The sequence below is a fragment of the Microcoleus sp. AT9b-C3 genome, assembly GCF_036705485.1.
Lineage (GTDB): Bacteria > Cyanobacteriota > Cyanobacteriia > Cyanobacteriales > Microcoleaceae > Microcoleus.
On sequence record NZ_JAUBUR010000011.1, the window covers coordinates 137,218 to 194,888 of the forward strand.

Below are 57,671 nucleotides of genomic sequence, written 5' to 3' on the forward strand. Positions count from 1 at the left end.
CCTACCAACTTAACAGCCAGAGAGAGGACTGAAGCCCTCACTGCCAACAAAGGAATGATTAATCATCCACTCCTTCAATCGGCGCAAAACCCTGCCGCTGAATATTTTCGGTTATGGTGCGGGGTTCGAGGAATTGCAGCAAATAATCTGGGCCACCCGCTTTAGAACCAACTCCCGAAAGTTTAAATCCTCCGAAGGGTTGCCGCGATACCACAGCGCCGGTAATCCCGCGATTGATGTACAGATTTCCGACTTCAAAATCGGATGAGGCTCGATCGATATGCGAAGGCGTGCGAGAATACAATCCGCCGGTTAAAGCAAAATTTGTGCCGTTAGCAATAGCAATCGCTTCGCTGAAATTTTTTGCCCGCATCACCGACAAAACTGGGCCGAAAATTTCTTCTTGGGCGATAGTTGCTGTCGGCGATACTTCCGTAACAATGACTGGGCCGACAAAATAACCGGTTTCCGGTGCCGGCATTTCTAAAGCTATTTGAGCTTCGGCGCGACCTTTTTCGATGTATTCGCGGATGCGCGAATGGGCATTTGCATCGATCACGGGGCCGACTTGAGTGCCGGGATTTTCTGCAGGGCCGACATTGAGCGATCGCGTCGCTTCTACCAATCTTGCCACAAAATTATCGTACACCGATTCGACCACAATTACTCGCGAACAAGCGGAACATTTTTGGCCGCTGTATCCGAATGCCGAATAAACTACGCCTGCAACTGCTTGGTCTAAATCCGCACTTTCATCGACAATAATTGCATTCTTGCCGCCCATTTCAGCAATTACTCGTTTCAGGTGTTTTTGTCCCGGCTGCAAAATCGCAGCATCGGCATAAATCTGACAGCCAACTTCCTGAGAACCGGTGAAAGTAATCATGTGAACGTCGGGATGTTTCACCATGTAAGCGCCCACGGTTGAACCTTTGCAAGGCACGTATTGAAATACGCCTTTCGGGATTCCGGCTTCCAGCAAAATTTCTGTAATTTTTGCTGCAATTACTGAGGAAACTTCCGCAGGTTTGAGCAAAGTACAATTACCTGCCACCAGCGATGCAACTGTCATGCCCACGGGAATTGCCAGGGGGAAATTCCAAGGTGAAATGATTAAAGAAATGCCGCGCGGCTGATAGGTGTAGCGGTTAGTTTCTCCGGGGATATCATAATTTTTCCCTTGTTCTAACCGTTCCATTTCGTCGGCGTAGTAGCGGCAAAAATCAATAGCTTCCGAGACTTCGGCATCGCATTCTCTGACGGGTTTGCCGACTTCAAACACCATCCAAGCTGACAGTTCGTGCCGCCGCTGTTCCATCAATTCTGCGGCTTTGCGGAGGACGCCGGCCCGCTGGCGAACGGGGGTTTTCCGCCAACTGGTAGAGGCTGATTTTGCTGCTTCCAGGGCTTGTTTGGCCTGTTCTTCGGAAAGCAATCCGATGGTGCCAACTACTTCTGTGGGATTGGAAGGGTTGAGGGAATTAACTGTTGCTTCGGTATTTTGGTACTCGCCATTGATTAGGGGTAAATAGGTTTTGCCTAAGTTGGCGCGCACTGATTTGATCGCTGTTTCTGCTTGTTGCCGCAATTTGGTATTGGCGTAGTCGGTATCGGCAACGTTGGGAAATACTTTGCTGTAAACTAGCTGGTCATTTCCGTTAGCAACTGGCGCGGCTAACAATTGTTCGATCGGCATTTCTTCGGAACTTTGCCGGATGAAAGAACTGTTGGCGGTATTTTCCAGCAAACGGCGGATCAAATAAGCCATTCCCGGTAGCAAATCGCCGTAGGGGCAGTAGACTCGGACGCGATAACCCCGATCGACCAAAAGCTTAGCCAATTTGTCGCCCATGCCATACAGTACCTGCATTTCAAAGCGGCGGCGCGGTATATTGAGAGTTTCGGCAATAGCGATCGCCCTCGCTTGCGATCGTACATTATGACTGCCAATAGCTGCATACAAATATTCGTGATTTTCGAGCAGCAACTGCGTCATCTGCTCGAAATTTGCATCGGTAGTAACTTTGTCATTGTAGACCGGCTGCGGCCAATCTTTTTGCATCGCTTTGATAGTTTCCTGATCCCAGTAAGCGCCTTTTACCAACCGCACTGTTACCGGATTTCCGCGTTTTTTGGCCCATGCAATAAGACCTTGCAAATCTTGAGCACTGTCGCGCAAATATGCTTGCAATGTAATTCCAATATCGGTGCGACTGCGAAACTCTTCCTCTAACAATAAGTCTTTGAGAATGCTCAGAGTCAAACTCTTGTAAGCATACTGTTCCATATCGAAATGAACAGCCGCGCCCAATTCCTTCGCGCGGCGCAGTAACAGGCGAATTCTCTCGCTTACTTTCTCCTCGCTACCTTTAGCATCCAAAGGGTCAAACTGAGAATAAAAAGCTGTTAATTTTACGGATACTTGCACTCGCGGCAAAGTTTCATCATCAGCTTTATCAATTGCATCTACTTGTGGCCAATTCTTCGCTGCCTTAGCCAGTTCCTCCATCAATTCCAAATAGCGGTTAAGATAAATTTGCGCCTCGGTTTCAGTGATGACAGCTTCCCCCAAAAGGTCAACTGTAAAACCCATTTTATCTTTACGAAGCCGCTCTAAAGTTTTAATTACCTGCTTGATATTTTCCCCAGAAATATACTTGTGCGCCAAAGTTTCCACAGCAGGCGCAACTGTCGTCGCTGCCAATTGACCCGGAACTGAATCAGGACTAGCAAAGTTAAGCAACTTTTTCAATGCTTCGGGCAATTCTACCTCTTGGGCGGTCAGGTATTCTTGCAAGTGGCGGGCAATTTCCGGCCTGCTGCGGAGGGCCGGCAAACAGTCAATAAATCGAAACAACTGCACCCGCAGTCCGGGGCTAGCCATCGCCCAATCCATCAGTTTGTCGTCCCAGCGCATTTGGTCTTGGAGTTGACCGAAAAAAGAGCGCTTTTTCTCTTGAGTTGCCCGCAGGATTTCTTGGGCAATTTCCTGAGTTTTTGCTTCGTAGATGCTTGGAGATATTTGTGCAACCATTGGTAATTAGTAATGGGTAATTTGTAATTGGCAACCAGGGCGGGTTTATGTATTGTGTAACTACCCCCTGATACAATTATAGTTGCTATTTGACTTCAATTTTAACTTGGTAGTTTGCTTGGCGATCGCCTGAAATTTCAATAGTATAATCGCCGCTACTGGCTAGTTGACCTTGCCACTGACCTGCGCTGTCAGCAGTACCTAACTTTTCACCGTTAGGAGCAATAATTGCGGCGCTAACTTGACCTTCTTGAACATTTATTGTCATGCTTTGGCCGCTATTGCACTCCAGTAAGTAGCGCCTGGATATGTTGGCTCGCAAACTATTGCTCAGAGTAGTTCCCGTAGCACCAGCTTGAAAGTAAACTCGCTCGGTTACAGGGGTTTCAACCGCAGCGGGAGAAGGAGAAGGAGAAGGCAACGGCAACGGCGACGGTGACGGCGAAGCAAGTTGCGGAACGCCAGACACAGAGGGTATTTGAGTGGGACGGGGCGACGGATAGATTGTGGCGGGCAGTCGATTTCCGGGTGCTGGGGGAAGTCCGGGCCGGCGGTTGGCGGGCGCTGTGGCGACAGGCGGAGGGCTTTCGGGGAGGGGTACGTCAGCGGGTAGTTTGATTTGCAGGTTCGCTCTTTCCTGATACATTTTCCACGCTAGCAAACTGCCGAGACTAAGGACGGAACCGACTAACATTCCGCTGAGAAAAACTGCCAAGATTTGCCAAGCTCGGGCTGGTTTTGGTTCGGGGTTGGCAGTTGGAATTGTTGGAGGCGGATAACTGGCAAGTTGAGTTGTTTCCGGCGTACTATCGGGGGCAATGGGAATTGTTTCGGGTTCGTGGATGGGGGTTGAAATATCTTCGGGCGCGACAATTTCTGCGGAAGTTTCTACTGATGCTGAAGCTGCATCGCCACGGGCAATTTCACTGCGATCGAACTCATCGCTGGTAGGGGAAATTGTTTCCGGTTGCTGAGTCAAAATTTGTTTTTTTTCCTGTTCGTCGCTCATGGGGCTAAATTTATTTTACAAAGACCGCTTTTAGACATTTTACGTTACTGGTGCGATCGCCTGCACTGAAATTATCTAGCAGAAGGAAGAAGGCACGACACGGATTTTGACACGGATACACGGATTAATTATCGAGGGTTAGGCAAAATTTAGAATTAAGATTGTTCATCTGCATACAAACCTGTCATGATATTAGTCTGTATTGTTCAAATTAATTACTGCTTCAATCTCGTCAGGAAATGCTTCAGCATAAGCCCAGGCATTTTTCAAGTCGCTAGCACTAAGATGCGGATAATCTTCTAAAAGTTGAGCGTCAGTTCCACCTAATCGACGAGACTCTACTAATCCCCAAACAGAAATTCTAGTCCCGGCAATCCTGGCATTACCGCCGACGACACCGGGAGTTTTTTCAATTCCCTGCCAGGTGTTAGCTAAACTTTGAGGTAATATCTGTATTGCTTGAGCTTTCTCAGGCGGAGTCAGGGAAAGCAGTTGCGGTTCTAATTCTTTTAGTGTCATAGTTAATCAGGGGTTTGACTGTTGGGAATGTCGTATCTATATTATTATAGCGATCGATCTTTTTACTGGTAACAAGAAACCACCAAACAATAAAATTGATTTTTTGTGGAACAGGCATCTTGCCTGTTCATAAAAAAGTGAAAGTTTGGAACAGGCATCTTGCCTGTTCATAAAAATGGTGCAAAATATTTGTCGCGATCCTCTCTAATTAAAGCGGTACTATCTAATATCATCCCCATATTCGCGAGACGAGACTCGCGACGACGGCTGATTTCTGCCAATAGTTCTGTTACAGACTTTTTACGTTTTCCTGAGAGGGGTTTTGTCTCTTTTGACAACTCGGCTTCTAAAATGGCGATCGCAAACGCGCTAATCGAGAGGTTTTGAGCCGCGGCTAACTCTTGCATTCTCGCGTACAATTCCTCTGGTATATTTTCTATTTGCAGGGTAGCCATCTGTTAAACTCCTAGCATAGTTTGGCTAAATATTAGCATAGGGAAGCGGGTTTAGGAGGTATATTGAGATTTACTGTTGGGTGAGGGCGGGTTTATGAGATTGTTCGTTACAGGCGAGTATTGTTGGTGAACCCGCCCCTACAAATTACCCATTCACGATTCACGATTCCCGATTCCCCATTACCAATTACCGATTAGTAATTATTAGGCAAAGACTGCCAAAAAGGTCGGTCTTCTGGCTTCCTCACAGTATTCGTCGCCGACTGCACGTTTCCTTTCAATTCTTGATAATACCTGTCATCCAGAAAACTAACGCTGACGCCAGCAGGAAGCAGCAGTTGGCGCAATCTTTCCTGAGTGTAATCTAGACCCTCAATCATTGGCCCGCGCGGATTTGAAACTAACAACTTGCCATTAACTGGCACCGAATTGACCATATTTGGCCACCAGGCATAACCGCTGTAGCCAAACATCACCGGCACTTGAATAATTTGGTCGTCTCCGAGTAAAAACTCTCTTTTCAACTTCTCTATAATCGGATTAAGTTTCTGATTTTGCAAATAGAGATTGTGTTGAATTAAAGCACGGTTTTGCAAAGCGGCGCTGACAGTTGTTTGAGTGCTCAAACCGCGATTTATTGTCACATCGCCGTAACCTTTTCCCTCCAATTCTTCCAACAGCTTAACTCCGGCTTCGGGACTGGCGATCGCCATTACATATTGTCCGGGAGTTTGAGTGGGAATAAAATTGATAATTTCATCGACTTGGCGAGTCAGAAGCCAAGAAGTATCTATATCCACTGGCGGCCCTTGAATTCGCTGAGCTTGAATAAAATCAAGTACCTCTGGATTAAAACTAGCATTTCCCGCATTCCCGTAATAAACTCGACCCATTGGGTGTCCGGGAATCGGCGGTGTCACCTGCAAATTGCCGTATCCGTCAGACCACTGACTTACAGGGTCTAAAGAACGAGGATTGCCAATTTTCACTACTTTCAAATCTCGGTCTTGAGTTAATTTAACAGGCGGGTTTTTTTCTGCTTCGCTATTGCTTTTTAGGGCGACATTAAACTGGCGTATATCCGATTGTTCAGGCAATTGAACGTAGCCGTTTTTCTGGGTATCTTGCATCCAAGTGCGATCGCCCTGGAGAACTTTTACTTTAGCGCCCGTGGGTTCTACTGCTTGTTTTAGTTGCGAGATAAATTCGCTGTTTACCGCGCCTCTGTCGCTGACCTGAACTTCGGTTACTGGTGCTGTATTTGGCGCTATCATCCAAGGACTAACGCCCATTTGGATTGTTGTGGAGGCGATTTCTTGACCGTTGTTTTGGGCAGTTGCTTTGAGATTAACAGTGCCGTTCCAATTGCGATCGGCAAATTGTTTGGCTTCGACACCTAAAACAATATTCGTGCTGAAAACTAGAGGCTTAGCACCGGATATATCTACAGGTTGCCAGCCGTCGCCAGTCTTCTGAAAAACGTTGATGTGAGGGGTAGCAATGCTGTCAGCCGTGATAAATAACTGAGAGGTTTTGAAGTTTTCAGACAGTGTTAAGTTAACTTGAGAAAGCATTGCTGCACGGCGGGGCGCGCTAACTTTGGTTTGTTTCCAAGTCGGTATCTTGGCGCGATCGTTATTGCGATCGTTAAATGAAATTAACGCGCCCTTGGACAAAGACCATTGTTCTTTTCCGGCTTCGTCTTGCTCATTAATTTGGCCATCTCTGTTGGTATCTCCCGCAAAGAAAAAGTTCGACGGGGACGCAGCAGGCGTAACTGGGGCCGGAGTTGGTGTTGCAGTTGATTCAGGAGTTGGTTGAGAAGTTGCTTGCTGATTTCTCTCTAACTCTTGTCTTTCAAGTTCTTGTCTGGCTAATTCTTGTCTGGCTAACTCTTGCCTTTCAAGTTCTTGTCTAGCTAATTCTTGTCTGGCTAACTCTTGCCTTTCAAGTTCTTGTCTGGCTAACTCTTGCCTTTCAAGTTCTTGCCTTTCAAGTTCTTTTTTGGCTAATTCTTGCCTTTCAAGTTCTTGTCTGGCTAATTCTTGCCTTTGGAATTCTTGCCTTTCAAGTTCTTTTTTGGCTAATTCTTGCCTTTCAAGTTCTTGTCTAGCTAATTCTTGCCTTTGGAATTCTTGCCTTTCTAATTCTTTTCTAACCCGGTCTTTTTTCTCTTGCTCTTTTCTCTCTATTTCTCGACGAGCAAATTCTTTTTTCTCTTGCTCTTTGCGGGCTCGCTCTCTTATCTCTTCTTCTTCGGCTCTAACTTTCTCAACAGAACGTGCCACTTGCATTTCATAGGTAGCGACACTGAGGTTTCCTTGGTATTCGATAGTTTTGTCGATCGCCCGATCGGCCAAAAAAGAACCGTGAGGAATAAGTCGCAGCGTATTGATAGCAATTTGCCACAGGCGTTGCGACTGTTCCCAAGTAGCAGAAGAAGGATTAGAAGTGCGTCCAATTAAGACTGCTTGGGCGGCAAATTTAGCAGCCTCGTCCCAATTATATTTGGCTGTTTCTTCTATTTGAATCTGACTTTGAACGTTTTGGAGTTGCTGCGTCAGAGTTTGGGATTGCTGGCGGTGAATTGCTGATTTCCAAAGTTCTGCAGGAAACGGGGCGCTGTCGGGAGTTTTGGCAAGGTTATCTAATTGTACTTTCAGCCGATCGCGCAATTTGTAGAGTTCGGAAAGGGATTGCGGAGTTTCGCCGTCTGGCTGTCGCGCAGAGAGTGCGAGTTGGTAGTTTAGGGAAGGTTGAGCCACTGTTGTGGGGACTGCAACCCAAATAATACCGATGACGACACCGAAACCATTGATAATGGCGATCGCAATATATTTAACCAAGCGCATATAGTTTATCCTCAGACACGCCAATAATTTTACCTAATATTTGGAGCAATGGGGGATTTAATTATAAGGTTGTGAGGTCGGGAAGGGCGAGGGGCTTTTTTTCAGCTTTGGGGACGTATTACCCGAATCAATTTGCCAGTCAATGTTTCTTCAGCAAAAATAGCTTCATCAATACGTGATGCCAACCTTCCCCAGTTGCGATCGTTAGTGCAGGTAATAATACCAGAATGATTAGGTTGGATACGATGCAGTCGGATGAAATCTTGCCGATTGAGTGTTAACACCGATCGAGCATCACTCGTTGCAAATTCTAACACTCGATCGTCAGGAATTTTAAGTCCAGCATTTCCTGCTTCTTGAACAGTTAAAACATCGTGACCGAGAGTTCGCAGAATTCTGACAACAGCTATTGGGTATTGCTCATCAGAATATAAACGCGCCATGTTTTAGGCTTCCTCATTTTCTCGAATTGCCAGTTCAATTTCATCAGGATAGGCATCAGCATAAGCCCAGGTATTTGCCAGATCCGCCGCACTAATAGTGGGATAATTTTCTAGCAAATCGGCTTCACTATATCCTATACGACGAGCTTCAACCATTACCCAAACAGGGATACGAGTCCCCGCAATACAAGCCCTACCACCACACACGCCGGGAGTTTTTTCTATTCCTTGCCAAGTATTGCTTAAACTTTGGACTAATAGCTGTATTGCTTTAGTTTTTTCACTAGGAGTTAAGGCAAGGAGTTGTTTTTCTAATTCTTTCAGTGTCATATTTTTCTATCTCAATCATTTTCTATAATTGCTTGTTCAATTTCGTCTGGGTAAGCATCAGCATAAGCCCAAGCGTTGACTAAATCAGCCGCAGTCAAATGGGGATAGCACTTAAAAAGTTCCGCATCGCTGCATCCGAGACGGCGATAACCCACCAGTGACCAAACTGGTATGCGAGTATTGCCGACACAGGCATCCCCTCCACAGACACCGGGAGTCTTTTTAATGCCTAAAGAACCGTTGGTTAAATTTTGAGTTAGGATGCTGATGAGTTTAGCTTTAATCTGCCGGATTTAAGGTTAAGACTTGAGTTTCTAATTCTTGTATAGTCATAAGTGCGATCGCTCGGATTTGATATTAGTTAGATTATAGCAAATTTCCGCCATGTTTTAGGCTTCCTCATTTCTAGCGATCGCTGCTTCAATTTCCTCTGGGTGTGCCTCAGCATAAGCCCAAGCATTCGCCAAATCTGCTGCACTCAAATGAGGAAAGTCTTGCAAATTCCGCACATCATTTGCACCCAAAAGGCGATAATTTACCAGCGACCAAATAGGTATGGGAGTCTTGGCAATTCTAGCATCGCCACCACACACACCCGCAGTTTTTTTTATTCCTTGCCAAGTATTGCTTTAAGTTTTAACTAATAGCTTTATTACCTTATTTGTTTTACCGGGAGTTAAGGCAAGGAGTTTTTTTTCTAATTCTTTCAGTGTCATTGTTTACGAACTCATACACTTTACTCTATGGGGAAGCCAGGAATCAGTTGATCGATTTCTACCATCACTTCCATAGTTTCTTTGAGCGCAACCACCACCTTTTGATAGTGCATTACATCATCAAAGGATAAAGTGCGTTTGGCTTTCTTACGGTCTTTGAGCCATTTTTCCAACACCTGATAACCGCCAATTTTAAACTCCCAAACTTCGGAGGCGATGCCTTCAAAATAGCGATTTTTGTTGATATAAACTCGTTTTTCGGGGGGTTTATAGGTAACTTCGGTAACGGCATTGTCACCATCGCCACTCATTTTAGTAATCAGCTTATTCAGCTTTTTCGATTTCATCAGGTGCAGGTCTACCAATGCCTGACCTTTTGCACCCAAGTCTTTGAATAGCTGATCGTTACTGGTTAACGGCACACGAGGAAAGTCGATTTTCAGAAATTCGGCATAGCGTTGGCGATAGGTGGGGCTATGAAAGATGGCGTAGATGTAGTAAAAGATAGCTTCTGGTGTGGGAATATAACCAAGTGTGTGTCGAATTAAATCTAAAAATTTTTGAGATAAATTTGGCTTGCATTTCTCCTCTAAAAGTGATTGTTGAGGATTGTCATCGTCAGGATATAGATAAAGAGGGGCTAAAGCCATCGTACCTTTATTACTGTAAAAAGCTCGATTATCTACAGCGTGATTGGCAACGGTAAAATGGCTGTATTCCTCTTGCAGTGCTACTTGTCGCATGAAGACCATGCCTAAATTTTCTTTTGAAATAATGTGACGCATCACATCATGCCTTGAGCGCTCTACTAAATCCTCATGAGAATAATAAAAAAGAGTATCAAAAGGTCGATAAAGACATTCAGTAAAATAGTTCTGCCACTGACTATCCGCTGCTAGTGAGCGTCGTTTCTCACTTAATTTCCAGCTACCTGTATCAGAAATAGAATATTTTTCAGCTACCTCTTGGTTGGAAATAGTTAAATCTCTAAACTCTTTTATGCGATCATACAATTCTGTCCGTTCACAATCAAAAACAAAGTGATCGCGATGAGTTTTGACTCCTGTAGAGTTAACTGGCATAATTTCTGTAATTTTCCAGCCCATATTATATTCTCCTAGTAAATCAGTATTTTGAGGACAGAATAAATAGAAGGGTAATTGAGGTGCGATCGCTTTCCAATCAACCTCGTTAATACAAATTTGACTCAAAATCTCATATTTAGTCGCTCGATTTCCCCATAAGTCAGCATGATGAACATTAGCTGCACCTGTCTTTCCAGGCTCTTTAATAAAAATCCCAATACTAACACCCTGCTGAATATCAAAGACATTTTGATCGGGTGAACCATCAGGACAAATTTCTTTTTTCTTAGAATTACCGTGTAAATCCAAGAGATAGATATCTGTAAATGTTTGCATCAAATTCTGACGCATTCCTCTAAACGTTGGATTATCCAGATAACCGTGATTGGTAATAAAAGCTAAAACACCATAACCAGTTTCGCTTACTCGCCACTGCCCAAACCGAATAAATTTTACATAATCATCTTGCAAATACTTAGGATTTTGTTCTCCTAGCGGTAAACCGTTAACATAGTAATAATCGTGTACCAAACCAGCAATCCACTCGCTTTTATTTGCCGAATGTCCTGAATAGGGCGGATTGCCCAACACCACCATCACAGGTATATCTCGTTTTACCGTCGAAGCTTCGTTTGCTTCCTGTGCGACAAACTGACCAAACAAAATCTCTGACTTTTTCAGTGCCTCATCTAGCGTATTCGTGAGGTAAATGCCTAATCGCTGTTTGCCCTTAAAGTTGTAACCAAGTTGTTGAAGTTCTAGCCCTAGCTTCAGGTGAGCAATGGCATAGGGAGCCATCAATAACTCAAAGCCAAACAACCGATTCAGCAAATTATCTCGCACATAGCTATCCCACTGATTCGCCATGCCAATTTCTTCTAAATTGCGGTAAATTTGCTTCACCACTTCATACAAAAACGTGCCCGTACCCGTTGCAGGATCGAGAATTTGCACTTTCGGCTTTTGTGTTATTGGATCTTTGGCATTATCAGCTAATCCCAATGGCAAATCGAAGCGGTCTTTGAGAATGGCATCAACCGATCGCACAATAAACGATACCACAGGTTCCGGCGTGTAATAAACCCCTCGACTCTTTCGCAAAGCCGCATTATACGCCGCCAAAAATGTTTCATAAAAATGTACAACCGGGTCTTCTTGCCGAGTGCGCTGCCCAAAGTTTTCGAGAATGCTGCCCATATCAACCTGAGACAGCAATTGCACCAAATCGTCGATCGCCCAATCGATCTGACTGACTGCATCCGTTTCGACGATCGTATTAAACAAGCGCTTCAAAAAAGGGTTTGTTGCTGGAATATACGTGCCCGCCGTGCGCCGAGTAAACGTTTCACCCCCTGGATTTTGAGCATGACCAACTCTTGCCGCAAATAACCCATAAGAAATCGTTTGAGCATACATATCAGCAAAATCAGCATCATTCAAATCGGGCAACAAAACCTCACTAAAGCCCTGCTTCAGTTGATGCAATTCGCCGTCTTTCCTTTCTCCATCCAGCGCCGTTGTTGTTGCTAACCGGATTGCCTTCGTCAACCTCGCCATCTGTCGCGCCAGGTCTTCAGGACTGCTGATAATCTCGCCTGTATAGTTGATAAACTGATCCAGCAGAGCCCCCATCTTTTCTGTAGCTCTTGCTTGCAGCTTATTCTCACTACGATTTGCTAAAATTTCCTTCTGCCTGCGCTTCCCATTCACATACCAGCGAAACTCTAAATAATTGGTCAATACTAGATTCGGAAACGCTTCTATATACCGCTGCAATTGCTCCGATTTTTCTATCTGATCCAGGTCTAGCCCAACGTCTTTGGCTTCTACATAACCCACCAGTAGTTCCCGCCGCCTCACTGTAAAATCTGGAATCCCTGCCTTGTTGCCTTTTTCTTCAATGACAGCATCAATGCCCTTGTCTGAATCATCCAGCAAATCTTTCAACGCTGGATAATGGCTGCGCTCGCTACCTTTTTGCAGGTTATTTTGAATCGACTTGAGGTAAGCATCAAAAGAGATAGACGGCATTGAATCAGTTTCCTGGTTTAGTTTGGTTTTCGCCACTCTGCCATTGTTAGTTTAACCGTAAATGAATCAACCTGCATGGTGTTGCCTCAAACAATTTAGCAGGAATTTATCTGTGCGGTGCTGATGGTGTAGCAGGCGATCGCACTGAAGCAGATAAATGGTTTCAAACAGCCAAAGAACAAGGCTTTTCACACACAGCGAACAAAAGTGCAAAAGATGCGATATAATATCAAGTAAAACTATAATTGTTTGAGCTTGGCAGTCCGCCACTTCAAATTATGAAGTCAACCCAACAGTTTACAGCAATCATTGAACGAGAAGGCGACGGATATGTATCCCTTTGCCCAGAACTTGATATTGCCAGCCAAGGTGACAATATAGAAGAAGCGCGACGGAATCTCATCGAGGCGCTAGAACTATTTTTTGAGACAGCAGATCCTTCTGAAGTAAAGAATCGGCTGCATACAGAATTTTTTGTGACTCGTGTAGAGGTGAGCCTTGGGTAAACTGCGGGTTCTATCAGCGGCTCAAGTTTGTCAGATTTTAGAACAATATGAGTTTGTTCAAGTGCGCCAGCGCGGCAGTCATATTATCATGCAGCAGCGACTACCTGATACAACTGTAACGGTTCCTGTACCAAATTATTCTGAAATAAAAATTGGTACTTTGCAGTCTATTATTCGGCAGTCAGGATTACCTCGATATCTTTTTGAAGTGAACGAGTAGATAAGACTCGGCGATTGAAATCGATCCTATACAAACCAAGAGTCGGCGATTGAAATCGATCCTACACAAACGAAGTCGGCGGAGGCCGAATGAAGAATATTGATATCAACACCCAATCAAAACAAAAAACCCGGTTTATCCAAAAAACCGGGTTTAATCATCTGCGTTAATCCGCGTTAATCCGCCTTAATCAGCGGTTGCAAAATCCTACAACTGCTTCACCTCAGACACCAATTTGGCAACCACATCCTTAGCGCTACCAAACAACATCATCGTCTTATCCTTGTAAAACAACTCGTTGTCAACACCGGAAAAACCAGCACTCATCCCGCGCTTAATCACGATCGTATGCTTGGCTTTATCAACCTCCAAAATCGGCATCCCGTAAATCGGGCTCGCCGTATCGTGACGCGCCGCAGGATTCACCACATCATTCGCCCCAATTACCAACGCCACATCAGTTTCGTCAAACTGCGGATTGATATCGTCCATATCGTACAACTGCGGATAAGGCACGTTTGCTTCCGCCAACAGCACATTCATGTGCCCCGGCATCCGCCCAGCCACCGGGTGAATTGCGTATTTCACGTCAACACCCATTTTTTCCAAACCGTCGGCTAACTCGCGCACCGCGTGCTGTGCTTGCGCTACAGCCATCCCGTAACCGGGAATAATTACCACCGATCGCGCATAACCCAACATCATCGCACTTTCTTCGAGATTGATGCTGCGAACAGTTTTGTCGATCGCACCAGCAGCCCCAGCAGCAGCCGCAGCACTACCGCCACCGCTACCAAAGGCGCTAAACAGCACACTAGAAAGCGATCGATTCATCGCCTTGCACATGATTTGCGTCAAAATAATCCCCGACGCGCCCACCAATGCACCAGCGATAATCAGCATATTGTTCATCAAAATGAACCCAGCCACACTCGCCGCAATCCCCGAATAAGAGTTAAGCAGCGACACCACCACGGGCATATCGCCACCGCCAATCGGGAGCACAAACATGATTCCCAGAATATTGGAAATCGCCACCAAAGCCAGGAATACCGGCACATTTTCCGGATTCGTCAGCATATAACCGCTGCCGGCTAAAAGTGCGATCGCCAGCATGGCATTAAACGGCTGTTGCAGCGGAAACGTCATTGGAGCACCCGGCAGCAATTCTTGCAGCTTCGCAAACGCCACAAGGCTACCAGTGAAAGTAATTCCGCCAATCAACACACCCAAAAGGATCGTGATTGTCGCGTCTGGAGTTGGCGATTCCGGGATGCTGAGATAGCGCCAGAATTCGCCCACAGCAACGAGTGCAGAAGCCGCGCCTCCAAAACCGTTAAGCAAACCCACCATCTGCGGCATATCCGTCATCGCGACGGTTTTCGCCATAATTGTTCCCAAAATGGAACCGATGATAATTCCGACAGCAATCAATTCGTAGCTGATGACTTGCTTTTCCAGCAAAGTACCGACGATCGCAATTAACATCCCGATCGCAGCTAACACATTTCCTTGACGCGCGGTTGCAGGGGAACCCAACTGTTTCAAACCGATAATAAACAAAGATGCGGCAACTAAATAACCTAGTTGAATGCCACTGGGCAGAAAATCGCTCACGCTTTAACCTCTTTTTTCTTGAACATTTGCAGCATTCGATCGGTTACTAAGAAACCGCCGACAACGTTAATTGTGGCCAGGGCGATCGCGATCGTCCCCAAAATCGAAGTAACAGTCACATTGCCTTGGCCCGAAATCAGAATTGCACCTAAAACCGCAATTCCCGAAATCGCATTCGATCCCGACATCAAAGGTGTGTGCAGCGTCGGCGGGACTTTATTAATTACTTCAAATCCCACAAACGATGCTAGAGTAAACACCACTAAACCTGCAATCAATCCTTCTGCCATAACAATTGGTAATGGGTAATTGGAAATAACTCGTTCCCGGTTGCATCCGCCAGGGAATGAATTCCCTGGCTAATAGCCCAAGTCCTCTTAAGAGGACTAATAGACATCTCCAATAATTCTTGTGGAACAGGCATCTTGCCTGTTCAAAAAAGCCTTTTTGGGAGATATCTAATCAGTTCTTCAGTCCTCATAGCGAGGACTTAAGCTTTGAGGCAGGGGTTTCAACCCTTGCTTGCCGGACTTTGCCTCATAACGACAGAATCTAACTGACGGCTGAAGTCTGAGCTGCCAAAGCATCCCGCACTCGCTGATTGCTAATTTCACCATCACGGGCGACGCAAGCACCAGCAATGATATCGTCTTCAAAATTCAAATTGAGTTCCTTATCTTTCACCATCAACTGAACTAAAGCTGAGATATTCTTCGAGTAAGTTTCGCTAGCGTGGACAGGCATCGACGAGGGCACATTAATCGGGCCGATGACATTAACGCCGTTCCATTCAACATCTTTCCCCGCTTCCGTGCATTCGCAATTGCCGCCTTGTTCGCCCGCGAGGTCAACAATTACCGATCCGGGCTTCATTTGAGAAACCATTTCTCTAGTAACTAAAATAGGTGCTTTTCGGCCGGGAACTTGAGCGGTTGTAATAACTGCATCGGAAGCGCTGACGTGTTGGGTGAGCACTTGGCGGGTGTATTCTTTGGCTGCTTCTGATAATTCTTTAGCGTAACCTCCGGCGGCGACGGTTTCTTCCTTGAGTTCGACATCAAGGAATTTAGCGCCCAAACTTTGCACTTGTTCTTTTGTTTCTGGGCGGATGTCGAAGGCTTCGACTACCGCACCCAAACGGCGCGCCGTGGCGATCGCCTGCAAGCCAGCAACGCCCACACCCATTACCAATACTTTCGCGGGGCGAATCGTACCCGCCGCCGTTGTCAGCATCGGAAAATACTTTGGCAAAGCTGCGGCTGCTATCAGTACCGCTTTGTAACCGGCGACGTTGCCCTGAGATGACAGCGCATCCATGCTTTGAGCACGGCTGGTGCGCGGGATCATTTCCATGCTGAATGCCGTTACTTTGCGATCGGCTAAACGCTGCACTAAAGCTGGATCTCCCAAAGGATTCAAAAATCCGATGAAAACGCCTCCTTCCCGGAGTTGATGAACTTCTGATTCTTGCAGGGCCCCGATTTTCACGACGACATCGGCTTCGCCCCACAGCCTAGCAGTATCGGCGACAACCTGAGCTCCCGCTTCTTCGTAAGCAAGATCCGAGAAAAAGGATTTTGCGCCGGCACCGGCCTCAACCCAAACTTCGACGCCCTGTTTGACTAATCGGGCTACAGCGTCGGGTACTAAAGCCACCCGGCGTTCCCCTGCTGCTATTTCTTTTGCGATCGCTAATTTCATACACTCTCCTTATTTAAGCCTTCCTAGGACGGTTGAAACCGCGCCTACACAGACAAAACCTGCCTCCGCAGGTTTCTTGAAGTGCGATTTTTAATCGCCCGATGCCTTGCTTTACATTGAAGCAGCCGTTGCCCTAAACTTCTCTCGTTGATACTAAAGCCGATCGCCCAAATTTGACCCGTATCTTTAACTTATCTTATACATTCAAATTCGCTAAATTGTTAAGTTTGCCACCGATTATGATAGAATTTTATGTCGCCTAATTCTGTAGTTTTAATGTCAGTTATCAGTATTACGCAAAAATTACGCAAAAAAAAGTGACCTCAGCCGGCGGTCGCTCGCCCTCATCAAATTGCTGAGAGATTCGATATATTGTAGGCACGATCGCAAATTTCGGGCGAGCAATATTTAATGTTCACCAAGAGTTTAATTAGAGGAGTTGTTATGCGACGATTATTTTCAGCACTAGCGGTTACAGGTTGCTTGGTGGCTGGGTTGCCCGCCATCAGTTTAGCCCAGTCCATGCCAGGATTCACGATTTTCGGCGGTCCCGATCGCGCCAACCAATTAAACTATCGCTTGGATTACGGTACACCCGGAATGAGTGGCGATAGATATCGGCTGCGAATTCCTTCCAAAAAAGTAAGTTTGGCGATCGCCCAACTGAACATATCCTATCCAGACTACTACAAAGGCGAATTTGACCAAAAAGACATTAAAGTGCGCGTCAAAGACAAAACAATAGAATTGCAAGAAGTAATCTGGGACAAAGAAAATCGATTCATAGAAATTTATCCCAAAGAACCAATTCCTGCAGGCAACAATGTTGAGGTTGTACTCTCCAACGTCAGAAACCCATCTCCGGGCGGAATGTACCATTTCAACGTCCGCATCCGCACCCCCGGTGACGTTCCCTTGCTGCGTTACCTCGGCACTTGGCTGTTGAGCATTAATTGAGGGAAGAGTTCGGGGAAGTAATTTCTCGTTAGCCAAGCGATCGCGACAGAAAAATTTAAATGTTGCGATCGTTTTGCTACGGGCAAAAATTTAACAATACTCCAATCCGGGTTTTCGGGATCTGTAAAATAGAACCTCCGGCTCATATCGCAATTCTAAATGATTCGTAATAATGAGTCTAGGGGCAGTTCCCCGATGGTTGCCCTTCGCTAATTAGGGGTAAGCCCAGGGGCGCTACCCCTACAAAATGTTTACCAATCAAATAGGATTGCTCTAGCCGTAATCACGCATGAATCTACTAGCAAAAATCAAAACAATACAACTTCCTCCAGCGCTGCGATCGAGAAATTATCGCCTGTTCTTTGCAGGACAAGGCATCTCCCTGATTGGCAATTGGATGACGCAAGTCGCTACTGTTTGGCTTGTCTACAATTTGAGCGATTCACCTTGGATGCTCGGCTTGGTGGGATTTACAAGTCAAATCCCCACATTAATTTTACTGCCTTTTGCAGGAGTTTTAATCGATCGCTGGAACCGCCACCGAGTCCTAATTGCCACTCAAATATTAGCAATGGTTCAATCCTTAGCCTTAGCATTTTTAGCGCTAACAGGGGTGGTAAACATTTGGCAGATCCTGGTACTGAGTTTCTTTCAAGGCGCAATTAATGCGTTTGACGCGCCGGCACGGCAAGCTTTTGTACCGGAACTCGTGGAAAAGAAAGAAGATTTAGCAAATGCGATCGCCCTCAACGCTTCCATGTTCAACGGAGCCAGATTAATCGGCCCAGCAATTGCAGGTTTGCTGATAGCTACAGTCGGCGCAAGTTATTGCTTTCTCATTGACGGGCTCAGCTACATCGCCGTAATTGCAGGCTTATTAGCGATGCAAATCAAAGCCCGTAAAATTGCCGCAACTAATACCAAACCCTTACAAAGATTAAAAGAAGGATTCGTTTATGCCTTCGGGTTTCCCCCGATTCGAGCAATTTTACTGCTATTAGCCTTAGTCAGTTTTGCCGGAATGTCACACACAGTATTAGTCCCAATTTTTGCCACCAAAATTCTGCACGGCGACGCACAAACCCTCGGCTTTTTGATGGCATCTTCGGGAGTCGGCGCCTTCGCGGGGGCGATTTATTTAATTTCGCGCAAAAGTGTAGTTGGCCTCGGCAAATGGATTGCGATTTCACCAGCAATTATGGGATTCGGGCTGATAGGTTTTGGTGTGTCCCGCCTCTTGTGGCTGTCATTAATCATGATGTTGTTTGTGGGGTTTGGTTTCATTTTGCAATTTGCAGGAGGAAACACATTTTTGCAAACAATTGTGGAAGACGACAAACGCGGAAGAGTGATGAGCATATACACGATGGCATTTTTTGGGGTGACACCGTTTGGGAATTTAGTTGCTGGCGGATTGGCCAATTATATCGGCGCTCCCAATACAGTCATCATTGGAGGTATAATTTGTGTTTTAGGCTCCATAGTTTTTACCAAACAGTTGCCAGCTTTAAAAAACTTAGTCCGACCACTTTATCAAAAAATGGGTTTAATTCCGCACTAAGGATTTAGCGTTCAATCACAAAAGCCAACATTAAACAAGATTCCCAAAGCTAATATCTGACTGTATCTAGAACAATCCTCAACAATTTGTAAACTTCTCTCTTCCCCTCTTCTCTTTCTCTGCGCCCTCTGCGCCCTCTGCGGTTAAAAAATCCCAATTAATTACGCAACCAGAGGTTAAACCCAGCAAATACAAGTGCAATCGCATCTCTCAGAGAGATTCAAGCAGCTTTAGGCACAACTGTAGAACAAGGTTCTGGGATTTCCCCCGCGTATCTAGGAGCAGAAAATGTTTTTTAGCTTCTTCACCATTCTTGTTGGGCTTCTGCTTCTGCTTGGATTAAATTTTGCCGCAGTTGCGCCCAATTTATTTGAGGAGAGGGCAAATCTTCGATGAGCTTTCCGCGCTGTAAATGCAGAAGTCGCGTGCTAAATTGCTCGGCTAATTCTAATTGATGGTTTACCATTACAATTGTGGTTTGGCCGTTTGTTAGCTGTGTCAATACTTGCAAAAGGTGGGCGGCTTTTCCTGCGTCTAGGGCGGATGTTGGCTCGTCTAAAAGCAAGATTTTTGGTTGCAGGATGATGCCGCGGGCGATCGCCACGATCTGTTTTTGGCCTGTGGAAAGCTGCAATTCGGTGCGATTGAGCCATTCTTGGGGTATGTGCAGTTGTTCGATCGCCCCGCTAATTCTCTCAGCAATGTTTGATGCAGCCACGCCCCGCAGCTTCAAAGGATAAGCCAATGCTTCTCGCACCGACATTCCCAAAAGCTTGGATTCTTGCAGGATGAGGGTGATTTGTTTGCGGAGTTCGATGGCAGGTATTTGCCCATATTCTGTATTTTCCAGATAAATTGAGCCACTGGTGGGACTGCTGAGCCGATTTAGCAGTCGCAACAGCGTTGTTTTCCCCGCACCTGAAGGGCCAACAATTGCCACGCGAGATCCCTTATGTACCTGAAACGATATATTTTCCAACAAATAACTTGAGGCGATCGGTGTTTTCAAGCTTACACCGTCAATTCGCAGTTGAGGATTTGTTTCTGTATTATTTTCCGAATAATTAGGCATTGAATTCATTAAAAATCTAAAAAACCGGATACCCCGATCCCCGACTTCTTTAACAAGTCGGGGATCTAACAGCTAAATTAATCCGTGTATCGGTGTCCGAATCCGTGTCGTGCCATTCTTCCAACTCAAACTTTTACAGCTTTTTCTAAAGGAAAACCCAGCTTTTCGCGCTGTTCCAAATAAAGCTGAGCAACTCGCCGCGCCAAATTGCGAATTTTGGTGATATACCGAGTTCTTTCCGTTACCGAAATCACGCCTCTAGCGTCAAGCAAATTGAAAGTGTGAGAACATTTTAGCACATAATCAAGGCTCGGTAAAACCAATCCTTTTTTTGTCAATTGTTCTGCTTCTTGCTCGTACAACCCAAATAGAGTAAACAGCAATTCTGGATTGGAAGCTTCAAAGTTATAAGTACACTGTTCTATTTCTCCTTGCAGGTGAACGTCGCCGTAAGTTATGCCATCTTTCCACTGAATTTTTGTCATGGCATCGACTTCTTGGAGATACATTGCTAGGCGTTCTAGTCCGTAGGTAATTTCAATAGATACGGGGCGACAGTCAATGCTACCGCACTGTTGAAAGTAGGTAAATTGGGTGATTTCCATGCCGTCGAGCCAGACTTCCCAGCCGACGCCCCAAGCTCCGAGGGTGGGCGATTCCCAGTTGTCTTCTACGAAGCGAATGTCGTGGTCTTCCGGGCTAATTCCTAATGCTCTGAGCGAGTCTAAATAGATGTCTTGGATATTGGGAGGAGAGGGTTTAATTAAAACTTGATATTGATAGTAATGTTGGAAGCGGTTGGGGTTTTCGCCGTAGCGTCCGTCGGTGGGGCGGCGACAGGGTTCTACGTAGGCGACAGACCAAGGTTCGGGGCCAATTGCTCTGAGAAAGGTGTGGGGATTCATGGTTCCTGCACCTTTTTCTGTGTCGTAGGATTGGGCGATCAGGCAGCCTCGATCGCTCCAGAATTTGTTTAAGGTGGCAATGACTGATTGAAAATTCACTGGTTTAAATATGGTTAGTAAGTGTGTCAACTTATTTAAGCATATAAAAGGCAGGGTGTATTTACATAAACCCTGCCGACATCTGATATGGGTGTGAAAAGTTAGGCAGTTTGGATCGAGTTCTAGTTTAGTCTGCAGGAGCCAGGGAAACTAACAGAGTGATGTTGTCAACGCCGATGACATAAACCGTGTCTCCCGGTGTGAGGGTGATTTGGCGATCGCACCGTGCGGGCCACCAGCTACCTTGGAAGCGGACGCGACCTGTTTGATTCGGGTAAATCGATTCATCGACGACTGCTTCTTCGTTGAAATAGTTAAAATTGGTGTTGATGTAGTTATCCATTAAGATATTCTTTTCCGTGCTGTAGGTGTGAGGAGAAAAAATAGAACCGAAAGCTTTTACTACGTTAAACATTTTGTTGACTCCTTTTGTGTTAATATATATCGAAGTTGAGTCGCCTATTGATGCTATTTGAAAGGTTGCATTTCCGGGTGGTTAATGCTCTGATTTAGTCTGCAGGAGCGAGGGAAACTAACAGAGTGATGTTGTCAACGCCGATGACATAAACCGTGTCTCCGGGTGTGAGGGTGATTTGGCGATCGCAACGTGCGGGCCACCAGCTACCTTGGAAGCGGACGCGACCTGTTTGATTCGGGTAAATCGATTCATCGACGACTGCTTCTTCGTTGAAATAGTTAAAATTGGTGTTGACGTAATTTTTGATGAGCATATTGTTAGCGCCGCTGTATCCTTGGGTAGAGAAAATCGAGCCGAAAGCTTTTACTACGTTGAACATGATATTTACTCCTGTTGTGTTAAAATATGTGGATGTGTAATTGTCTGTTTATGCTATTTGAGAGGCTGCATTTCCTCGGTTAAGATTGATTGATAGCCTTGATATTTCATTGTTCTTGCCTTTCGTGGTTTTATCAGGATAAAAAGCCAAGAATTTTTGAAATGTTGAGGGGATTTGAGAAGCGGTTGCGGGTTGTCTAAATCCAGTAATTGCGAGGTATTGAATTAAGGATTTCATTGTTGAGCAGTTGGTGGGATTTACCTCAAGGGTAGATGTGGTTAGCTACATTAGAGATTGTCTGATTCCGCATTACTGCTGCTGTGAATATCTGTGATTTTTGGGTTTAACTTTTGGGCTGAATATTTTGATTGGGTTGTGACTCACTTGCTTTACATTTACTAATTTGCCAGGAGTCGAATATCTGTGGTGCGATCGCCAGTCCACTTTCCGAGTCTGGTACTGGCACAGGACACTTTCAAACCTGCAAACAACGATTTTGCAAAGGTTTCTGCCTAACTATCGGGCTGGTAGCTGTGCCAATTTAGCTAACTGGACTACCGCGAACGGTGAACTATGAACTTACGCAGTCTCGATCGCCCAATCCGGAATATCCATAAATATCTAGTCCGTAACTTACGCACCAAACCCCTAAAAACCCGGTGTCTGACACCCTGTGCGCCATTACGGGCCCGTAAGCGGATCTATGATATAAGCAAGTAAACTTCGCCTCTCACCCGCCCTCCCCATGCGATATTGATTTGTACCTACCTCTTTAGACATAGAAAATAGGCGATCGAGATTGACCCAGATATCAGGAGGCGGTAGGAGTGTTTGATCGATGCAGCTCGATCGCAGCCTGTAATCTCAATTATCGAACAGGTCGAACTTAAAACCCATTCATAAATTCAGAATCTTAAATTCATAAAAGTCATAATTATAGACAACCTGCTTGATACTGCATAATTGTTACAGGAATTCTGAATAAAGTTTTAGCTAATTGAGACAAACCAAACTTGAATTTAAGCGACTGCGGCAATTCTTGTACGGAAACTTCTACGAAGCCAAAGCGAGTATAAAATGATGCGAGCCGCTTTCCCAAACATTCTAAATATAGCGGTTGTGTAGCTTGTTGAATTAAATATTTTGTGAGGTAGCTTCCCAAACCTCGATCGCGCCAATCTTTCGCCACCACCAAACTGCCCAATTCTTGCGCGCCCGCAAAGTTCCGCAACTGTGCGCAAGCTGCCAATTTTCCCTCGCATTCTATCACCCAGAATTGCTGCCAGCGCAACTGAGTTGGATCGAGTTTGGCCCTCCACACTAACATTCTAATTGATTTGATGTCTCGAGCACAGGCCGGGCGGATGGCGCATTCAGACGGTAAAGAAAAAGAACTTTCATTCATGATGATTCCTGTTTGCTGTCTCGTTTGGCTTGAGCTTTCAACATCCTTTCTTTTAACCGCGCATTTCTCTCGGCAATTTCGGGATTTCCCTCATACCAAGGCGGAACATCGTCATAATCGGGAATTCCATCATCTATCAGATAGCGCGCGTTGGGCTGCTTGGGATAACCGACGGCTAATCCTCCAGTACATATCACAAATAAATCTGTATTTTCAGCAGCTTTTAATGCTCTCTTTGCTGCGGGAGAAACTCTCACAATATCGCCGCCCTCAAGTGTCAATAGTTCCCCATCTACAACCATTAGGCCTTTGCCTTCAACTACAATATAAACTTCTTCTTGTTCTGCGTGGCTGTGAGTAAATGTGTAGCCCTCGCCAGCCGGCAAGCGAATTAAACCTAAAGCTACTCCTTGCAGATTTAGCTGTCGCCAAGGGTTGGTGAGTTGGGGCAAATTCTTAAAGTCAAAGTGAGCTTTACTGAATTTATTGTTACTTTCATAATCTAGTTCCATTTTATGTATTTAAGTTGAAGAGGTGTTACTAGAAATTATACCAGCTAGCCGCTTCAAAATGCGAAAAACTTCGTAAAGTTCATTTCCGGGATTCGCAATATCGAAAAGTTTAGAGACGGCATACTGCGGTATGTCTCGTTTAGTCATTTTGATAAATCGAAAGCTGCTACCATTCGTCAGAAGCCCAAATGTTACTGGTTCGGGGCTGGGGTCATTCAGCATATAAAATAGTAACTGAGGAAGCCCAGCTTCAACGGAATATTGAGAGCGTTTTGCTTCGATCGCAACTACCCAAAAAGATTTCAGCAATAGCAGGACATCGATGCTACCCTTGACAATTGTATCTTCATCTTCAATAGTCAGTTCTACTGATTTTTCTGCCTCTATGTGAAAGGGAGTCAAGTAGAAATCTGCTAAAAATAGCAAGGGAGCCAGTACCACCATTTTTACGGTATCTTCCAGCATCGCGTACTTGACACTGTTGATATAACCAGCTTTTACGTTGTCGAGCGATCGCTTTTTGTCATCGCTAATTTCCGGTAAGTCGTCAATCCACTCCCGGAAGAATTGCTCGTCTTCACAAAGTTGAAAATTAAATTTTGTTTCGACATCTAGCAGAGTCAGTGTTTTTGCTTGAATGTTTTGTGTCATAGTTTTATGTAGTTATTTATTAGTTGTATTTTTTTGTAGCATATCAACTGTCGATCGCCTCCAACAACACCTCCGCGCCAAACCTTACCGCATCGGTACAAGGCAATCCCGTTTCTGCTTGAACTTCAGCTATGGCTAACAGCGCATCGGCCTCATTTAAGTGATGAGTGTTGAGGGCGATCGCGCTCACTTTTCCCCCTGCAAAAGCACCCGCAGCAGCAACTATTTCGTACAATTCGACCACTTTTGATAACTTAGGAATCGATATGTGCGGGTGATTGCGAATGCTAGTTTGTCCGGCTCTGTGAGCTAAAATTAAGTGAGTTGGCTGCGAACCCCGCAACAGCGGCAGAGTCGCCGTCGAACCCGGATGCAATAGCGAACCTTGCCCTTCTACGTGCAGAATATCGCATTCAGAACCCAATTTAATCACCATTTGTTCGACAGCACCAGCCGCGAAATCAACTCGCACTGCATCCAAAGGAAGGCCTTCATTTCCGATCATTAAACCCGTTTGTCCGGTTGCCAAAAACTTGGAACGCAAACCTCGCCGCAAGCAAGTGCGATTGAGTTCCAGACTGGTTGACATTTTGCCAACGCTCATATCGGTGCCGACAGTTAATACGCGGCGACAGCTTAATTTAGCAGCAGCGGCAGAGGCGATCGCACCGACAGATTTCGGTTCTTGACGCACGTCCCAAATCCATTGATTGTCGGTTAACGGAACTGTTATCAAAGGTGCAAGTTTCGCGTGCAAACCGTTGACAACTGACAAACCTGCTGCTACCGCTTGATTAATTTCTGGCAGCCATTCCGCAGGCAAAACACCGCCGGAAGGAGCGATACCAATTAGCAGAATATCCGGCGCAAATTGCAGTGCTTCTGCAACGGAAGCAACTATCGGTACTTCTTGAGGAATGCCCGTTAATTCAGGTAAAGATTGTCCTGCACATTGGCGGTCTATTACCGCTACAATTTGTGCTTCGCTGTAGCGCAAAAATGCTAAACCTGTTTTGCCGGAAGAACCGAGAATTCCCTCGTGCAGTAGGATAGCCACTTTGCCATTTTTGATCGGATAGTTTTTAGTCATTGATTCACTTTTGAGACGGGCGATTTTAGATTTTAGCTTCAATCTAAAATCTAAAATCTAAAATCTAAAATCGATTGGGTGTTAGCTGTGATTTGGGTTCAGGGTAAGATCATTCGGATCTTCTCCCAATTCTCGCAATCTGGCCTCTAGTCGCGAGGCTCGCTGGCGTTCCTGTTCCGCTTGCTGTTGAGCGGCTTCCGCTTGTTGTTGAGCGGCTTCCGCTTGTTGTTGAGCGGCTTCCTCCGGCAACAAAATTAGATTGCCCGATTCGTCGAAAAAACGCACCCAAGTCGCTGTTTCTCGATCGACAATTCCTTCCCAAGTCCCCAACCAAAAACCTAACGTTTCGCACCACAGCCAGCCCCGCTCGTTGGGCACTAACGGCTGATAACGCAGGGTGGCATCTAAACGCCATCCTTGCAAAGAATTCGGCTCGAAAGGATCGAAAACAAAGTAATCAGGAGTTCTAAAAACCTGCTCGTAAATATCCTTTTTTTTGCCTGTATCCTGATTTGCAGTTGACGGCGACAGCAGTTCCACAATGACATCCGGGTAACGTCCGTTTTCTTCCCAAACTACCCAGCCTTGTCGGGAAGTATTGCTGTCAACACCCAGCACAGCGAAAAAATCTGGGCCTCGGAAATCCTGCTTCCGAATCTGTTTAGCGCTGTAATAAATAAACATATTGCCACCGACAAAAAAATCGTTCCGGTTAGCTAAACCTTGTTCTAAGGAACGGATTAAAACGGTCATTGCTATACGGTGGCGGTTGCTTTCCCTTTCTGCACCATCATCAAAAATTAAATCAGTCGGTGGCTTGTGTTCTTCAAAGAAAAGCTTGGCTTCTCTATTAATTTGCTCTCCTATAGATTCCACTGGCATCATAGTATCTCCAGATTTGTTTTGAGCGATACTTCTATTCTACAATCTCAATTCGCCGCACTCCCAATCCCGATCGCTCGTTTGGCAGCAAACACCCATTTTCGACGATCGCACCTGTGAAAGGATCGTCTAATAAATTTAAGTGACTGTCCAAATCCAAATAGTCAGCTAGCGGTGAAAGTTGTGCTGCTGCTGTATTTGCGATCGCGCTATCTGAATAGCAGCCGAACATTACTTGCAAATTGCAGGCTTTTGCTGTGTGAATCATCCGCATAGCTTCGGTCAATCCGCCTGACTTCATCATTTTGATATTGATGCCGTGGACGCAGTGCGCTAACTTGGGTATATCGGAACTATTAAAGCAACTTTCATCAGCAAAAATTGGCAGGGGCGATTGACGGTACAGTTCTGAGAATTCATCCATATGGGCGACGGGTGAAAGTGGCTGTTCGACATAATTTATCTGGTATTTTTCCAGCCAGTGACACATCTCTGCTGCATCTTTTAAACTCCAACCGCCGTTAGCATCTACACTGATTTTAAGGTTAGCTGGTGCTTCGTCTAGCACTGCTATTAACATAGCTTTGTCGGCTGCGATTCCTGCGGGATTTCCTAATTTGACCTTGACGGCGCGGTATTTGATGCTTGCTGCATCTTTACCAAACCAATCGCGCACTCTTTCTCTCGCACCAGATGGCGAATTAATGCCGATTGTGACGGAGGTGGGGACAATGCGCGATCGATCTAATCCCCACATTTTCCACAGCGGCAAGCCTGCTTTTTTGCCCAGCCAGTCGTGCATTGCCATGTCTATGCCGGCCCGGGCGGCTGAGGGTAAGTTGACCTCTGTTAATACTTGTTCGATTTTTTGGCGATCGAAGGGAGTAAACTTTTCTAGCAGCGGTGCAACTTCCTGCAATGCAGCTAGCAGAATTTCGGTACTTTGGGGCCGAGAACCTGTGGAAAACGGCGATGCTTCTCCCCAGCCTTCGATTCCTTCGTGTGCTAATTTTACCCATAAATTGGTACTTTGGGCTGTTGTACCGCGACTGATGGTAAGCGCAAACCGCTTGCGGACAGTGAAAGTTTCAATTTGAACGTGCATTGTCAGTGATTGGTAATTTTTTGTAGATAAAAATCCGAGGTGGCGGATTGCGCCGCTCTTGCCATTTTTTACTTTTTACTTTATAGTTTGATTTTCCTTGTTCTAGTTTATCAAAAACTTGATGAAATTCCTGATTTCTGTTTCGCCGAAGAGAGTTGCTTTCTCTCTCAGCATTTGGGTGCTCTTCTTTGCTGTTGCTGGTTGCATCGTACAAGTTCTGCGTTACGGTTTTAACAATAAAGAACGCTGGACTGATTTGTTTAATTTGGACAGAGAAATAAATTATCCTTCGTGGTACTCGTCATTTACTTTGCTGTTTTGCGCGATTTTACTAGGTATTATTGCTACTGCTAAGAAGAAGCAGGGCGATCGCTATTTTGGGCACTGGAAAGCGCTGGCATTCATGTTTGTATTTTTTTCTTTAGATGAAATTTTGAGTTTGCACGAAATATTAATTATTAACGACTTGCGAAAGGCACTGGATTTAGGGGGACTTTTTTACTTCATTTGGGTAATTCCGGGGGCGATTTTTGTTGTGGTTACTGGGCTGGCTTATCTCAAGTTTCTCCGGCACCTACCCCGGAAAACAAGAAATTTCTTTTTACTGGCAGGCAGTATATATGTTGGTGGAGCACTTGGCATGGAAATGGTTTGTGGCTATTATGCAGATGCGGTAGGTCCGCGAAACTTGATATACGGTTTGATGGCTTCTGTTGAGGAAATTTTGGAAATGGTAGGGGTGATCGTATTTATCTACGCCCTGCTGTCTTACATCGGTTCCTATCTTGAAAATATTGATTTGCGGTTGAAGATAGTGGAGAATCCACAGCGGTAAGGCTGACATCAACCAAGATTATTAACGAAACTGAAATCGCAGACTTTATGCCCATCTACTTCTACACCACTGGCAGCGAATACGGCTGTTTTTCTAATTTTTCCAGTCATGGATTCGAGTTAGACGGAGAATATTGGCCAACTACTGAGCATTATTTTCAAGCACAAAAGTTTCCCGCAACGGCTAACTGCGACCAAATTCGCCAAGCAAAAACGCCGAAAGATGCCGCAAAAATGGGACGCGATCGCTCTCGTCCCCTCCGCAAAGATTGGGAAAAAGTAAAAGATGATATCATGAGAAAAGCCCTACTCCGCAAATTTGAAACTCATCCCGAAATAAGAGAAATTTTACTCGCTACTGGCGATGAGCAAATAGTCGAAAATTCCCCTAGTGATTACTATTGGGGTTGCGGGAAAGATGGCAGCGGCAAAAATATGTTGGGCCAGATTTTAATGGAAGTAAGGGAAATATTGCGAAAACGCACGTCAGAGTAAAACCGAACTTAAATTTCCCAAACTAAAGCAGGACTTATTTAATCCTAAGTCCTGCAATGCTCCTAAGCGAGCATTTCCTCAATTTTCTTAAACACGCTGACTCAAAAATCCGCTTGACCAACTGTCGAATTTTGTGCCAATCTCCTCAGACTGTTCTGGTAGAGGGTTTAGCCTCTCTTAGAAGACTGCAAAGCAGGGGAAACGGTAAAAACCCTGCACCACTTTTTGATTTCAACAACTCTTGTCAACCCGAATTAACTTTTATCGTCGCAAGTACAGCATTTGTTGGCCAGTCGCCTCCCGGACACCGTTCTCCTTAGGTTGGCGATTCACAGGTCAAACAGCAAAACTCCTGTTCTGGTTAAATTTTGTTTTTTTATTGATGCTGTATCTTTCTATTGTGTGGGATTTGGGGAAAGAGTTAGCTATTGTACAGAATTCTTTACATTTGTGATTTATTCGGATACAATCGCGCCACTCTGTCGCAGTTGCTGTTGAATTCTGTTAAATTCTTTCTGTTCTGCGCTTAGCAAAGTATTGTCGATCGGCGATCGCATATCCCACTGCAATTCCGACAATAACCACAAACAGCCAGCCATAATTATTCCTGTGGTTAGATATTGCCAAGGTGCAACAAAAGTTAATAGAGGGATGCTAAATAAATGAGTTAGTGCAATCAGGATAAAAGTGCGCGATCGCAAACCGAGTCCCGTCAACAAATAGCCGATCGCGCTCAACCCCAACCACAAATCGCAAAGGTGCAGCAACCAACCTCCCCAACCGGCAAAAATACTGCAATCGGTCAGAACCAAACCAGTTATCATCAAAATCGCCCAAGAGTAAAGAATCCAGCTAACTCGCTCGACTCTTACCCAAAACAAAGTCAAAACCGCCATTGTCGCAGTGCCAATTAGAGTCAAAGTTGACCACAGAATCGCCTGAAAGCTCCAACTGATAGGGACAAACTGAGCCGTAAAAAAAATCCCTCCTGTCACCAAACCCCAAAGCAGAAAAGTTTGGTCGATGCGGGTATAAAGTCCTGAGAAAAGAGTAATATTTCCAATTTGCCAGCGGAGTTGCAACAGGCCTTCGCGGTCTTGTACGTCGAGATGTTCCTGTTTGCAGCGGATTAGGGGTTCGCAGGGGTTGAAAAAGGTCATCCAGAGTTGGGGAAAGTATGAAGTTTTGTGTATTGTAACAAGTCTTAAGGAATATTTTTTATATTTTTTCTTCTTCCCCGGCTCAGCCTGGGGACGTAGATTTGGAGGCTGTGTTTGCTGTTTTCCTCAGCAACCGAAGAGGCTGAAGGCTGCGTTAAACTTAAACTAACGCAGCCTTGAGGTTTGAGTTCAAGCAAGTCTCCAATTCTTATCTTTTGGAGAATAAATGAAGGCAACATTCACAAGAATTGAGCCATCTTTTTTGCCTGTAGAGTAAATTTGCCACGTACCTGTGGGAACCTGTCGCAGATACGGTTTATTTTTCCTTAGCCGATCGTAGATTGAGCTTTTTGAGCGTTGTACTAATTCGGCGGCACGTTCAACTGTGCAGCCCATTTCCACCGAAACTGCGATCGGCTGGGTGAACAGATTGAGCTGTTCGCTGTTATAATTAGTCATGAGAAATCCTCGGTCTATATAGACCATAAACAACATGAGAGTGCTACTGGTTGCAGCCAGTGGCCCCCGAAAACTGATAAGCACTTGAGAGCGTCTCTAGTAAAAGCTAGGGGCGCTTGTTTGCTTGTTAAGGGCAGTCTAACACTGCTTTCAAAAATATACAACAAATTTGACGTATATTTTTTGAACCTATGGTAAGCTAGACGTATAAACTATCAAAGCCTTGTCTAACAAGCATTTTCTCCTTCCCGGCTCTGCCTGGGGACGCTGATGGGGAGGCAGAGCCTCCTGTTTTCCTCCGCAACCGACGAGGCAGAGCCTCTAGATATAGGTTCCCAGGCACAGCCGGGGAACCAGTTAAACCCAATAGATATTATGAAAAATACATTTATCTCTCGATTTACTCCTAGCTTGATGGCACCAGAAACCCTGGAAGCTATCTTAGTACAGCGTCACGCACTGGCAGAACATTTAGTAGAGCTAATTCGGGTGAGCGCGCTAACAGATAACAAGCATTTTCAACTGCTAATAGGGCCGCGCGGCATTGGCAAAACGCACTTGGTTTCCCTGATTTATCATCGCGTTGTTAAGATGGAAGATTTGCGGGATAAATTGCTAATTGCGTGGCTGCAGGAAGAGGAATGGGGGATTGCGTCTTTTTTGGATTTATTGCGGGGAATATTCCGGGCAATTGCTAAAGAATATCCGGCTGCATATCAAGCTGAGTTACATGATGATGTTGAAAAGCTTTATGATTTGTCGCCGGAGCAAGCTGAATTTAAGGCCGCTGAATTGCTGAGAGACTTTGTTGGCAAGCGGGTGCTGTTGTTGATTGTCGAAAATTTAGAGGACGTTTTTAGCGGCTTGGGGGATTTCGGGCAGAAGCAGTTGAAGGCGTATATTCAAAATTATTCATTTTTGACAATTTTGGCAACCTCACAAAGCTTGTTTGATGGAGTCAAGCTCTCTAATAATCCTTTTTATGATTTTTTTGATTTACATGAATTAGATGAGTTTAAGCTCGATGATGCTGTAGCTTTATTAAATCATATTGCCAAGTTAGAAGGGAATAGTGATTTAGCATCTTTTATTCAAAGTCCAACAGGGCGCGATCGCATTAAAGTTGTGCATTACCTTTCTGGTGGCAGTCCTCGCGTCTACATTGTTTTTTCGGCTTTTCTGATGACTCCTGAATCGCTCGATAAATTGGTAGAACCGTTCATGGAAATGCTGGACAGCCTCACGCCCTACTATCAGGATCGGATGAAATATCTTTCAAATCAGCAGCGAAAAATTGTTGATTTTTTGTGCGATCGAGGTGGTGCTGCACCAGTCAAAGAAATTGCTAAACGCTGTTTTATTGAGCAGCGAACTGTATCTAGCCAACTTAAAGATTTGCGAGATAAGGGTTATGTCAAAACTGAGGAGATAGGACGGGAATCGTGGTATGAATTGCGGGAACCATTGATGCGTTTTTGTCTGGAGGTAAAGAAGCAGCGAAATCAACCGATTCGATTAATTGTGGATTTTATTCGGGTTTGGTATACGCGGAAAGAATTGCAGCAGCGATTGGGATTGAGGATGGCGGATGTTGATTTGGCGGACAAAGAATGTCATTTTATGTATCGGCAAGGTTTGAAACCGATTCCACCTGATGCTGTGATGGAACGAGAATATTATACGCGGGCGCTTGAGGCTATTGAGAGAAATGAGGAAGACCCGCGTCTGAAGGCTTATGTTGATGAAATTCAATATTGTAGTGAACAGAAAGACTATGTTTCGGCTTTAGAATATGCGGAAAAATTGGTAACAAGTCGCGGCGAGGCAAGGGATTGGTCGCTAAAGGGATACTTCTTAAATAGGCGGGAATGGTACGATGAAGCTTTGGAATGTTTAGATAAAGCTATTGAAATCGATTCCAATTATAAAATCGCTTGGCATCTACGAGGCGATGTACTCAACAACCTCGAACGCTATGAAGAATCCTTAGAATCTTACGATAGGGTGATCGAACTAGATGCCAACGATCAGTGGGTTTTGGTTAACCGAGGCGATGTACTCAAAAACCTTAAACGCTATGAAGAAGCCTTAGTATCTTACGATCGCGCGATCAAACTAGATGCCAACGATCAGTGGGCTTGGGTTAACAGAGGTAATGTACTCGACAACCTCGAACGCTATGAAGAAGCCTTAGTATCTTACGATCGGGCGATCAAACTTGATGCCAATTATCAGTTGGTTTGGTTTCTTCGAGGTCTTTTACTCGATACACTCAAACGTTATGAAGAAGCCTTAATATCTTACGATCGGGCGATCAAACTTGATGCCAATTATCAGTTAGGTTGGAGTTGGCGAGGTCATGTACTCTACAACCTTAAACGCTATGAAGAAGCCTTAGTATCTTACGATCGCGCGATCAAACTTGGTGCCAACGATCAGTGGGCTTGGGTTAACCGAGGCCATGTACTCTACAACCTTAAACGCTATGAAGAAGCCTTAGCATCTTATGATCGGGCGATCGAACTTGATGCCAATTATCAGTTAGGTTGGAGTTTGCGAGGCCATGTACTGAACGAACTCAAACGCTATGAAGAAGCCTTAGTATCCTTTGATCGCGCGATCAAGCTTGATGCCAATTATTCGCATGTTTGGGTGTTACGAGGCTTTTTACTCAAAAACCTCAAACGCTATGAAGAAGCCTTAGAATCCTTTGATCGGGCGATCGAACTTGACGCTAATTATCAGTTGGCTTGGTTTCAGCGAGGCGGGTTGCTAGACAAACTCGGCCGCTATGAAGAAGCTTTAATATCTTGCGATAAAGCGATCGAACTTGGTGAGCAATTTTCATATGCCTTCTTCAACCGTGCCATTGCCATTCTCGGATTGAATCGCTGGAATGAAGGTATCGCCGCCTTAGACGACGCATTCCAACGCCTAGAACCAGGCGATGAAGCTTATGCAGAAGATGCCGATTTAATTATCCGCAACCTGTTCATCAACACGCACGATCTAGCGATATCTCAAACTCGCATCACCAGCCTAATTGCCGTTTACGAAAAACACAAATCTCTCTCAATCTTAGGAAATGGAATTGTGCGAAATATCCCCGCGCTCATGTCAGAAATGGTGAGTGACAAAGCCGCCCGCACTTGGTTAGAATTGTGGCAAGAACTAACCAGCAACTACGAAGAACAATTCCCAATTCCCATCCGCCTGCTGGATGCGGCTGTCCGCTATAAGGAAACAAAGGGCGACAGACGAGTTTTGCTAGAACTTGCCATAGAAGAACGCAATTTATTAGAACCGTTGGTGTCAACAAAACCAGAATAAGTAAAACAGGACTTACGCACTCCCACAAAGAAACCGGATTTTTTACCTAATCTTCGAGTACGAACGAAGTATTTTCGTAAAAAAAATCGGTTTCTGGGCCCCATGCGTAAGTCCTATAAAATAGATATAAAATAGAAATTGATGCTACTAGCAATGGAGTCATCCCCATGACAACAACAATTCCCTCTCAAACTTTGCCAGAAATTATCTACCCAGACAGCGACGGAAAACCCATGTCTGACAATACCAAACAGTTTGAACTAATTGTCACCATTCAAGGGGGAATAGATGCCTTATACAAAGACAACGAAAATGTCTTTGTAGCCGGTGATTTGCTGTGGTATCCCGTCGAAGGCGATAACAAAACTCGCCAAGCACCTGATACGATGGTAGTGTTTGGCAGGCCGAAAGGTTACAGAGGTTCCTACCAACAGTGGCTTGAAGATAATATCGCCCCGCAAGTTGTCTTTGAAATCCTCTCGCCTGGAAATCGAATCGGAGCACTGTTTAAGCTGTTTAATTTCTACCAGGATTATGGAGTCGAAGAATATTATGTCTACAGTCCAGAGGATAATGAATTAATTGGTTGGCTGCGTTCTGATGGAAAACTCAACTATATTGAATTAATGGATGGTTGGGTGAGTCCGCGTTTGCAGATCCGTTTTCAAACTGCATCGGGAGACTTGGAAATTTATCGGCCTGATGGACAGAAGTTTTTGTCTTATGTGGAGTTGTCAAGACAACAAGAATCAGCACAGCGACAAATGGAACTAACACAGCAACAAATGGAACAAGAACGGCAAGATAAAGAGTTAGCACAGCAAAAAGCCGATCGCCTATCCGAGAAATTGCGAGAAATGGGCATCAATCCCGACGAAATTTGAACAAAAAAGACCGCGCGGTTAAAACCGGGTTATTTTCTTCCGTCCGCAGAGGCAGACATCGTTTGTATAGGCGCGATTTCAATCGCCGTCTTATCTTTGTTTGTATAGATGCGATTTCGTTTGTATAGATGCGATTTCAATCGCCGTGATTTCTATTTTTTATTTTCAATCCTCAAACAACCTATAATAACTTGACCTATCAGCAAGCCGCCATGCAAAATCCCCGCCAAATAGCCTTTCTCGCACTCCTGGAAGTCCACCGCCGCGGTGCATTCGCAGATGCCGCACTCGATCGCGCTTTCAGCAATTCTCAACTCAACGACCTCGATCGGCGTTTAGTGACAGAATTAGTTTACGGTAGCGTCAGGAGAATGCGATCGATCGACTTCATCATCGACAAACTAGCAACAAAGAAATCCTCCCAACAACCGCCCGAACTCCGTACCATCCTACATTTAGGGTTATATCAACTCGAATATCTCAACCAGATTCCCCCCTCCGCCGCCGTCAACACCACCGTTCAACTAGCAAAAGAAAACGGATTTTCAGGACTCAGCAGTTTTGTCAACGGTTTGTTGCGCCAATACATCCGTTTAACAGATAACGGCTTAAACCCATTAACAGTTACTAATTATAAATCAACCGTTGAACGCCTAGGTATTTTGCACAGCTTCCCCGAATGGCTGGTGAAATTATGGATCGAACAAATAGGCGAAACCGAAACCGAACAACTCTGTGAATGGTTCAACCAATCTCCCACAATTGACCTGAGAATCAATCCCTTAAAAAGCTCGATCGCCCAAATCGAAGCTGCCTTCAAAACCCACAACATCTCAACTAGCAGAATCCCCAACTTGCCCCAAGCATTAAGACTAAAGGGCAGCATCGGCGCAATTCAAAACCTCCCCGGATATAGTGAAGGTTGGTGGACAATCCAAGACAGCAGCGCTCAATTAGTCACCCATTTACTAGGGCCCCAGCCAGGGGAAACTATCATCGACGCCTGCGCCGCGCCGGGGGGAAAAACCACCCACAGCGCCGAATTAATGGAGGATGAAGGCACAATTTATGCCTGCGACAAAACCGCCAGCCGACTCAAAAAACTTAAAGAAAACGCAGACAGACTCCAAATGAAATCCATTAAAATTCATACCGGAGACAGCCGCCATTTCCCAGAGTTTGTTAACCTCGCAGACAGAGTTTTACTAGACGCACCTTGTTCCGGCCTCGGAACCCTCCACCGCCGCGCCGACGCCCGCTGGCATCACACGCCCGAAAACATTCAACAACAATCTCAACTGCAATCGGAATTGCTAGCAAATGCAGCGACATTTGTCAAGCCCGGCGGCGTATTAGTTTATGCAACTTGCACAATTCATCCCTTGGAAAATGAAACAGTTATTCGATCGTTCTTAGACAGCAATCCTCACTGGCAAATAGAACCGCCAACAATTGATTTACCCGTACAGCCATCACCCGAAGGATGGGTGAAAGTGTGGCCGCACAGACATCACATGGACGGCTTTTTTATGGTGAGGCTAAAGCAATTGAAAAAGGAGTAAAGTCCTTAATCCAAACCGATAGTTTAATATCCCGGTTCTTGATAAGCAGGTTCTTCATAAGCAGGCTCTTGATAAGCAGGTTCTTGATAAGCAGGCTCTTGATAAGCCGGCTCTTGCGGTGGGTAATACTTCGGTTCAGGATTAGGATTGTAAGGCACGATCGCACCATCCTCATTCACAATCATCCCCCGAATAATCCTCTTAGGCTGCACCGGTTTGGCCTTAATACTGCCTTTGCGGCCCTCCAACTTCGGCAACTTCGGAAACTTCTCAACCGGCATTCCCTTAACAACTTGACTCATAAAATCGCGCCAATTGTAAGCCGCCGTACCGCTAGTTCCCCAGGTGGGATAATTATCATCATTCCCCAGCCAAACCCCAGTCACCACCTGTGGAATGTAACCAATAAACCACAAATCCCGGACATTTTCCGAAGTACCAGTTTTGCCGGCCACAGCGCGATCGTTTAAAGCAGCGGGCCCCCCCGTACCGTCTTGCACAACGCCCTCCAACATCCAAGTAGTAATCGCAGCACTATCCTTATCCAAAACCCGCTTCGGTTTAAAATTAGCCTGATAAATCACATCTCCCCGCTGATTAATCACCCGCTTAATTCCGTGGGCTTCAATAAAATTCCCTTGCGAGGCTAAAGTACCGTAAGCATTGGTTAACTCCAACAAATTTACCTCCGAAGAACCCAAAGCTAGGGAATAAATCGGACTCAATTTCGTTTTAATTCCCATATCGTGGGCTAATTTGATCGCCGGTTCAAAGCCGACATCCATCAACACCTTCACAGCTACCACATTCACCGAACGCGTCAAAGCATCAGACATCGATCGCCAACCGCTAAATTTTTTGCCATAATTATTCGGTTGATAGCCGTCGATAATAATTGGTTCGTCTTCGTAACCGTCATAGGGAGAAAAACCAGCCGCCATCGCCGCGGCATAAACCAACCCTTTAAACGTCGATCCGGGCTGCCGCAAAGCCTGCGTAGCGCGATTAAACTCACTTTCCTTAAAATTTCCCCCACCCACCAGCGCCTTAACTTCCCCAGTCTTAGTGTCCATAGAAACTAAAGCGGCCTGTTCAAAACCCTGACGGCGGCCATCAACTTCGATCGCATTTTTAACCACCTCTTCCGCTATTTTCTGCCACTTCAAATCCACCGTCGTCTCGACAGTCAAACCGCCAGCTTCCAAAGCATCCTGAGAAACATAGCGCGGCAACTCCTTCCGAATGTAACTAGCAAAATAAGGTGCAACTACTTTAAATCGCTTCGGCGGACTTGGTTTAACGGCGATAGGTTCCGCCATTGCCTCCTTCGCCTCAGCCTCTGTAATTACCTTCGCTTCCTGCATTTGTTGCAGCACAAGATTGCGGCGTTTCTTAGCCATATCGGGATTAACCAAAGGCGAATATTCGCTCGGTGCCGGCGGCAAACCCGCCAAAGTTGCCATCTCGGCCAAAGTTAATTTATCGACTGTTTTGCTAAAGAAAACCCAAGCTGCATCTGCCACTCCGTAGGCATCCGAACCCAAATAAACCAGATTTAAATATCTTTCTAAAACTTGGTCTTTACTCAACTCCCGCTCTATTTTCTGAGCTAAAAGAGCTTCCCGAACCTTCCGCCTAATACTTCTTTCCTGATTAAGAAAAACAACGCGAGCCAATTGTTGCGTAATTGTACTGCCACCCTGCACTAAATCTCTTTCTATCAAATTAGAAACAATCGATCGCACAATACCTTGATAATCCACCCCCCGATGTTGGTAAAAACGGCGGTCTTCTATGGCAATAAAAGCTTTAACCAACAGTTCGGGAATTTCTTTAAGTTTCAGTTTATCTCTCGTTGCAGGCCCCGACTGCAACAAAATCGTATTATCTGATGCCTTAATTGTCAGCGTTCCGTCGCGGTTAAAGGCTGACAAATCGTTAACACCCGGCAAACCTTTGTCTAAGGTGTACAAAATCCATAAACCGTAGATTAAAGCGCCCCCGCCTATACTGGCAACACCTAAACGTATCCAAAATGTAGGCGGGCGGGGGATACGTTTTTTAATATTTTCCTGCGGTGCGCTATTTTCCTGTAGTGCGGTATTTATCTGCAGTTGGGTGTTCTGCGAGTCGCTATTTTCCGGCAATTCGCTACTATCGGATTTTTGGAGTGATTTAGTGCCCAGCAAACTTAATCCCGGCCGCAACAATTCTTTTCCCTTGGTTTGCAAGGTGGTAACTTGAGGTTCAATTTCCAACCAAGCAATTAAGCGCTTCAACCCTTCCCAATCGCGCTTGATTATTGGATATCGAGCGTATTCTGGCTCTAAATATTCTGACTCTAAATATTCTGACTCTAAATATTCTGACTCTTCTAGAGGTGCAGCATCTTCTGATACCACATACTCGGATCGCTCATCCCTTGTCCGTGTATAAAATTCCGCCTCGGATTCCGGCGAGTTGAGCTTATTGCCCTTCGCAGCCTTCGGCGGTTCTCGATCGGAATTACCGCTTATTGCGTTAGTGACTTTGCTCAATGTATCTTTGATATTTGAGAAAAATTCTGCCACGTTCAGACCTTCAAACCTCATCAAGTCCGATTAAAAATTAAAAATTAAAAAAGCTAGCCTTTTTAAATTCTTAATTTTTAATTCGACATTTTTTCTTGAATAACACGCTGCCTTGAATTAGGTTTTTTGAATTAAAAAAAATTTAATTCACCACTCAAAATTCAAAACTTTTCTTAACGCTGCGGAGCTTGGTATTTTTTTGAGAAGTGAATTAGATTTTTTGAATTCAAAATTTTTTAACTCAAACCTCAAAACTCTGCTTAACTCGCATGACCCAGTGCCAATGCTGCTACTAGCATACCCAAAACCAGGAAAGGCTGAGCACTTGCCTGATATTTAACATCATTTTCCAGGGGATTACGCAAAAAGTACATATCCTGAAAAGTAATTTGGGGAATTATCAGCAGCAGCAGAATGACAGCGTAAAGGTTTTGGTGGATGCTGATCAGGTAGCCTGCAATCCCAGCTTGAAAGATGTCGATCATCAACACGCAAATCCAAGCTGCGGTGCTGATGCCAAACATCACTGGCAAAGATTTTAACCCTAATTGCCGATCGCCTTCGACACTTTTGAAATCATTGACGATCGCAATTCCCAGCCCTGCCAAACTGTAAAACAGGGTCAAAATCATAATGGTGGGATCTAGTGTACCAAACAAAGCTTGACCCGCCCACCAAGGCAGGGCAATGTAGCTAGCACCCAGGGCATAATTTCCCAACCAGCCATTCTGCTTGAGTTTCAGCGGGGGCGCCGAGTAGATGTAAGCTAGAAACGCGCCGCCGAGAGTCAAAACAGTCATTATCGGGAATTCATGACCCGCCCACAAGTCTAGAGCATAAGCCACCCCAATCCCAGCGGCTAATAATACCAAAATTTGGGTTACTACTTGGGGAATCGAGATGATACCGGAGGGAATTGGACGGTAGGGCTCGTTAATGGCGTCAATGTCGCGATCGTAAAAATCGTTCAAAGTTTGAGTGTACCCGGCCAGCAACGGCCCTGACATCAACATACAAGCTGCTGCGATCAAGAAATTCTCTAGGTTCCAAACATAGTTTCCAGAAGACGCCGCCCCGCACACCACGCCCCAAATTAGGGGAATCCAGGTAATCGGTTTCATCAATTGCAAGCGAATCTTCCAGATAGAAGTTTCCCCGCTAGCGGCCCCTTTCATGCCCAACAGTTGCCTAGTTTTGGCACTGCGGTTTTCGGTAGCAGCACTTTCCGGTGCAGCTTCTGGGGAGATTTGGGATGGAGGAGAGTCAGACATAATTTGATGTTAGCGCTACTGCTACTATTGTGTCGTTTTGCATTTCAATAATAATTCAGATAGCTTACCACTGATATTTAAAGTAGATTCTTGAAAACTTACCCTGGCTTGGAGTTGCGGCTAAGGAAAAGTAGGAGTTTCACAATATATTCAAATATCATTATTTTGTGTAAATGTCAAGATAATAAATATTTTTTTATAATTTCTTTCGCTGAGCCCGCCTTCTGGGGGAGATTTTTGCCAGCAGGTGCATTTAATGTCAATTACCAGGAGGCGATCGAGTTTTTTGCCATGCTATCCTTGAATCATCTCATCTGGCAGAAAATCAATCAAGCGATTTTAGATTTTAGATTTTAGATTTTAGATTTTAGAGATGCTACCGCTTCTTTGATATGGTGGAAATGGCCACTTGAGAAAGTGCAGGAGAATTACCACCAGATTACTTTCTCAACTCCGGCGTTCACTTCGCCCCATGTCTTCTATTTCTGCAATCAGATTTTCCCAGTCGATGTTTGAAGAGTCGCGAATCCGAAACTTTTCCACAGTGGTTTCAATCCATCTCAGGTAATCTGTATCATACAATTGTTGTCGCTCAACTTCTAATTTTGTTGTCATAAGCTGTTCGTACTCACAACTGCAAATTAACAAATATGGCGGTATGAATCAAAAGGCAGTCCCGTCCGCCGCTTGACTTCGACAACTGATTTGTAAGCGCCTTTTCTCTGCCTTTCTCTAACTATTTTTTCCGCCACATATCGATCTAAACCGCTGGCAATTAACTCTTCCGGTGAAAGAATATTTAACCGTTTCCAAGTCAACTGCAATTCTTTTTGATAATTGTAGCTGAAGCAAATCATCGGGGCGATTCGTCTGACGTGACTTTCGGGAACTCCGGCTATTTCTGATAACTCTTCAGCGTGGGTAAAAATGTAGCCTTCGTTTTGCAAAGATTCAATATCGTTGGCGTAGACGATCGGCAAACCCAAGATTCTTACCATATCGTCTTTGGTACACTCATTAATATCTATTTGGCCGCGCACGTTTGCCAGTTCTTCGGCATTCGTCGCACTTGCAGGAACCAGTATGCCTCTGGGTGCGGTTTTGATGAGATAGCGCTTTTTCAAACTAAAAGCAGTGACAATTTGAGCAATCCACACGATCGTACCCAAATTAGCTGATGAAGATACCGCTAGTGCTGCTAAAGTAATGGCAACACCCCATCCCATCCAACTGCGAATATTTGACTTTTGGCCTGCATAGGCGATCGCCAATCCGCCGAAGTAGGGAATAAAAGCATACCACACCCAGTTTGGAGTTTGACGCAGCCAGTATAAATCTTGAGACACTTTAATTTGATCCTTAAATAGTTGTGTTCTCACACTTTCTTATGTCAATCCTACTTTTTTAAGAGTGGGCTTTTTTCTTCCTTCTTCCTTCTTCCTGACATCCGTTACATCCGTTACATAATCCGTTGCCGAACTTCCTTCTTTCTTACAATTCTCGCAACAGTTTTTGGCGTTTTTCTTCATATTCTTCGGCCGTAATTGCGCCCATATCGTAAAGTTTTTTCAATTCGCCGATCGCCCCGGTTACATCTTTTGCCGCTCTGAGGACATACCCCGATGGCAACGTGCCGCCATTGTACTGAACCTGAAAAGCTTGTTCCGACATCAGCAGCAGGCCGATAAAATCGAAAAATCCGAGTACGAACGGAATGAATGTCCAAGAAAATAGAAAGTATAATACCCCTGCTAAGTTATTGCCCAAATAAAATTTGTGAATTCCGAAAGGGCCTACCAATAAAGCTAACAAAACTGCTACGCTTTTATCTTTTTTTACCATTTTTCCTTTCCCCTCTTTTATTATTTTAAATTCCGCGATAGACCTTTAACGATCGACCTAAGTAAGCTGACTAATTTTTACTCATTTATTTTGGTTTTTGCGAAACTTAGACATCGCAAAATACAGTAGAACTATACCGACTTGAGCCTGTAGAATCACCAAGTAGCCTCTCAAGAAATAATTTAGTTCGCTGCCTGAATTAAGAGAAAATATTAAAACGCCCAAGGCTGCGTAGGGTGCGAAACGCATCCAACTCGGCGTTCCCTCTAAGTTGCGGCTGTTCAAATTGCTCATGGGTTTAAGCCTCATCCTAAATTAAAATTTAGCTAGAAATTAGCCGGATTGTCAACTTCCGTTTAGTGCGATCGCCCGCGTCAGTTTCTCAATCATCAGCCGACAAGATATTACTTCCATGTTAAACCCTATTTTTCCGCTAAAGTAAGGGGAGCGGGCGGGCCGATCTGGATCTGTTGCTGATATTACAGATTAGGGTGAACCCGCCCCTAATGAAATTCCGGTTATTTTACCAGACTAGATATCAGAGGCGCACCGAGCACCCTACTGCGGTTTTTGGCAAGAGTCGATCGCCCTGACGATCGCTCTCAAAAAAAACCGATTAATTCACAATTATTAACAACCGCCCCCATTAACTCGCGCCGCCGCCCAAAAGAAACAGACTCAGGAGAGTACCGCTGTTCCAAAGACTGTGGAGAAGCATAGGAGCAAGGAGATTGCGCGATCGCGTGTACACAAACCCCAAAACCGCACCCAAAGTCGCCAAAGGCAGAATCTCAGAGACACTCAAGTGAGCCACAGCAAACAAGAAAGCAGAAGCTGCGATCGCCCCCCAAACAGGCAAATAGCGAGTCAGAGAAGGCAGCAGAAAGCCCCGAAACACGATTTCCTCAAAAACCGGAGCCGCGATCGCAGCAGTGCCGAAAAACACCACCAAAGCCACGTTGTCCCTACCTTCAAGAACGATCGGCAAAATCGGATTACTGCCACCTTGTCCCTGCCAAAATTGCTGATTGATCAGCGACACCAAAACTACCAAAGGCAAAGCAACAAAATAGCCGCCAAAACCCCACAAAAACCAACTTCCCCGCCAATTAATCCGAAACCAACCTTCCGGCAAAGGCAAAAAAGACTTGATCGAAAAATACAGTACCGAAAGCCCCCCAGCCGACAGCAACAAATAAGTAGCAAAGATATAAAAAGCCTTTTCCCGCGGGTCAAAAGTAGCAGGATTGAGTTTTAAAACAGCCAGAGAAACAGGCAGCAACAAATAGGGAATCAAGATTTGCCCGACAAAGAAAAAGCCGACCACCAGCACCTGCCAAACAATCTCACCGTCCCAAGGCACATCCCAAGTCAAGCTCGCATTTCGCGCCAACAGCGGCCCCGAATCTGCTTTCTCTAACTGCTGCCGCTGCAACAGCCACTGCACGGTCAAACCAACCAGCAAAACCGTACCCATACAAAGTGCGATCGCCGGAACGCCAACTATAATTGCCAACTTTTCTATAGCTTGCTGGGCCGTTGCTTGCTCTGCTGCTTGCAGCGCCACCAGCTCTTTAGAACGTTCTTGCAGCTTGTAAAGTTGAGCGAGAGCGCGATAGCGAAACCAGCCATCCAAAGACTTTTGAATGCGCGGCTCGGCATCCGGAAGCAGTTGAGCCGGATTGCTCCAAATTCCTGTTAAAACTTGAGCAGTTTCCAACGAAGAATTGTCATCAATTTTAGTTTGGTACCGCTCAACTAAATTTTTCCAAGTTTGAAGCGCCGCCTCAGTTTTGCCGCTGCTTGCCTGCAAAATTCCTAAACGCAAGTCAAGTTCGTTTAGCAGCCCTGACTGTTGCTTGATTGACTCTGACGCAGCCTTATTTTGAGCCAAACTCAGAGTATTATCATCAGACTTAGAGGCGATGCCAGACTGAATTTCTTTAACCTGTGCTTGAGTTGTTTCGAGAGTTTTGCGAGTCGAGTCTCGCACTTCTTGATATTGCGTCAAAGCCGTATTTAAAGGATCTGCACCGACAATATTGTTGCGCGCCGAACTTAAATTAACACTCTGATTATTTTCTCCCTGCCACTCCGAGGCGTGCAGCAGCAAATTTGTCTGGTAGAGTTCCAGCCGGCTTTGAATTTGCGGCTGGTTCCAACTAGCAAGTAAAGATAAACCGACCAGGGCGATCGCGATCGCCGTTAAAATACCTAAAATAACCCGCTTCAGTGTCATTCCTGCTTTTCCGTCCCGCGCGAATCCGTGGCTAAATCTTTTCCGTCTTTAATCATAGGTCGTTGCAGACGAGAGTATCCCGACAACTGGTAAAATTTCACTGGCTCATCTTTTTGACTCGCCTCAACAAGACTTACGCCACAAATCCTCGCTCCGCCATGTATGGGTAAGGTGTGCACAGCGCACCCGCAGCGGGGTAGCAGGCTAAATCTAAAATCTAAAATCTAAAATCTAAAATCGAATGACTCGCATTATCTTAGTCCGTCACGGCAAAAGCACCTACAATCAAGAACGCCGCATCCAAGGCCGCCTCGATAAATCAATTTTGACAGAAGCAGGCCGCAACAGTGCCCTGCAAGTAGGCGATACACTCAGCAGTATCGCCTTTGATGCCGCCTATACCAGTCCCCTGCAACGAGCCAAAGAAACAGCGGAAATCATCCTGTCGCGCTTGACAAATCCGCCACAACTCCAGCCAACGGATAATTTGATGGAAATCGATTTGCCTCTGTGGGAAGGAATGTTGCGCCAAGATGCTATAGACAAATTCCCGGAAGCATATCAGCAGTGGCAAAGACAGCCAGACAAATTTTCCATGAAACTGCCATCTGCTGACGGAGAAATCGAACACTTCCCAGTATTGGCAATTTTTGCTAACGCCCGACACTTTTGGCAAGAACTTTTATCGCGCCACCAAGACGGCACAATTCTAGTAGTAGGTCACAACGGAATCAACCGCGCTCTCATCGCCACAGCCTCGGAAATTACCCCCGATTACTATCAATCAATTCAACAGTCAAATTGCGGAATTAGTGTCATTAATTTTGGCCCTTCCCCTGTTACCAAAGACGAACCCGGACAGCAAACAAAGAAAATAGCAGTTCAATTAGAGTCGGTGAATTTAACTTCCCATACCGGGGAAATTTTTCCCAAACCGAGGGACGGACACCAAGGCCCGCGCTTGTTACTGGTGCGTCACGGCGAAACAGACTGGAATAAAGCCGGTAAATTTCAGGGGCAAATTGACGTGCCTCTCAACGATAACGGTCGCGAACAGTCTCGGCGGGCGGCAGAATTTCTCAAGGATGTAAAATTAGATTTTGCCATTAGCAGTTCCATGCTGCGCCCGAAAGAAACTGCGGAAATTATTCTCAAATATCACGGCGGTTTGCAACTAGAACTCCGCGACGAGTTGAGGGAAATCAGCCACGGACTTTGGGAAGGAAAGTTTGAATCAGAAATCGAACAATCCTATCCGGGTTTGCTAGCAGAATGGAAAACATCTCCTGAAACAGTCCAAATGCCCGAAGGAGAGAATTTGCAGCACGTTTGGCAGAGAGCGATCGCAGCTTGGCGAGAAATTGTACAATCAGTTTCTGGTACTGGGATTGTCGTTGCTCACGACGCCATTAACAAAGCTATTCTCTGCCACCTATTCGGTTTAGAACCCGAACATTTCTGGAAATTCAAACAAGGAAACGGGGCGGTTAGCGTGATTGATTATCCCCACGGCCCGGATGGTTTGCCGGTATTGCAGGCGATGAATGTGACAACTCATTTGAGCGGCGGCGTTTTTGACAAAACAGCAGCCGGAGCACTTTAATCCGTAAATTGCTGAGCGCGAACCCGTAGCGGAAGGAACGCCCACCGCTACGGGTTCGCGCCTGAAAAATGTTTGAATTTTGATAACAACCGCGCCCGACGCTTAGGAAGTTCTTAATTCCTGAAACTAATGCCGTGGATTGCTTCTTCCATCTTCCTGACATCCGTTACATCCGTTACATAATCCGTTGCCGAACTTCCTTTTTCCTTCTGTTATATGAGCCGCGAACTGCTACAAAATGTACGAGTGCTAGATCCAGTTTCAGGGAGCGATCGCATCGCTGATATTCTGATTGCTGAAGGTGATATCACAACAGTCGAAGAAAAAATTGCTGAGTTTCCCGCTGACACCCAAGTGCGGGATTGCCAGGGACTGATTTTGGGGCCGGGGTTAACTGATATGTACAGTCACAGCGGAGAACCGGGTTTTGAGGATCGGGAAACGCTCGAATCTTTGATGCAGGCTGCGGTGGCTGGGGGTTTTACGCGAGTGGCGATTTTGCCGGATACCTCGCCGCCTGTTGACAATTTGGCCGGTTTAGCTTTGTTGCAGCAACATATCCGCAATTTGTCTTCCGGGCTGCCCCGCTTGTATTTTTGGGGAGCGCTGACAGCGGGCGTGAAAGGGCAGCAGATGGCCGAGTTGGGCGAGCTGGCTTCCTGTCCAGTGGTGGGTTTTGCAGACGGTTTGCCGCTGTCTAATCCCGCTCTGGTGAGGCGTTTGCTGGAGTATATCAAGCCTTTGGGCAAGTCGGTGGCTTTGTGGCCGTGCGATCGAACTTTGGCCGGAAATGGCGCGGTGAGGGAGGGTGCGCTGTCGGTGCGCTTGGGTTTACCTGGAATTCCGGCGAGTGCGGAAACTTCGGCTTTGGCGGTAATTCTGGAGTTGGTGGCATCTGCGGGTACTCCGGTGCACATTATGCGCGTTTCTACAGCCCGCAGCGTGGAATTGATTCGAGATGCGAAGGCGCGGGGTTTGCCCGTGACTGCGAGTGTGACATGGATGCACTTGCTGTTGAATGTCGGGGCAATTTCAGGAAACTCTCAAGATTCCGGCGGGAGAAATGCTCTGACTGCTTCGTTGCCCTACGATCCAAATTTACGCCTAGAACCGCCGTTGGGGACTCTCAGCGACCAATTAGCCCTGATTCAAGCTGTGAAAGATGGCGTAATTGATGCGATCGCGATCGACCACAACGCCCATACTTATGAGGAGAAAACTGTGGCTTTTGCTGATAGTCCGCCCGGGGCGATCGGCTTGGAATTAGCTTTGCCTTTACTATGGCACGGACTGGTAAAAACGGGCGAATTTTCGGCTTTAGAACTGTGGCGAGTTTTGAGCGCAGGCCCGGCAGTTTGTCTCGGACAAACCCCCCCCACGGTAGCAGCGGGTGTCTCTGCAGAGCTGATTTTGTTTGACCCGGAAATGAGTTGGACTGTTGACGGGCAAAGTCTGAAGTCGCGATCGGCAAATACGCCTTGGTTAGGACAACAATTAGCGGGAAAAGTTGTACAAAGCTGGATTTATTAATTCTTGCGATTGAAATTCATCTGTTGTAGAACAGGCATCTTGCCTGTTTCTGGGAATACTAGATGAGGTGACTCAGAAAAGACAATAAATACATGATTGCTGCTTTTGATTCGTGGAATTCTCCACCGCAAGACTTGACATTGGATGTGGGCGAAATTCATGTTTGGCGCGTGTCTCTGGCTCAAACAGAATCTTGCTTGCAGAGTTTACAACAGATTCTCTCTACCGACGAGCGGATAAAAGCCGAGGGTTTTCATTTTCCCAAAGATCGATCGCAATTTATTGTGAGTCGTGGCGCTCTGAGAGAAATTCTCAGTCGCTATCTCAACGTAACTTCTCACATTTTGCGCTTTGACTACAATCCCTACGGCAAACCCTCCCTCATCGCCGCCCAAGGAGGAAATACCCTCCGTTTCAATTTGTCTCACTCTGGCGGAATGGCTCTAATTGCTATTACCAAAAATCGAGAGATTGGTGTCGATATTGAAGGCATCAATCCCAACTTTCCTTGTCTGGAGATTGCTGACAAGTTTTTTTCACCCTTAGAAAACTCTGTGCTGCGTTCGCTCCCAGAACATCTCCAACCCAGAGCTTTTTTCACCGGCTGGACTCGCAAGGAAGCCTATATCAAAGCAGTCGGTAAAGGACTTTCTATTCCCCTGAATCAGTTTGAGGTCAGCCTCGCACCAGGAGAACCAGCAGCGCTGTTAAATGTTGAAGAAAACCCCGACGAAGCATCGAGATGGTCTTTAATTGAATTAATTCCCAGTTCAGATATGGTGGCGGCTGTTGCGGTTGCAGGAGATTGCTGGAAACTTCATTGTTGGGAGTGGACAGGGGAGTTTTGAGTTATACCGATCCCGATCGAGTAAAAGATAACGGCAACAGTCGCTACAATAGCTCTACAGGTTGCACCTCCAAGCTATTGTATTGCACACCCTCCAGAGACAAATAAGGACACAACATTTTTGTGTCCTTATTTGTCTATTCGACTGCAATTTACCACCCTACAACTGATTTAATAATTTAACCAAATCGATAGCCAAACCCACGTACCGTAATGATATATTCCGGTTGACCCGGATCTATTTCCAACTTTTCGCGTAGCCAGCGGATGTGAACATCAACTGTTTTGCTGTCTCCGATAAAATCTTGGCCCCAAATTTTTTCCAGCAACTGATCGCGAGACCAAACTCGCCGGGGATAACTCATAAATAGTTCTAGTAAGCGAAACTGTTTAGGAGAAAATTTCACTTCCAGACCACGAACCAACACTCGGCACTCTTCAGGATACAGAGTTATACTCTTATATTGCAGCGTCCTCGGTTCCGGTAAGCGACCGAGGCGCTGGCGCCGCATCAGCGCCCGACAGCGAGCGATAAACTCCCGCATTCCAAAAGGCTTGGTCAGATAATCATCCGATCCGGCTTCGAGGTAAAAAGCGCAATTATTGGCACTTCCTCTAGCACCTATAATCAAAATAGGGACGGGATTTCCTTGATGCCGTAACATTCGACACAGATCCAAACCGTTAATTGAATCCATAATTAACAGGTTGAAGGCAAATTCACCGTGGTATGACGAAGCAGCCTGTACAGAAGGTAGAGCGTTACGCCCGTCGCTAGTAACAACCACCTCATAGCCCTGTTCTTTAAGGGCTAAAGCTAGCATTTCCCGCAACAGATCTTCACCTTCCAATAACAAGATACGACCGGCTTGTCCAACAGCCAACCTTGCAGGACTTTCGCTTAATTCAGCAGAAGACATAAATATCAGTGGGAGTGATGTTTGTATGTGGCTAGCGCGAGGTACCTTCTTCAGTAGCTGAGGTACTCTCGCGCTGCGATCGCTTGTACGATCGCCATTTGTTCGTTAGCGAAGCCCTCGAAGAGGATCGCTTAGAATCTTTCGCCAGCCCATCCCACAGACACGCGCTCGACCTTTGCTACTTGCTCGTGTAAGGAATACAGCCGTAGAGCAGTTGTCGGAACCGCGCTGTCTGCCTGCGTCCAGGCCACAGAAGTCTGGTCATTTTTCGGGGTCGGTGTTAATTTCATAAAACATTGCCCGCTGTTAATTGACCACGTAACACCCAATCTAGAGGGATATGCTTGTTATACTACTCTTAAAAGGTTATTAAAAGGTAAAGTTTTGGCCATCAAGTGGTTAAATTATTAACGTTAAGTAATATAACGGTAAAGGTGCGATCGCACTGTAGGGCTTTTTTTAAGAATACAATAATAAGTTTGCCCAAAGTCCTTTTTTTTTCCCGTGCCCGCTACGATCGACGATAGCAAGTAAAAATTCTGTAGACTGCCTATCATGTTGCTGCATTTGAGTACCTGGCCCGAGGTAGAAACTTATCTCGAAAGCTCCCGAGGCATAATTATCCCGATCGGCTCCACCGAACAGCACGGGCCCACCGGCTTGATCGGGACTGACGCCATTGCTGCCGAGGCGATCGCCCGCGGTGTCGGCGAAGCTGCCAATGCCTTAATCGGCCCCACAATTAATGTCGGGATGGCCTTGCACCACACCAGCTTTCCCGGCACAATCAGCTTCCGACCCCAGACGCTAATACTGGTAATCAGGGATTATATCACATCTTTGGCAAAAACGGGATTTAAGAAATATTTCTTCATTAACGGTCATGGTGGCAACATTGCGACAATGAAAGCAGCATTTTCCGAGACATACGCGCATTTGTCAGACTTGCATTTACCAAATGCCGATAAAATCCAGTGTCAAATCGGCAACTGGTTCATGTGCGGTTCAGTTTACCAACTAGCAAAAGAATTATACGGAAACCAAGAAGGTTCCCACGCCACCCCCAGCGAAATTGCCTTAACCCAGTACCTTTATCCAGAAGCCATCAAGCAAGCTCCGCTTTCGGAAGAAGTCGGTTCCGGGCACAAAATTTACGGTGCAGCAGACTTCCGCCGCCGATTTCCCGACGGGAGAATGGGTTCAAATCCGGGCTTAGCAACCCCCGAACACGGTCAACAGTTTTACGAATTAGCAGTCAAAGAATTGACTAATAATTATTTGGAGTTTTTAAGTTCAGATTAACGTTTTTTTATTCTCGTTACCAGCAAGCTCCTGGTAACGAGTAAAAATCTCAAACTATTCTATATTTTACCGTTATGAGTGAGTCAGCGAGATGATATTTTATCTGTCTAAAAAAGGCTATATCTCCCGATTAACCACCGGGAGAATATCAAAACTATTCCACAATCCAAGGAGTTAAACAAGGTGTCCAAGCACTCAATTCTTCTTCCTTGAACCAAAGGCTAATTTCCGCACGGGCAGTCTCGACAGCATCAGAACCGTGAATGAGGTTACGGCCGACATTGACGGCAAAATCGCCCCGAATTGTCGCAGGTTCTGCATTCAGAGGATTTGTGGCGCCAATGATTTTTCTCGCCGACGCCACAACGCCGTCGCCTTCCCAAACCATCGCCACTACAGGGCCTGAAGTGATAAAGTTTACCAATCCAGCAAAGAAGGGTTTTTCTTTGTGAACATCATAATGTTGTTCCGCTAGTTCGCGACTCGCTGTCATCAGCTTCATGCCAACTAACTTAAAGCCCTTGGCTTCAAAACGACCGATAATTTCGCCGACGAGTCCGCGCTGTACGCCGTCGGGCTTAATTGCTAAAAAAGTCCGTTCCAAGATTAACTCCTATAATTGTGTTAACTGATCCAAAAGATAGAGTAACTCAGAACGCACCTAAAGGCAATTCTGAGAATTGGAAATTGTCATTGGGAGACTTATGGCCGGCGGAAGAAGGAATAAGGAATAAGAAGAGGGAAGAGAAAAGAGGGAAGAAGCAATAAAAGCAAGGGTTAAAGAAACCGGGTTTCTCAGAAAAATTTTTCTTGAGTAGCGATGAATCTCCGAAAAAACCTGGTTTCGAGACTTCTATGCGTCTAGGACTGATTTGCAGGGATCACCGCTATTTTGTAAAAAGCATCTTTTAGGAGTGCCAACAGGATGGTCACTTGCCTAAATAAGCTAATCAGCCTTTAACTTGCCTGGAAAAAATAATCTAACTCTTGTGGGGTCGCTTTGAGCAAGGCCTGAAATATGCAATCTAAATGTAGAACATTTTATCTATAGCGAACCAGATGCTCGAACTTCTGGCACAATATGATACAAGTCACAATTTCCTGTGACTGCCAACACTCTTACCTATGATCTAAAATACAAATATGTATGATAATAAACACAATTATTTATGCTCGACAATATAGATAATTAACGGAGGTATGAAGATTATCTTGACAGCAACCATTTAGGCGAAAAAAGTATGAGAGCCATTGTAGCATTCATTGAACCCAAAAAGCAAGAGTTTGCAAAATTGCCCTTGTTTGAGTTTCTAGCCAACAAAGATATTCACGCGAATCAACGACTAATTTTTGCACCTGTACTTGCTCCTTTAGCTGTGGGATTGAGCGATTTAAATAAATATGTACTGCGAGAATCTTCTAGTAATAACAAAGTTCAGGAACTCATTAATAAATATACTTATAAAAAAAACTATTATTGGCACGACTATCTAGAATACTTAGAAGAACTGGGCTTAAACCAATTAATGAGTTACGGCGATTTCAGACTGCTTTGGGGTGAAGAAACTAAAAAAACTCGATCGCTTTGTTCAGCGCTCGAACGCTACGCTTGGAAAGCTTCTCCTATTCAGAAACTGGTGTTAGTGGAAGTCCTCGAAGGAACTGCCCAAGTTTTTTTTGAGGCGGCGCTAGCAGTGGTAATGGAATTACAGCAAATTAACCAAAAAGAATCTGTTGATTTTGGAGTATCTTATGGGGGTTTAGAAAATTATCACCTTTTAAACACGCCAGAGATGTTGCAACTTTTAGCAGAGATCAAACTTACTAATTCGGAATACCAAGCAGCTTTAGAATTAGCACAAAATGTATTTCAACTGTTTACAGAAGCGATGAACGAGCTGTTCCGACACAGCCAAACAAATTCTTGCAAGACTGTGCTGCAAATATCCTCAATTTCTACCTTCGCTCATTGCCCGATCGACTGCCTAGATATGGGGTAGTTTAAACAATCACTAAATTATCTCGGTGTACCGCCGTTTCTACGCCTGCATAGCCTAAAATCTCAGCAATTTTCTCTGACTTGCAGCCCTGGATTTGTCTCAATTCTAAACTGCTATAATTCACAAGTCCTCTAGCAATTTGCTTGCCGGCTGCGTCGCACAACTGCACGGAATCATCAGCTTGAAATTCTCCTTCTACTTGAGCAATACCCGCAGCTAAAAGCGATTTTCCACCGTGGGAAATTGCTTTGACAGCACCCGCATCTAAATATAGTTTTCCTGCCGGAATTAACACGTTAGCTATCCAGTGTTTGCGAGCGTTTACAGGGCGCGGTTGAGGCTCGAATTGAGTGCCGATCAACTCTCCGTTGAGTATTTTCTCGATATTACCAGGAAAGCAGCCGTCAGTGATGACTGTACGCACTCCCGATGCAGTTGCTATTCTCGCGGCTTCAATTTTTGTCACCATACCGCCGGTTCCCCAACCGCTGCGGGAATCTCCTGTTTGCACCTGAAATTCTGTGAGCTGTGCCATACTTTGGACTAGGGCGATCGGCTGCGCGTCTGGATTGCTGCGCGGATCGGCGGAATACAGCCGATCGACATCTGTGAGCACAAACAACCAATCTGCTTCTACCAAACTCGCCACCAGCGCCGAAAGCGTATCGTTATCGCCAAATTTGAGTTCGTCTACCGCTACAGTATCATTTTCATTGACGATCGGAATCACGCCCAACCGGAGCAGTTGCCCAAAAGTATTGCAAGCGTTAACATAACCGTTACGCTGCACTAAATCGCCCCTGGTGAGCAATACTTGAGCGATCGGCTGTTGTAGAGTAGTAAACAAATCATCGTACACCCGCATCAGCCGCCCTTGGCCCACGGCCGCCACAGCCTGTTTCATAGCAATATTTCGCGGGCGTTCCGTCAAACCCAAGCGCGCGCAGCCCACCCCAACCGCACCCGAAGAAACCAACACTACTCGATGACCTTGCTGCCGCAAATCAGCTAAAATTTCGACCAATGCAGCAATAGTTGAAAGAGCTAAGTTTCCTGTAGTCGATCGAGTCAGAGTCGAAGTTCCAATTTTAACAACAATAGTTTTAGTCATTTAAATCTTTCTAATTTCTGCTATCAAGAGAAGCCCCCAAAGCTTGAGAAACCCAAACTTCAAAAGAGCGCACCGGATACTTGCGAAGGGCATACCCAGCATCAACCATTGGTTCCACTAAAATAGTAAACATACCCAAACGATTGCCTGCCAAAACATCAGTAAAAAGTCGATCGCCCACCATCGCCACCTGTTCCACCGGCAAATTCATTGCATTAATAGCTTTTCGCAACTTACGGCGCGACGGCTTAGCCGCACCCGTGATGTAAGGTAGATTCAAAGACTCAGCAATCCGACCGATCCGAGTCTGACTTAAATTATTGCTCGCCAACCATAGCGATACCACGGGTTTAATTTCTTGCACCCACAAGCTGAGTTCAGGAGAAGCATTCATTGCGGTAATGGGAACAAGAGTTTCGTCCACATCCAACACTAATCCTTTAATCTCATATTTCTGCAGAATATCAGCCGTTAACTTCATGACTGAATCGCCTAGAACTAAGTCAGGCTGTAATAGTTTACCCCAAGTCATAATGATTTTAGATTTTAGATTTTAGATTTTAGATTGACACATAAGAAATTGGGAGTTAAAGATTGAAAAAGTAAAAAATCAAAAGTGAATAATTATGGCTTTTACTTTCTGACTTTTGACTTTTTACTTTTTTTATTAGTCATTGCCTATCTATTGAGTCGATCGCAACTGCTGGTCAACTTTAGCAATCGCAGCATCGTGTTCCGCCTGCGTGCGGCTGAAAATGTGAGTGCCGTCATACCGCGCCATAAAATACAGGTATTCTGTATTTTCTGGAGTCAGAGTCGCCTCCAAACTTGCTATTCCCGGAGATGCGATCGGAGTTGGGGGTAGTCCTGGATTTATATAAGTATTGTAAGGAGAAGGCGTTTCTACTTGCTTAAAAGTCAGAGGCTTTTCCTTAGTTTGCCTGATGCCGAGGGCGTATTCAACTGTCGGGTCTGATCCCAACGTCATACCCTTATTCAGACGGTTGTTGAATACTCCAGAAATGCGGTTCCGCTCGGAAGCAACCACAGCCTCTTTTTCTATAATACTAGCCAGCGTCACCCACTCTTTCAAATCCAGCTTAGTATTCTTCTGATTCTTTTGATAGATCGGCAAAGCCAACTGCTCGAAACGATCGAGCATTTGCTTAATGACAGCTTCCGGGCTAATTGCATCGCCGTCTAGCTGATAAGTATCCGGGTACAAAAACCCTTCCAAATGAGGCAGGCCACTCGGTAGCCAAGGGTACTGAGCGTAGGGAACTTGACTCGCCACCGCCATAAACTCCTTAGCCGGGAAAAAACCTTGCGCTTCAAAATAAGCGCTCATTTGTTGCAGCGACCACCCTTCTGGAATCGTGAAACTCTGCTGTACAACTTCGCCCTTCCAAATTTTGTCAGCAACTGCACTCAGAGGCTGAGTCGGCGACACTTGGTAAGTTCCTGCTTGAAAACCTCCCTCACGGTTTTGCAGAGTCAGCCAGCGGGCCCACATATTCCATGCCGAGCTCGATCGAATCAACCCCGCAGCCTCTAAATCCCGCCCGATTTTTTGACTGGGAGTACCCTCCGGGATTTGGATCAAAACAGCAGCATCCTCTGGCCCAGAAGTTGACGTTTCAGCTATTTTAGGCGGGGCGGAAGCCCAGCTCCACCAAGCCCAGCCCTGCCAAGCGCAAACCCCCCAGATTGCCGGCAGCAACGCCAGATAAAACAACCATTTAGAGACTTGCGGAGTAGCTTTTCGGCTCTCGCGCGCGCTGCCTTTTGTCATTTGTTCTTTATTCATAGTCCGTTGTCCTGGATAAGCGGCGGGTAACTAGCGACTAATGACTGATGACCTGCGATTGATGACCGAAAAGTTACGGATACAAGCCCTGTAAAAGACCCAATCCACGCGGCCCAATTCAAAAGCCCGATCGCGAAGGCAGAAGGAGCAATCTCGAAAAAGTTCGATCGGGCGAGCAGTTTACTTTTTTATAAAATAGTAAAAAATTCTGCTTTTTGCCATCAGACCTTGTGCCTGCAATTAATATCTAATCAAGCTCGTCAAAGAACTGGTCTTCCAGCATAGGTAACATCGGTTCCAGCCTTTGGAACTCTTCTTCCGAGAGCAATTCTGGCTTGCCGTCGTCATCCATGCGAGCCAAGATAAAGAACGGGTCTAAAGGCGTATAAATGGCATATTCCTGTTCTTCGTGGTAGAAACTGGTCAGCCACATCAGTTCCTCGAACTCGGACTCCTCATCTGGATCGACATCGGAGGCCATCTCCTCTTCGGGAAATTCCGGCAATTCGCCAACCACAGTCAGCGTCACCGCCGTGCGTCGGAGCGTCAAGTTCTGCTCTTGCAGCACAACTTTAGCTGTCTCAAAAATTTTGTCAATTTCGCTCTCGTCTTCTACAGGAATTGCTGCTTCGTCGTTATCGTCTCCCTGCCAGGTAAAAATTTCTACTGGTGAGTCAATTGGCAGCAGCAAAGCGTATTCTTGACCTTCTAGGTTCATAGAATATTCTATGTTGCAAGTTAGCGATCGCCCAACTTCATCCGTCAGGGTGACGGACTCTTCGTTGGAATTGCCATTCTCTTTTTTGCGGTATGGGGATGAGGACATCGCGTGTATCTTATTTTCCGTCAATAATTCAGTAACGTTGGCTTGACAAGTGGGAATTTTCGTGGCGATATTCTGGCTAAGTGGGCGATCGCCAGTCCACAAGCTTAAACCGCGAGACTCGCGGCCTTTTCCACAGGCGAGGAGTGCAGCGTTTAAATCTCAGTCGAGTTAGCAAGCGACACTGAGGACAAATCACGATTTTGTGCTTCTTCAGTACCAAGGGTACAGCAGAATTTTCTCCAGTTTGTCAAGGGTTACAGGTGTGCGTAGCAAACTTGCACAACCAGGATATCACGCCTTTGTTACCAGCTATCAAGGATTGGGAAGGGCACCGATATTTTGCCTCCGCTCGTCTAGCCACTGCTGCAAAATCAGGGCCGCTGCTTTGCGATCGATCGCACCCTTATTTTGCGACACCGAAATCCCTTGTGTTTTCATCAATTCCTCTGCCTCAACCGAAGTCAGGCGCTCGTCCACGTATTCTAGGGGCAGCTCTAAGGCGGAGGCGATGCGATTCGCATATTTCTGCACTTGTCGGGCTTGAGCGCCTAATTCTCCGCTCAGGGAGTAGGGCAAGCCTGCAACCAAAATTTGCACTCTCCGCTCTCGCACGAGCTCTCGGAGATAAGCTACGTCTCGATCGAAGGACGATCGTACCAGTGTTGTAATGCCCGTAGCTATTAAACCGGTGCCGTCACACCCGGCGATGCCGACTCGTTTGACGCCGATATCTAATCCCAGAGCTGAAATCCATAATTTATTGTTGGACATTATCAATCAAGCAATTTTAGATTTTAGATTTTAGATTTTAGATTTACTGTTTTTTTAGGAAATAATCTTATTTAACGAACCGCGAAGACGCGAAGGACGCGAAGGAATAAGAGAAGAAATTAAGAAGAAGATAGGTAATCTTAAGTTGATATTAATTAAAAGCAGAAGGGATATTTTCGGATTATGACCGAAAAAATGATTTTTTTGGATGATTAATTCTCTTTTTTTCGGTCTTCTACCTTTTACCTTCTGCTTTGACTTATTAAGAATTGAGTTCTCCGGGCCAGCCGCCGTCTAGAGGCAACTCTGGCAGATTTAAAGGCAAAATGCTGCTGCCATCAGTTGCTGCTGATTCGGAATTCGGGAAGTTCAAGGGGTTAACTTGATTCGTTTGACTGTTTCCTGAGTCAGCCAACAGAGGTTTTATCTCCGAGGATGCGGGCCCTGCTGCTGCTTCCCCAGCCATCGGGCCGAGCCAGGACATCCGGCCCGGTACGGGTTTGCGAGTTGGCTGGAAGCTTTGCAGCATTTCTGATAGCTGGAGTCCTTCGAGAGAGACCAACTTGGACTCGCGCAATTTGTGCCACACCGATCGAGACATCAGCAAACTGTGTTCCACGCGCACTGCTCCAAATTGCTCTAAATAAGCTTCCCGTTCCGGCTGATAGTCAGCGGAAGCCAGTTGCAGGCTTTGAACCGGGAAATCTTGAACGAGGCGCGCCATCTGGGACAGCAGTTCTGGGTAAAGCCAAGT

Annotated in this window: 54 protein-coding genes and 1 pseudogene (1 of these 55 running past the window's edge); 14 read left to right on the top strand and 41 right to left on the bottom strand. The window is 45.5% G+C overall.

Going from position 1 to position 57,671, the window contains the following annotated elements:
• Positions 1-58 precede the first annotated feature (58 nt).
• The 10 genes and pseudogenes from pruA to QUB77_RS12970 all read right to left on the bottom strand — a co-directional run bounded on the left by pruA (position 59) and on the right by QUB77_RS12970 (position 12,474).
• The gene (gene pruA, locus QUB77_RS12925) at positions 59-3,034 is read right to left on the bottom strand and encodes an L-glutamate gamma-semialdehyde dehydrogenase (protein ID WP_333172525.1); all 2,976 of its coding nucleotides are present in this window, start codon (positions 3,032-3,034) and stop codon (positions 59-61) included.
• A gap of 85 nt (positions 3,035-3,119) precedes the next feature.
• Positions 3,120-4,043, bottom strand: a complete 924-nt coding sequence (locus QUB77_RS12930; protein ID WP_333172522.1) for a hypothetical protein — start codon at positions 4,041-4,043, stop codon at positions 3,120-3,122.
• A gap of 192 nt (positions 4,044-4,235) precedes the next feature.
• Positions 4,236-4,562, bottom strand: coding sequence for a DUF433 domain-containing protein (locus QUB77_RS12935; RefSeq protein ID WP_333323041.1), 327 nt, complete (start codon positions 4,560-4,562; stop codon positions 4,236-4,238).
• Between the two features lie 167 nt (positions 4,563-4,729).
• Positions 4,730-5,017: a hypothetical protein gene (locus QUB77_RS12940; protein WP_333172517.1), complete on the bottom strand. Its 288-nt coding sequence runs from the start codon at positions 5,015-5,017 to the stop codon at positions 4,730-4,732.
• Positions 5,018-5,211: 194 nt separating this feature from the next.
• Positions 5,212-7,869 carry a protein-arginine deiminase family protein gene (locus tag QUB77_RS12945; protein WP_333172516.1) on the bottom strand — a complete coding sequence of 886 codons (2,658 nt, stop codon included), beginning with the start codon at positions 7,867-7,869 and terminating at the stop codon, positions 5,212-5,214.
• 101 nt (positions 7,870-7,970) lie between these two features.
• Positions 7,971-8,312: a DUF5615 family PIN-like protein gene (locus tag QUB77_RS12950; RefSeq protein WP_333172513.1), complete on the bottom strand. Its 342-nt coding sequence runs from the start codon at positions 8,310-8,312 to the stop codon at positions 7,971-7,973.
• A gap of 3 nt (positions 8,313-8,315) precedes the next feature.
• The gene (locus tag QUB77_RS12955) at positions 8,316-8,642 is read right to left on the bottom strand and encodes a DUF433 domain-containing protein (RefSeq protein ID WP_333172510.1); all 327 of its coding nucleotides are present in this window, start codon (positions 8,640-8,642) and stop codon (positions 8,316-8,318) included.
• Between the two features lie 11 nt (positions 8,643-8,653).
• Positions 8,654-8,935: a DUF433 domain-containing protein gene (locus tag QUB77_RS12960; protein ID WP_445251891.1), complete on the bottom strand. Its 282-nt coding sequence runs from the start codon at positions 8,933-8,935 to the stop codon at positions 8,654-8,656.
• Positions 8,936-9,031: 96 nt separating this feature from the next.
• Positions 9,032-9,358, bottom strand: a pseudogene (locus QUB77_RS12965) (DUF433 domain-containing protein).
• A 20-nt stretch (positions 9,359-9,378) separates the two neighbouring features.
• Entirely contained in the window at positions 9,379-12,474 is a 3,096-nt protein-coding gene (locus QUB77_RS12970) for a type ISP restriction/modification enzyme (protein WP_333172507.1), read from the bottom strand.
• Between the two features lie 278 nt (positions 12,475-12,752).
• Here QUB77_RS12970 and QUB77_RS12975 point away from each other — a divergent pair, with 278 nt between their 5' ends.
• A complete protein-coding gene (locus tag QUB77_RS12975) occupies positions 12,753-12,980 on the top strand; it encodes a type II toxin-antitoxin system HicB family antitoxin (protein ID WP_333172504.1) in 228 nt (75 codons plus the stop codon).
• The gene (locus tag QUB77_RS12980) at positions 12,973-13,200 is read left to right on the top strand and encodes a type II toxin-antitoxin system HicA family toxin (protein WP_333172501.1); all 228 of its coding nucleotides are present in this window, start codon (positions 12,973-12,975) and stop codon (positions 13,198-13,200) included. The genes QUB77_RS12975 and QUB77_RS12980 overlap by 8 nt, the downstream gene beginning before the upstream one ends.
• Before the next feature lie 207 nt (positions 13,201-13,407).
• Here QUB77_RS12980 and QUB77_RS12985 read toward each other — a convergent pair whose 3' ends face one another.
• The 3 genes from QUB77_RS12985 to QUB77_RS12995 all read right to left on the bottom strand — a co-directional run bounded on the left by QUB77_RS12985 (position 13,408) and on the right by QUB77_RS12995 (position 16,518).
• Positions 13,408-14,817: an NAD(P)(+) transhydrogenase (Re/Si-specific) subunit beta gene (locus QUB77_RS12985; RefSeq protein ID WP_333172499.1), complete on the bottom strand. Its 1,410-nt coding sequence runs from the start codon at positions 14,815-14,817 to the stop codon at positions 13,408-13,410.
• Positions 14,814-15,107 carry an NAD(P) transhydrogenase subunit alpha gene (locus QUB77_RS12990; RefSeq protein WP_006633295.1) on the bottom strand — a complete coding sequence of 98 codons (294 nt, stop codon included), beginning with the start codon at positions 15,105-15,107 and terminating at the stop codon, positions 14,814-14,816. The genes QUB77_RS12985 and QUB77_RS12990 overlap by 4 nt, the downstream gene beginning before the upstream one ends.
• Positions 15,108-15,369: 262 nt before the next feature.
• Positions 15,370-16,518, bottom strand: coding sequence for a Re/Si-specific NAD(P)(+) transhydrogenase subunit alpha (locus QUB77_RS12995; RefSeq protein ID WP_333172496.1), 1,149 nt, complete (start codon positions 16,516-16,518; stop codon positions 15,370-15,372).
• A gap of 444 nt (positions 16,519-16,962) precedes the next feature.
• Between QUB77_RS12995 and QUB77_RS13000 the strand changes: the two genes are divergently transcribed.
• Together QUB77_RS13000 and QUB77_RS13005 are read left to right on the top strand one after the other, a co-directional pair.
• Entirely contained in the window at positions 16,963-17,475 is a 513-nt protein-coding gene (locus tag QUB77_RS13000) for a DUF2808 domain-containing protein (protein WP_333172494.1), read from the top strand.
• Positions 17,476-17,764: 289 nt separating this feature from the next.
• A complete protein-coding gene (locus QUB77_RS13005) occupies positions 17,765-19,036 on the top strand; it encodes an MFS transporter (protein WP_333172492.1) in 1,272 nt (423 codons plus the stop codon).
• 304 nt (positions 19,037-19,340) lie between these two features.
• On the opposite strand, the gene QUB77_RS13010 is transcribed toward QUB77_RS13005, so the two are convergent.
• From QUB77_RS13010 to QUB77_RS13055, 10 genes are all read right to left on the bottom strand, one after another.
• Positions 19,341-20,108 carry an ATP-binding cassette domain-containing protein gene (locus QUB77_RS13010; RefSeq protein ID WP_333172752.1) on the bottom strand — a complete coding sequence of 256 codons (768 nt, stop codon included), beginning with the start codon at positions 20,106-20,108 and terminating at the stop codon, positions 19,341-19,343.
• Positions 20,109-20,233: 125 nt separating this feature from the next.
• A complete protein-coding gene (glyQ, locus tag QUB77_RS13015; RefSeq protein WP_333172490.1) occupies positions 20,234-21,112 on the bottom strand; it encodes a glycine--tRNA ligase subunit alpha in 879 nt (292 codons plus the stop codon).
• A gap of 127 nt (positions 21,113-21,239) precedes the next feature.
• The gene (locus tag QUB77_RS13020; protein ID WP_333295931.1) at positions 21,240-21,527 is read right to left on the bottom strand and encodes an NfeD family protein; all 288 of its coding nucleotides are present in this window, start codon (positions 21,525-21,527) and stop codon (positions 21,240-21,242) included.
• A gap of 94 nt (positions 21,528-21,621) precedes the next feature.
• Entirely contained in the window at positions 21,622-21,909 is a 288-nt protein-coding gene (locus QUB77_RS13025; protein WP_333035279.1) for an NfeD family protein, read from the bottom strand.
• Between the two features lie 934 nt (positions 21,910-22,843).
• A complete protein-coding gene (locus QUB77_RS13030; protein WP_333172488.1) occupies positions 22,844-23,314 on the bottom strand; it encodes a GNAT family N-acetyltransferase in 471 nt (156 codons plus the stop codon).
• Positions 23,311-23,826, bottom strand: a complete 516-nt coding sequence (locus QUB77_RS13035) for a cupin domain-containing protein (protein WP_333172486.1) — start codon at positions 23,824-23,826, stop codon at positions 23,311-23,313. Before QUB77_RS13035 ends, QUB77_RS13030 begins: the two co-directional genes overlap by 4 nt.
• Before the next feature lie 9 nt (positions 23,827-23,835).
• Entirely contained in the window at positions 23,836-24,477 is a 642-nt protein-coding gene (locus tag QUB77_RS13040) for a type I restriction endonuclease (protein WP_333172483.1), read from the bottom strand.
• A gap of 43 nt (positions 24,478-24,520) precedes the next feature.
• A complete protein-coding gene (locus QUB77_RS13045) occupies positions 24,521-25,567 on the bottom strand; it encodes a DUF1611 domain-containing protein (protein WP_333172481.1) in 1,047 nt (348 codons plus the stop codon).
• A gap of 81 nt (positions 25,568-25,648) precedes the next feature.
• The gene (locus QUB77_RS13050; protein WP_445251735.1) at positions 25,649-26,452 is read right to left on the bottom strand and encodes a Uma2 family endonuclease; all 804 of its coding nucleotides are present in this window, start codon (positions 26,450-26,452) and stop codon (positions 25,649-25,651) included.
• 31 nt (positions 26,453-26,483) lie between these two features.
• Positions 26,484-27,554 carry a dipeptide epimerase gene (locus QUB77_RS13055; protein ID WP_333172479.1) on the bottom strand — a complete coding sequence of 357 codons (1,071 nt, stop codon included), beginning with the start codon at positions 27,552-27,554 and terminating at the stop codon, positions 26,484-26,486.
• A gap of 121 nt (positions 27,555-27,675) precedes the next feature.
• Between QUB77_RS13055 and QUB77_RS13060 the strand changes: the two genes are divergently transcribed.
• Together QUB77_RS13060 and QUB77_RS13065 are read left to right on the top strand one after the other, a co-directional pair.
• Positions 27,676-28,389 carry a hypothetical protein gene (locus QUB77_RS13060; RefSeq protein WP_333172477.1) on the top strand — a complete coding sequence of 238 codons (714 nt, stop codon included), beginning with the start codon at positions 27,676-27,678 and terminating at the stop codon, positions 28,387-28,389.
• 47 nt (positions 28,390-28,436) lie between these two features.
• The gene (locus QUB77_RS13065; protein ID WP_333172475.1) at positions 28,437-28,883 is read left to right on the top strand and encodes an NADAR family protein; all 447 of its coding nucleotides are present in this window, start codon (positions 28,437-28,439) and stop codon (positions 28,881-28,883) included.
• Positions 28,884-29,338: 455 nt separating this feature from the next.
• Here QUB77_RS13065 and QUB77_RS13070 read toward each other — a convergent pair whose 3' ends face one another.
• Both QUB77_RS13070 and QUB77_RS13075 read right to left on the bottom strand, forming a co-directional pair.
• Positions 29,339-30,043 carry a hypothetical protein gene (locus QUB77_RS13070; protein ID WP_333172473.1) on the bottom strand — a complete coding sequence of 235 codons (705 nt, stop codon included), beginning with the start codon at positions 30,041-30,043 and terminating at the stop codon, positions 29,339-29,341.
• Positions 30,044-30,232: 189 nt separating this feature from the next.
• A complete protein-coding gene (locus QUB77_RS13075; RefSeq protein WP_333172471.1) occupies positions 30,233-30,502 on the bottom strand; it encodes a hypothetical protein in 270 nt (89 codons plus the stop codon).
• 375 nt (positions 30,503-30,877) lie between these two features.
• Between QUB77_RS13075 and QUB77_RS13080 the strand changes: the two genes are divergently transcribed.
• The 3 genes from QUB77_RS13080 (at position 30,878) to QUB77_RS13090 (ending at position 36,278) form a co-directional block, all read left to right on the top strand.
• On the top strand, positions 30,878-33,832 hold the full coding sequence (locus QUB77_RS13080) for a tetratricopeptide repeat protein (protein WP_333172469.1): 2,955 nt from the start codon (positions 30,878-30,880) through the stop codon (positions 33,830-33,832).
• A 167-nt stretch (positions 33,833-33,999) separates the two neighbouring features.
• Complete coding sequence (locus QUB77_RS13085) at positions 34,000-34,716, top strand: Uma2 family endonuclease (protein ID WP_333172467.1); 717 nt, start codon at positions 34,000-34,002, stop codon at positions 34,714-34,716.
• 212 nt (positions 34,717-34,928) lie between these two features.
• Positions 34,929-36,278 carry a 16S rRNA (cytosine(967)-C(5))-methyltransferase gene (locus QUB77_RS13090; RefSeq protein ID WP_333172465.1) on the top strand — a complete coding sequence of 450 codons (1,350 nt, stop codon included), beginning with the start codon at positions 34,929-34,931 and terminating at the stop codon, positions 36,276-36,278.
• 23 nt (positions 36,279-36,301) lie between these two features.
• On the opposite strand, the gene QUB77_RS13095 is transcribed toward QUB77_RS13090, so the two are convergent.
• The 7 genes from QUB77_RS13095 to QUB77_RS13125 form a co-directional block, all read right to left on the bottom strand.
• Complete coding sequence (locus tag QUB77_RS13095) at positions 36,302-38,869, bottom strand: penicillin-binding protein 1A (protein ID WP_333172463.1); 2,568 nt, start codon at positions 38,867-38,869, stop codon at positions 36,302-36,304.
• Between the two features lie 239 nt (positions 38,870-39,108).
• Entirely contained in the window at positions 39,109-40,119 is a 1,011-nt protein-coding gene (gene chlG, locus QUB77_RS13100; RefSeq protein WP_006633316.1) for a chlorophyll synthase ChlG, read from the bottom strand.
• Positions 40,120-40,566: 447 nt separating this feature from the next.
• Entirely contained in the window at positions 40,567-40,734 is a 168-nt protein-coding gene (locus tag QUB77_RS13105; RefSeq protein ID WP_445251734.1) for a DUF29 family protein, read from the bottom strand.
• A gap of 26 nt (positions 40,735-40,760) precedes the next feature.
• Positions 40,761-41,498, bottom strand: a complete 738-nt coding sequence (locus tag QUB77_RS13110) for a helix-hairpin-helix domain-containing protein (RefSeq protein ID WP_333172461.1) — start codon at positions 41,496-41,498, stop codon at positions 40,761-40,763.
• Between the two features lie 112 nt (positions 41,499-41,610).
• Positions 41,611-41,961, bottom strand: a complete 351-nt coding sequence (locus QUB77_RS13115) for an NINE protein (RefSeq protein ID WP_333172459.1) — start codon at positions 41,959-41,961, stop codon at positions 41,611-41,613.
• Positions 41,962-42,042: 81 nt separating this feature from the next.
• Complete coding sequence (locus tag QUB77_RS13120) at positions 42,043-42,255, bottom strand: hypothetical protein (protein WP_333172457.1); 213 nt, start codon at positions 42,253-42,255, stop codon at positions 42,043-42,045.
• 352 nt (positions 42,256-42,607) lie between these two features.
• Positions 42,608-44,200, bottom strand: a complete 1,593-nt coding sequence (locus QUB77_RS13125) for a type II CAAX endopeptidase family protein (protein WP_333172455.1) — start codon at positions 44,198-44,200, stop codon at positions 42,608-42,610.
• Between the two features lie 241 nt (positions 44,201-44,441).
• On the opposite strand from QUB77_RS13125, the gene QUB77_RS13130 reads away from it, so the two are divergent.
• The 3 genes from QUB77_RS13130 to QUB77_RS13140 all read left to right on the top strand — a co-directional run bounded on the left by QUB77_RS13130 (position 44,442) and on the right by QUB77_RS13140 (position 48,181).
• Positions 44,442-45,803 carry a histidine phosphatase family protein gene (locus QUB77_RS13130; RefSeq protein ID WP_333172453.1) on the top strand — a complete coding sequence of 454 codons (1,362 nt, stop codon included), beginning with the start codon at positions 44,442-44,444 and terminating at the stop codon, positions 45,801-45,803.
• Positions 45,804-46,019: 216 nt separating this feature from the next.
• A complete protein-coding gene (locus tag QUB77_RS13135) occupies positions 46,020-47,333 on the top strand; it encodes a dihydroorotase (protein WP_333172451.1) in 1,314 nt (437 codons plus the stop codon).
• A 92-nt stretch (positions 47,334-47,425) separates the two neighbouring features.
• Positions 47,426-48,181 (top strand): 4'-phosphopantetheinyl transferase superfamily protein, encoded by a 756-nt coding sequence (locus QUB77_RS13140; RefSeq protein ID WP_333172449.1) that lies wholly within the window; start codon positions 47,426-47,428, stop codon positions 48,179-48,181.
• A gap of 178 nt (positions 48,182-48,359) precedes the next feature.
• On the opposite strand, the gene QUB77_RS13145 is transcribed toward QUB77_RS13140, so the two are convergent.
• The gene (locus QUB77_RS13145) at positions 48,360-49,100 is read right to left on the bottom strand and encodes a response regulator transcription factor (RefSeq protein WP_333172447.1); all 741 of its coding nucleotides are present in this window, start codon (positions 49,098-49,100) and stop codon (positions 48,360-48,362) included.
• Positions 49,101-49,231: 131 nt separating this feature from the next.
• Positions 49,232-49,390 carry a hypothetical protein gene (locus tag QUB77_RS13150; protein ID WP_333172445.1) on the bottom strand — a complete coding sequence of 53 codons (159 nt, stop codon included), beginning with the start codon at positions 49,388-49,390 and terminating at the stop codon, positions 49,232-49,234.
• Positions 49,391-49,655: 265 nt separating this feature from the next.
• Between QUB77_RS13150 and QUB77_RS13155 the strand changes: the two genes are divergently transcribed.
• Entirely contained in the window at positions 49,656-50,402 is a 747-nt protein-coding gene (locus QUB77_RS13155) for a creatininase family protein (RefSeq protein WP_333172443.1), read from the top strand.
• A gap of 154 nt (positions 50,403-50,556) precedes the next feature.
• Here QUB77_RS13155 and ndk read toward each other — a convergent pair whose 3' ends face one another.
• Positions 50,557-51,006: a nucleoside-diphosphate kinase gene (gene ndk, locus QUB77_RS13160; protein ID WP_333035325.1), complete on the bottom strand. Its 450-nt coding sequence runs from the start codon at positions 51,004-51,006 to the stop codon at positions 50,557-50,559.
• Between the two features lie 637 nt (positions 51,007-51,643).
• Between ndk and QUB77_RS13165 the strand changes: the two genes are divergently transcribed.
• Complete coding sequence (locus QUB77_RS13165) at positions 51,644-52,402, top strand: hypothetical protein (RefSeq protein WP_333172441.1); 759 nt, start codon at positions 51,644-51,646, stop codon at positions 52,400-52,402.
• A 1-nt stretch (position 52,403) separates the two neighbouring features.
• Here QUB77_RS13165 and proB read toward each other — a convergent pair whose 3' ends face one another.
• The 6 genes from proB to QUB77_RS13195 all read right to left on the bottom strand — a co-directional run.
• Positions 52,404-53,513 carry a glutamate 5-kinase gene (proB, locus tag QUB77_RS13170; protein ID WP_333172439.1) on the bottom strand — a complete coding sequence of 370 codons (1,110 nt, stop codon included), beginning with the start codon at positions 53,511-53,513 and terminating at the stop codon, positions 52,404-52,406.
• Positions 53,514-53,523: 10 nt separating this feature from the next.
• Entirely contained in the window at positions 53,524-54,045 is a 522-nt protein-coding gene (locus QUB77_RS13175) for a YqeG family HAD IIIA-type phosphatase (protein WP_333172437.1), read from the bottom strand.
• A 150-nt stretch (positions 54,046-54,195) separates the two neighbouring features.
• Entirely contained in the window at positions 54,196-55,320 is a 1,125-nt protein-coding gene (gene mltG, locus QUB77_RS13180) for an endolytic transglycosylase MltG (RefSeq protein WP_333172435.1), read from the bottom strand.
• 247 nt (positions 55,321-55,567) lie between these two features.
• The gene (locus QUB77_RS13185; protein ID WP_333172433.1) at positions 55,568-56,146 is read right to left on the bottom strand and encodes a DUF3727 domain-containing protein; all 579 of its coding nucleotides are present in this window, start codon (positions 56,144-56,146) and stop codon (positions 55,568-55,570) included.
• Between the two features lie 312 nt (positions 56,147-56,458).
• Positions 56,459-56,917 (bottom strand): Holliday junction resolvase RuvX, encoded by a 459-nt coding sequence (ruvX, locus tag QUB77_RS13190; RefSeq protein WP_333172431.1) that lies wholly within the window; start codon positions 56,915-56,917, stop codon positions 56,459-56,461.
• A 262-nt stretch (positions 56,918-57,179) separates the two neighbouring features.
• On the bottom strand, positions 57,180-57,671 hold the final stretch of the coding sequence (locus QUB77_RS13195; RefSeq protein WP_333172748.1) for a GNAT family N-acetyltransferase. Its footprint extends 840 nt past the window's final position; only the last 492 of its 1,332 coding nucleotides appear in the window; its start codon lies off the right edge, out of view — the gene reads right to left on this strand; it ends in the stop codon at positions 57,180-57,182.

Excerpts from the sequence above, each read along its gene's own strand:
- QUB77_RS13165 (WP_333172441.1), top strand. The coding sequence starts at position 51,644 with ATGAGAGCCATTGTAGCATTCATTGAACCCAAAAAGCAAGAGTTTGCA.
- QUB77_RS12930 (WP_333172522.1), bottom strand. The coding sequence starts at position 4,043 with ATGAGCGACGAACAGGAAAAAAAACAAATTTTGACTCAGCAACCGGAA.
- QUB77_RS13025 (WP_333035279.1), bottom strand. The coding sequence starts at position 21,909 with ATGTTCAACGTAGTAAAAGCTTTCGGCTCGATTTTCTCTACCCAAGGA.
- QUB77_RS13065 (WP_333172475.1), top strand. The coding sequence starts at position 28,437 with ATGCCCATCTACTTCTACACCACTGGCAGCGAATACGGCTGTTTTTCT.
- QUB77_RS13130 (WP_333172453.1), top strand. The coding sequence starts at position 44,442 with ATGACTCGCATTATCTTAGTCCGTCACGGCAAAAGCACCTACAATCAA.
- QUB77_RS13010 (WP_333172752.1), bottom strand. The coding sequence starts at position 20,108 with ATGCCTAATTATTCGGAAAATAATACAGAAACAAATCCTCAACTGCGA.
- QUB77_RS13140 (WP_333172449.1), top strand. The coding sequence starts at position 47,426 with ATGATTGCTGCTTTTGATTCGTGGAATTCTCCACCGCAAGACTTGACA.
- QUB77_RS13105 (WP_445251734.1), bottom strand. The coding sequence starts at position 40,734 with ATGACAACAAAATTAGAAGTTGAGCGACAACAATTGTATGATACAGAT.
- QUB77_RS13120 (WP_333172457.1), bottom strand. The coding sequence starts at position 42,255 with ATGAGCAATTTGAACAGCCGCAACTTAGAGGGAACGCCGAGTTGGATG.
- QUB77_RS13090 (WP_333172465.1), top strand. The coding sequence starts at position 34,929 with ATGCAAAATCCCCGCCAAATAGCCTTTCTCGCACTCCTGGAAGTCCAC.
- QUB77_RS13005 (WP_333172492.1), top strand. The coding sequence starts at position 17,765 with ATGAATCTACTAGCAAAAATCAAAACAATACAACTTCCTCCAGCGCTG.
- QUB77_RS13075 (WP_333172471.1), bottom strand. The coding sequence starts at position 30,502 with ATGACTAATTATAACAGCGAACAGCTCAATCTGTTCACCCAGCCGATC.
- QUB77_RS13030 (WP_333172488.1), bottom strand. The coding sequence starts at position 23,314 with ATGAATGAAAGTTCTTTTTCTTTACCGTCTGAATGCGCCATCCGCCCG.
- QUB77_RS13045 (WP_333172481.1), bottom strand. The coding sequence starts at position 25,567 with ATGACTAAAAACTATCCGATCAAAAATGGCAAAGTGGCTATCCTACTG.
- QUB77_RS12935 (WP_333323041.1), bottom strand. The coding sequence starts at position 4,562 with ATGACACTAAAAGAATTAGAACCGCAACTGCTTTCCCTGACTCCGCCT.
- QUB77_RS12995 (WP_333172496.1), bottom strand. The coding sequence starts at position 16,518 with ATGAAATTAGCGATCGCAAAAGAAATAGCAGCAGGGGAACGCCGGGTG.
- mltG (WP_333172435.1), bottom strand. The coding sequence starts at position 55,320 with ATGAATAAAGAACAAATGACAAAAGGCAGCGCGCGCGAGAGCCGAAAA.
- QUB77_RS13155 (WP_333172443.1), top strand. The coding sequence starts at position 49,656 with ATGTTGCTGCATTTGAGTACCTGGCCCGAGGTAGAAACTTATCTCGAA.
- QUB77_RS13000 (WP_333172494.1), top strand. The coding sequence starts at position 16,963 with ATGCGACGATTATTTTCAGCACTAGCGGTTACAGGTTGCTTGGTGGCT.
- QUB77_RS12990 (WP_006633295.1), bottom strand. The coding sequence starts at position 15,107 with ATGGCAGAAGGATTGATTGCAGGTTTAGTGGTGTTTACTCTAGCATCG.
- QUB77_RS13150 (WP_333172445.1), bottom strand. The coding sequence starts at position 49,390 with ATGAAATTAACACCGACCCCGAAAAATGACCAGACTTCTGTGGCCTGG.
- chlG (WP_006633316.1), bottom strand. The coding sequence starts at position 40,119 with ATGTCTGACTCTCCTCCATCCCAAATCTCCCCAGAAGCTGCACCGGAA.
- QUB77_RS12955 (WP_333172510.1), bottom strand. The coding sequence starts at position 8,642 with ATGACACTGAAAGAATTAGAAAAACAACTCCTTGCCTTAACTCCTAGT.
- QUB77_RS12950 (WP_333172513.1), bottom strand. The coding sequence starts at position 8,312 with ATGGCGCGTTTATATTCTGATGAGCAATACCCAATAGCTGTTGTCAGA.
- QUB77_RS13055 (WP_333172479.1), bottom strand. The coding sequence starts at position 27,554 with ATGCACGTTCAAATTGAAACTTTCACTGTCCGCAAGCGGTTTGCGCTT.
- QUB77_RS13080 (WP_333172469.1), top strand. The coding sequence starts at position 30,878 with ATGAAAAATACATTTATCTCTCGATTTACTCCTAGCTTGATGGCACCA.
- QUB77_RS13175 (WP_333172437.1), bottom strand. The coding sequence starts at position 54,045 with ATGACTTGGGGTAAACTATTACAGCCTGACTTAGTTCTAGGCGATTCA.
- QUB77_RS13185 (WP_333172433.1), bottom strand. The coding sequence starts at position 56,146 with ATGTCCTCATCCCCATACCGCAAAAAAGAGAATGGCAATTCCAACGAA.
- QUB77_RS13050 (WP_445251735.1), bottom strand. The coding sequence starts at position 26,452 with ATGATGCCAGTGGAATCTATAGGAGAGCAAATTAATAGAGAAGCCAAG.
- QUB77_RS13070 (WP_333172473.1), bottom strand. The coding sequence starts at position 30,043 with ATGACCTTTTTCAACCCCTGCGAACCCCTAATCCGCTGCAAACAGGAA.
- QUB77_RS12970 (WP_333172507.1), bottom strand. The coding sequence starts at position 12,474 with ATGCCGTCTATCTCTTTTGATGCTTACCTCAAGTCGATTCAAAATAAC.
- ruvX (WP_333172431.1), bottom strand. The coding sequence starts at position 56,917 with ATGTCCAACAATAAATTATGGATTTCAGCTCTGGGATTAGATATCGGC.
- QUB77_RS12975 (WP_333172504.1), top strand. The coding sequence starts at position 12,753 with ATGAAGTCAACCCAACAGTTTACAGCAATCATTGAACGAGAAGGCGAC.
- QUB77_RS13060 (WP_333172477.1), top strand. The coding sequence starts at position 27,676 with ATGAAATTCCTGATTTCTGTTTCGCCGAAGAGAGTTGCTTTCTCTCTC.
- QUB77_RS13020 (WP_333295931.1), bottom strand. The coding sequence starts at position 21,527 with ATGTTTAACGTAGTAAAAGCTTTCGGTTCTATTTTTTCTCCTCACACC.
- QUB77_RS12940 (WP_333172517.1), bottom strand. The coding sequence starts at position 5,017 with ATGGCTACCCTGCAAATAGAAAATATACCAGAGGAATTGTACGCGAGA.
- pruA (WP_333172525.1), bottom strand. The coding sequence starts at position 3,034 with ATGGTTGCACAAATATCTCCAAGCATCTACGAAGCAAAAACTCAGGAA.
- QUB77_RS13085 (WP_333172467.1), top strand. The coding sequence starts at position 34,000 with ATGACAACAACAATTCCCTCTCAAACTTTGCCAGAAATTATCTACCCA.
- QUB77_RS13115 (WP_333172459.1), bottom strand. The coding sequence starts at position 41,961 with ATGGTAAAAAAAGATAAAAGCGTAGCAGTTTTGTTAGCTTTATTGGTA.
- QUB77_RS13035 (WP_333172486.1), bottom strand. The coding sequence starts at position 23,826 with ATGGAACTAGATTATGAAAGTAACAATAAATTCAGTAAAGCTCACTTT.
- QUB77_RS13095 (WP_333172463.1), bottom strand. The coding sequence starts at position 38,869 with ATGAGGTTTGAAGGTCTGAACGTGGCAGAATTTTTCTCAAATATCAAA.
- proB (WP_333172439.1), bottom strand. The coding sequence starts at position 53,513 with ATGACTAAAACTATTGTTGTTAAAATTGGAACTTCGACTCTGACTCGA.
- QUB77_RS13135 (WP_333172451.1), top strand. The coding sequence starts at position 46,020 with ATGAGCCGCGAACTGCTACAAAATGTACGAGTGCTAGATCCAGTTTCA.
- QUB77_RS12945 (WP_333172516.1), bottom strand. The coding sequence starts at position 7,869 with ATGCGCTTGGTTAAATATATTGCGATCGCCATTATCAATGGTTTCGGT.
- QUB77_RS13040 (WP_333172483.1), bottom strand. The coding sequence starts at position 24,477 with ATGACACAAAACATTCAAGCAAAAACACTGACTCTGCTAGATGTCGAA.
- QUB77_RS13145 (WP_333172447.1), bottom strand. The coding sequence starts at position 49,100 with ATGTCTTCTGCTGAATTAAGCGAAAGTCCTGCAAGGTTGGCTGTTGGA.
- QUB77_RS13125 (WP_333172455.1), bottom strand. The coding sequence starts at position 44,200 with ATGACACTGAAGCGGGTTATTTTAGGTATTTTAACGGCGATCGCGATC.